Here is a 48,354-nt window from a genome sequence, read left to right on the forward strand (position 1 = left end):
TCAAATCGGCCGCGTGCTCTTCCGTTTGGCGAAAGCCGTTGAGAAACGGTGCGCGCAGCCGATCCGAGGGCGCGTCCACCACCACCGCCATCAACCCCTTGTCGGCAAACAGTTGCCGCGACCGTACGAGGAAATTGCCTTCCCCCCATTTGAACGATCCGTTCTGAAATAGCTGCAACCCGCCATGCCCGCCCGCCAGCAGGATGACGGTGGCTTTGGGCTCTGGCGGGGTGGTCACCAGCATGCGCTGGGTGACGCCAGGGCGCGTGGGCAGGTCCACCACCGTGGCTGGCTGCTGGGCTGCGGCGGTGAACGACAGGGCCAGTGCGGCGATGCCAAAGATTTGTTTGAACATGCTGTGCGCTCTGTAAAAACGGGTGGGGTGGGGCGTGTGTTCAAGGCTGCGTGTCTGGCGCAGGGGTGGTGGGCACGCCTTGCTCCACAGCCGCCCGCAGTTGCGCCGCCATGGCCCGCTGGTAACCGGGCCGCGCCTGCAGCCGCTGCCAATAGGCTTGGGTGGCGGTGCCAAACTGCGGCGCCAGGCCCAGGTGTTGTGCCAGCAGCAAGGCATAGCCCACCGCCACATCGGCCGCCGTGAAGCGGCCCGCGCACAGGTATTCGTTCTGCGCCACCGCGGCCTCTACCGCCCGCAGCCGCGCCAGAAACCAGCGCGTGTAGTCCACCACCACCTGCGGCTGCTGGCGCTCGGCGGGCTCAAAGCGGCCATAGCGCAGCACCAGTGTCTGCGGAAAAGTGAGCGTCGCATCGCTCATGTGCAGCCAGTTCAGGTACGCGCCATACGCTGGGTCGTTGGGCGGCACATCCAGCCCCGCGTCGGGGTGCGTGGCCGCGAGGTATTGGCACATGGCCGCCGATTCGGTCATGCGCACATCACCCTGGGTCAGCAGCGGCACCGTGCCCAGCGGGTTCAGTTCCAGAAAGCTGCGCGCCAACGCCCGGGGCGGGAAGGGCAGCATGTGCAGCTGGTAGGGGAGTTGCAGCTCTTCAAGCATCCACAGGGGGCGGAAGGAGCGGGCGCTGACGCAGTGGTGGAGGTGGAGCATGGCAAGCAGGTCGAAGTCAAGGGCCAGTGTAGTGAGGCTGCAATGCCGTGGCGTGACGCGACCCGTCACGTTGGGGGCAAATCATGCCGTGTGGGTTTGGCGGCGAAATTCGGCGGGTGACTGCCCCGTCCACCCGCGAAACGCCCGGATAAAACTCTTCTCGTTCTCAAACCCCGCCGCTTCCGCTACCTGCTTGATGGGCCGCTGCGTGCGGTGCAGCAGTTCCACCGCGCGGGTGCGGCGAACCTCGTCTTTCAGGCCCTGCAGCGTGGCGCCTTCTTCCTTCAATTGCCGGTGCAGGGTGCGTGGCGACACATGCAGCAGTGCGGCCAGGGATTCGGCGCTGTGCTGGGGCAGGGCGTGGGCCGGTTGCCTCGGCAGGGGCGCGGCCAGCAGCTGGCGCACCCGCTGCACCAGCAGGCGGTCGCGGCGGTAGTGCAGCACCGTCAGGGGCAGGGCGTGCTGCAGCATCTGGCGCAGGGCCTGTTCGTCGCGGCGCAGGGGCAGGTGCAGGTAGCGGGCGTCGAAGTGGATGGCGGTGCGCGGGGCGCTGAAGGTGACGGGGCCGCGGAACAGCACGGCGTAGGCATCGGCGTGGGGTGGCGCGTCAAAGGCGAATTCCGCAGCGATGAGCGGGATGCGCGAGTCCACCATCCAGCAGGCCAGGCCGTGGGCATTGCGCAGCACCGACACCAGGCAGAACTCGCGCAGCGCGCCCAGGTCGCGGGCCTCGGTGATGGCCAGGGTGGCGGTGTCGCCGCTGGTGGTGAGCTGCAGCGCAATGTCGTCCGCCAGCAGGCCGTGGTGGCGGCACCAGCGGGCCAAGGCCACTTGCAGCGTGGGCGAGCTGATGCTGGCGCGCGCCAGCATGCCGTAGCTGCCCCAGGGCAGGCGGCGGCTGAACCAGCCCAGGGCTTCGTCGTCCAGTTCCTGCATGGCGGCGTCGGAGATCTGTTCCATCTGCCACGCGGTGATGCGGGCGGCGTCGTCCTGCAGCAGCTGCGGCGCAATCTGTGCCTGGGCCAGGGCGCGTTCGGGGCTCATGCCGCGCCGCTCATAGGCCAGAACAATGGCGCGCACGAAGGCTATCGGCGTGGCTGCCGGTGCGATGGGCGTAGCCGTCGGTGCGATGGCCGTGGCTGCGGGGGCTGTGGCGGGGGCGGACAAACGGGGGGTGGTTGGGGCAGGTGGCTTCACGTCAGAGAGTGTGCCACCCGTGGCACGATTTGCAACCATTGTGGCAACCCGGCCGGGCCGTGGGCTTCTATGCTTGCCTATGCTTTCGAATGGCTCGCCACGCGCGCTCTGCCCGCGCTGGATGGATGACCGAGGAGACAAACCCGTGACGACTGCAGCCGCAACGAATACCGCATCGCTGGTGGAAAGCTACGCCCGTGGCGCCACCGATGTTCCACTGATCGAGCAGACCATCGGCGCCTTTTTTGCCGACATGGTGGCCCGCCAGCCTGACCGCGAGGCGCTGGTGAGCGTGCACCAGGGGCGCCGCTACACCTACGCCCAGTTGCAGACCGAAGCCCACCGCCTGGCCAGTGCGCTGCTGGGCCTGGGGCTGGTGCCGGGCGACCGCGTGGGCATCTGGTCGCATAACAACGCCGAATGGGTGCTGATGCAACTGGCCACCGCGCAGGTGGGCCTGGTGCTGGTCAACATCAACCCGGCCTACCGCACGGCCGAGGTGGAATATGCGCTGAACAAGGTGGGCTGCAAGCTGCTGGTGACCATGGCGCGCTTCAAGACCAGCGACTACCTGGGCATGCTGCGCGAGCTGGCGCCCGAGTGGGCGCATGGCACGCCGGGCCAGCTGGAGTCGCAACAGCTGTCTCACCTGCACACTGTCGTCTGGATCGACGAATCTGGCGTGGGTGGCGAAGAGCCTGGCCTGCTGCGCTTTTCGGATCTGATCGCGCGCGGCAACCCGGACGACCCGCGCCTGGCGCAGGTGGCAGCGACGCTGAAGGCCACGGACCCCATCAACATCCAGTTCACCAGCGGCACCACGGGCTTCCCCAAGGGCGCCACGCTCACGCACCGCAACATCCTGAACAACGGGTTCTTCATCGGCGAGTGCATGAAACTCACGCCCGAAGACCGGCTGTGCATTCCCGTACCGCTGTACCACTGCTTTGGCATGGTGCTGGGCAACTTGGCCTGCCTGACCCACGGCGCCACCATCGTCTACCCCAACGACGGGTTTGACCCGCTCACCGTGCTGCAGACCGTGCAGGACGAGCGCTGCACCGGCCTGCACGGCGTGCCCACCATGTTCATCGCCGAGCTGGACCACCCGCGTTTTGCCGAGTTCAACCTCAGCACCCTGCGCACCGGCATCATGGCGGGCTCGCCCTGCCCCACCGAGGTGATGAAGCGCGTGGTGGAGCAGATGAATCTGCGCGAGATCACCATTGCCTACGGGATGACCGAGACCAGCCCCGTGAGCTGCCAGAGCAGCACCGACACGCCGCTGGACAAGCGCGTATCGACCGTCGGTCAAGTGCAGCCGCACCTGGAGGTGAAGATCGTGGACCCGGACACCGGCGCCATCGTTCCCGTCGGCCAGCGCGGCGAGTTCTGCACCAAGGGCTACTCGGTCATGCACGGCTACTGGGGCGACGAGGCCAAGACCCGCGAGGCGATTGATGAAGGCGGCTGGATGCACACCGGCGACCTGGCCACCATGGACGCCGAGGGCTATGTGAACATTGTCGGCCGCATCAAGGACATGGTGATCCGCGGCGGCGAGAACATCTATCCGCGCGAGATTGAAGAGTTTTTGTACCGCCACCCGCAGGTGCAGGACGTGCAGGTGGTGGGCGTGCCCGACCAGAAATACGGCGAGGAACTCTGCGCCTGGATCATCGCCAAGCCCGGCACGCAGCCCACCGAAGACGACATTCGCGCCTTCTGCAAAGGCCAGATCGCACACTACAAGGTGCCGCGCTACATCCGCTTTGTCACCAGCTTCCCGATGACGGTGACGGGCAAGATCCAGAAGTTCAAAATCCGCGACGAGATGAAGGACCTGCTGGGTCTGGAAGAACAAAAGACTGCTTGAAGAGCCACACGTATGACCATTCTTGACACCCAACTCAACGCCCGCTCGGCGGACTTTCTGGCCAACGCCGCCGCCATGCGCACCCTGGTGGATGACCTGCGCGCCCAGCTCGAAAAGGTGGCCCAGGGCGGGGGCGAAGCGGCCCGCGCCAAGCACACCGCGCGGGGCAAGCTGCTGCCCCGCGAGCGCGTGCAGATGCTGCTAGACCCCGGCACGCCGTTCCTTGAACTCGCGCCACTGGCGGCGCTCAACATGTACAACAACGACGCACCCAGCGCCGGGCTCATCGCGGGCATTGGCCGCGTGAGCGGCGTGGACTGCATGATCGTGTGCAACGACGCCACCGTGAAGGGCGGCACCTACTACCCGCTCACCGTCAAGAAGCACCTGCGTGCCCAAGAGGTGGCGCAGCAAAACCACCTGCCCTGCATCTACCTGGTGGACTCGGGTGGGGCCAACCTGCCCAACCAGGACGAGGTTTTCCCCGACCGCGACCACTTCGGCCGCATCTTCTTCAACCAGGCCAACATGAGCGCCATGGGCATCTCGCAGATCGCGGTGGTCATGGGGTCGTGCACGGCAGGCGGCGCGTATGTGCCCGCAATGAGCGACGAGTCCATCATCGTCAAGAACCAAGGCACCATCTTCTTGGGTGGCCCACCGCTGGTGAAGGCCGCCACGGGTGAGGTGGTGAGCGCCGAAGACCTGGGCGGCGGCGATGTGCACACGCGCCTGTCGGGCGTGGCAGACCACTTGGCGCAGAACGACCTGCACGCGCTGCAGCTGGCGCGCAATGCGGTGCGCAATTTGAATAAAAACAAGGCTCTTCTAGCGAATAGTAGTGATGGAAATCGCCGCACGTCTGTAAACGACGATTTCGACGTACGACATTTATCGAGTGCATCACTAGCATTCGCTAGAAGAGCCAAAAACAAGGCTCCAGCGCCCGCAGATCAAGCGCCGGTAGCTCCTAAATTTGCAGCAGAAGAGCTGTACGGCGTGATTCCGGTGGACACGCGCAAGCCGTTTGATGTGCGCGAGATCATTGCGCGCATCGTCGATGGCAGCGAGTTCGACGAGTTCAAGGCGCGCTACGGCACCACGCTGGTCTGCGGCTTTGCGCGCATCGAAGGGATGGCTGTGGGCATCATCGCTAACAACGGCATCCTGTTCAGCGAGTCGGCGCTCAAGGGCGCGCACTTCATCGAGCTGTGCTGCCAGCGCAAGATCCCGCTGGTGTTCCTGCAGAACATCACCGGCTTCATGGTGGGCCGCAAGTACGAGAACGAAGGCATTGCCCGCAACGGCGCCAAGATGGTGACGGCCGTGGCCACAGCGAGTGTGCCCAAGTTCACCATCATCATCGGTGGCAGCTTTGGCGCGGGCAACTACGGCATGTGCGGCCGGGCGTACTCGCCACGCTTCCTGTGGATGTGGCCGAACGCGCGCATCAGCGTGATGGGCGGCGACCAGGCCGCCGGGGTGCTGGCTACCGTCAAGCGCGACGGCATCGAGGCCAAGGGCGGGCAGTGGAGCATGGAGGAAGAAGAAGCCTTCAAGGCCCCCATCCGCCGCCAGTACGAAGACCAGGGCCACCCCTACTACGCCACCGCCCGCCTGTGGGACGACGGCGTGATCGACCCCGCAGACACCCGCCGCGTGCTGGCGCTGGGCCTGGCCGCCACGCGCAATGCGCCGATCGAAGACACCAAGTTCGGCCTGTTCCGGATGTAACCCCACCAGAGCCAGAACCTGGAGCTGCCATGGACGCTGTTGCCCACTTCACCCAGCTCGCGCGCTACAACGTGTGGGCCACGGCGCGCGTGCTCGATGCCGTGCGGGCGCTGCCGGACGGTGACTACCGGCGCGATGTGGGCCTGTTCTTCAAAAGCATTCACGGCACGCTCAACCACCTGCTGGTGGGTGAGCACCATCTGTGGTTCGTGCGCTTTGCCGAAGGCATCTCGCCGAAATTGGCGCTGGACGCCGAGCTGGAACCCGACCGCGCGCAGCTCGATGCCCGCCTGCGCGAAGGCGCTGCCCGCTGGGCGCCGCTGATCGCCTCGTTCAAGCCCGACCGCTGGAACGGCACGCTCGACTACACCACCATGCGCGGCACGGCGGCATCGCTGCCGTTTGCGGCCACGCTGGCGCATGTGTTCAACCACGGCACCCACCACCGGGGCCAGATCACTGCCGCATTGACCGCGCTGGGCCAGCCTTGTCCAGAGCTGGACTTCGTCTACTTCCTTCAAAACCCGACCAAGCCATGAGCAGTCAGAACCTTTCCATCACCCAGGCCGGCGCAGTGGCGCGCATCACGCTCACGCAGCCGGAGATTCGCAACGCCTTCAGCGACGAAGTGATTGCCGAGATCACGGCCGCCTTTGTGGACGTGGGCAGCCGCGCCGATGTGCGCGCCGTGGTGCTGGCGGCCGAAGGCCCCGCATTCTGTGCCGGTGCCAACCTGAACTGGATGCGCCGTATGGCCGACTACACGCGCGACGAAAACATCGCCGACGCGGGGAAGCTGGCCGAGATGCTGCGCGTGATTTATGAATGCCCCAAGCCCACGATTGCCCGCGTGCAGGGCGACGTGTATGCCGGCGGCATGGGCCTGGTGGCCGCGTGCGACATGGCCGTGGCGGTGGATACCGCAGGTTTTTGCCTGAGCGAGGTGAAGCTGGGGCTCATCCCCGCCACCATCAGCCCCTACGTGATCCGCGCCATGGGCGCGCGTGCTGCGCACCGCTACTTTCTGACGGCCGAGCGTTTTGGCGCGGCCGAGGCGCTGCGCATCGGCTTTGTGCACGAGGTGGTGACTGCCGATGAACTGGATGCCAAGGTGGATGAACTGCTCAAGGCCCTGACCGCCGCCAGCCCCAACGCCGTGCGTGTGTGCAAGAAGCTGGTGATCGACGTGGCCGAGCGTGAGATCAACGCCGGGCTGATTGCCGCCACCGTGCAGGGCATCGCCGACATCCGCGCCAGCGACGAGGGCAAGGAAGGCGTGCAGTCGTTCCTGAACAAGCGCAAGCCCTCCTGGTTATGAGCCGACACCCCCCTGAGGCGCTGCGCGCCTTCCCCCCGCTCTCGCTGTGCTGCGCTCAGCGGGCAGGGGGACGACGCCCTCGCTGCGGGGCGGCCCTTGCTCGGCGTCCTGTGCCCGGTGCGCGCCAGTTGTTACGGTCAACCATCTTTCGCTGTGCCGGGGAGTGCTACTGACATGGACACCCTCTGGCTTCACATCGTGCAGTGGCTCCACACCGTGGGGCTGCATATCGACGGCGGCACCGCGCGTGCCGTAGGAGATGCGGCGGCCAATGCCACCGCGCAGCTCGACATGCCCAGCCTGCTGGCGCTGGCTGCAGCCCTGGGCTGGGCCAGCGGGTTTCGGCTGTATGCCGTGGTGTTCCTCGTGGGGATGATGGGCGTGCTGGGCTGGATGCCGTTGCCGCCGGGCCTGGCCGTGTTGCAAAACCCCCTGGTGTTGACGGTGAGCGGCGCCATGCTGCTGGTGGAATTTTTCGCCGACAAGGTGCCCTGGGTGGACAGCGCCTGGGATGCCGCGCACGCCTTCATCCGCGTGCCCGCAGGGGCGGCGCTGGCCTACGGCGTGTTTGGCGCCGACAACGCTGCGATGGCTGTGGTGGCTGGGTTGCTGGGGGGCTCGCTCTCGGCCACCGCGCTGGCTACCAAGATGACCACGCGCGCGGCGGTGAACACCTCGCCAGAGCCGTTTTCCAACTGGGGGCTGTCGTTCTTTGAGGATGGCCTGGTGGTGGCGGTGGTGTGGCTGGCCACGCAGTACCCGGTGGCGTTTGGTGTGGCGCTGGTGGTGATGGTGGTCGTGTCGGTACTGCTGCTGGTGGTGCTGTTCAAGTTTTTGCGCGCCGTGGTGCGGCGCTTGTCTTCTTTCTTTTCTGGTTCTGCCAAGGTGGCTTAAATGTTCAAAAAGATTCTGATTGCAAACCGCGGTGAAAACGGTTGCTCAGCAACCGTTTCGACAAATCGTATGGCACGCGTAGCGTGCGCAGGCGATCTCGCCGCAGGAGGGCGCAATGTTTAAAAAGATCCTGATCGCTAATCGCGGCGAGATCGCCTGCCGTGTCGCATCGACTGCAAAGCGTCTGGGCGTGAAGACCGTCGCCGTGTATTCCGACGCCGACGCGCAGGCCAAGCATGTGGCCGTGTGCGACGAAGCCGTGCACATCGGCGGCAGTGCGCCTAAGGACAGCTATCTGCGCTGGGAGCGCATCATTGACGCCGCCAAGGCCACAGGCGCGCAGGCCATCCACCCCGGCTACGGCTTTCTGAGCGAGAACGAAGACTTTGCCAAGGCCTGTGCCGACGCGGGCCTGGTCTTCATCGGCCCGCCTGCCAGCGCCATCAATGCGATGGGGCTGAAGGCCGAGTCCAAGCGCCTGATGGAGCAAGCCCAGGTGCCCCTGGTGCCGGGCTACCACGGTGCGGACCAGGACCCCGCGCTGCTGCAACGCGAGGCCGACCGCATTGGCTACCCCGTGCTCATCAAGGCCAGCGCCGGTGGTGGTGGCAAGGGCATGCGTGCCGTGGACAAGGCCGAGGACTTTGCGGCGGCGCTCGAATCGTGCAAGCGCGAAGCCATCAACAGCTTTGGCGACGATGCGGTGCTGGTGGAAAAGTACGTGCAGCGCCCCCGCCACATCGAGATCCAGGTGTTTGGCGACACGCACGGCAACTGCGTGTACCTGTTTGAGCGCGATTGCTCGGTGCAACGCCGCCACCAGAAGGTGCTGGAAGAAGCCCCAGCTCCCGGCATGACGCCCGAGCTGCGCGCCCGCATGGGCGAAGCTGCCGTGGCTGCCGCACGCGCCGTGAACTATGTGGGCGCGGGCACGGTGGAGTTCATCGTGGAGCAGCCCGGCGGCTATGGGCTGGAAGGTGCAGATGAAGGTTTCGCCGCCGGGCCGCCCCAAGGCGTGGACTTGGGGTTTTGCCAAACGCGGCCCCCTCGGGGGGCAGGGAGCGACACGCAGTGCGCGACCGTGGGGGCCAGGTTCTACTTCATGGAGATGAACACCCGCCTGCAGGTGGAGCACCCCGTGACCGAAGCCATCACCGGCCTGGACCTGGTGGAGTGGCAATTGCGCGTGGCCTCGGGCGAGCCGTTGCCGCTGAGGCAGGAAGACCTGCGCATCACTGGCCACGCCATCGAGGCGCGCATCTGCGCCGAGAACCCCGACAACAACTTCCTGCCCGCCACCGGCGCGCTGAATGTGTATGCCTTGCCCGAGTGCGTGACCTTTGAGCGGGGCGCGGTCCGCGTCGATTCCGGCGTGCGCCAGGGCGATGTGATCAGCCCCTTCTATGACTCCATGGTGGCCAAGCTCATCGTGCATGGCGACACGCGCGAGCAAGCTCTGGCGCGGCTGGATGAAGCCCTGGCGCAGACCCACATCGTGGGCCTGGCGACCAACGTGCAGTTCCTGCGCCGCGTGGCCCGCACCGATTCGTTTGCCCAGGCCAAGCTCGACACTGCCCTCATCCAGCGCGAGCAGGCCGTGCTGTTCCACCAGGAACCCGTGGGCCTTCCGCTGGCTGCTGCGGCGGCTGTGGCCCAAACGCTGCTGCACGAGCGCGCCAGCGAAGGCGCAGACCCGTTCAGCCGCCGCGACGGTTTCCACACGCATGGCGTGGTGCAGCGCCGTTTTGAATTTGAGTTTGCGGGCGAGCACGTCAAGGCATCGCTGACTTACGAGCGCGGCGGCAGCCTGACCCTGTCGGTAGGCAGTGGCGAGGCCATGGTGACCAGCCCCCTGGTGTTCGAGCCGCGGGCGAGCGGCATCGAACTGCAATTCGCAGGCCAGCGCACCCGCGCCGCCGTCTACCCGCAGGGTGAGGTGGACCATGTGTTCACCCCGCTGGGCGCCACGCAGATCACGTCCATCGACCTGCTGGCCCACTCGGGCGAGACAGCTGCCGAGGGCGGGCGCCTCACGGCCCCCATGCCGGGCAAGGTGGTGTCGTTTGCGGTGAAGGCAGGCGATGCCGTGACCAAGGGCCAACCGCTGGCGGTGATGGAAGCCATGAAGATGGAGCACACCATTGCTGCCCCCGCCGATGGCGTGGTGCAGGAACTGCTCTACGCGCCCGGCGACCAGGTGACCGAAGGGGCCGAGCTGCTCAAGCTTTCCGCTGCGTGACAACGCGCAGCGGCAGGGCGCGGTACGCTTGGCAGCCATGAAAATCACCTTTTGCTGTACCGACACCAAGGCCGAGCCCTGGCTGCAGGGCCTGGCGGTCGCGCTGCCCGGCGCTGAAATTTCCGTGTGGCAGCCGGGCGCGCCACAGGCCGACTATGCCGTGGTCTGGGCCCCGCCCCAGCAGTTCATGGACGAACAGGCGAGCCTCAAAGCCCTGTTCAACATCGGCGCGGGTGTGGATGCGCTGCTCAAGCTACGCCTGCCACCCCAGGCGCTGGTGGTGCGGCTGGACGACGCTGGAATGGCCGTGCAGATGGCCGAATATGTGTGCCACGCGGTCATCCGCCACTTTCGCGAGTTCGATGGCTATGAGGCTGACATGGCGGCAGGCCGCTGGGGCTACCGCAAACCGCGCCTGCGCAGCGACTTTCCCATCGGCTTGATGGGCCTGGGCGTGCTCGGCGAGCGCGTGGCCAGGGCATTGGCGCAGTTCGACTTTCCCATCAACGGCTACAGCCGCACCCCCAAGGCCATTGACGGCGTGCGCGCCTTCACGGGTGCCGAGCAGTTCAACGAATTTCTGGCGGCCAGCCGGGTGCTGGTCAACCTGCTGCCACTCACGCCTGAAACGGCCAATGTCATGAACAAAGACACGCTGGGCCGCCTGCAGCCGGGTGCCTATGTCATCAACGTGGCACGTGGTGCGCACCTGGTGGAAGAGGACCTGTTGGCCTTGATCGACAGCGGCCATGTGGCGGGCGCCACGCTCGACGTGTTTCGCACCGAGCCGCTGCCTGCGGGCCATGCGTTCTGGAACCACCCCCGCATCACCATCACCCCGCACACCTCGGCGCGCACGCTGCGCGACGAAAGCATTGCCCAGATCGCCCGCAAGATGGCGGCGCTGGAGCGCGGCGAGGCGGTGGCGGGCATCGTCACCCCTGCACGCGGCTATTGATTGCGCGTGTTTTCCATTTGTTGAGGCCTTTCTCATGACTTCCTCCATCTCCTCTCGCGTACGTCTCATCGACGTGGGCCCCCGTGACGGCCTGCAGAACGAGAAAACCCCCGTGCCCGCCGCCGTCAAGATCGAGCTGGTGCACCGCTTGCAGCAGGCGGGCCTGAAAGAGATCGAAGTCACCAGCTACGTCAGCCCCAAGTGGGTGCCGCAGATGGGCGACAACCACGAGGTGATGAGCGGCATCGCGCGCCAGGGCGACGTGGCGTATTCGGTGCTCACGCCCAACCTCAAGGGCTTTGAGGCGGCGGTGCTCGACCAGCCCGACGAGATCGTGGTGTTCGGCTCGGCCAGCGAGGCCTTCAGCCAGCGCAACATCAACTGCAGCATTGCCGAGAGCATTGAGCGCTTTGCGCCCGTGGTGCAGGCCGCGCTGGCCGCGGGCATCCGCGTGCGCGGGGCCATGAGCTGCACCGTGGGCTGCCCGTACGAAGGCGACATTGCCCCCGAGCGCGTGGCGTACCTGGCGGGCCTGCTCAAGGGCATTGGCGTACAGCGGGTGGATGTGGCCGACACCATTGGCGTGGGCACGCCGCGCAAGGTGCAACGCGCCATCGAGGCGACCTTGCAGCACTTTGGGGTGGATGAAGTCTCGGGCCATTTCCACGACACCTACGGCCAGGCGCTGTCCAACACGCTGGCCGCGCTGGAACTGGGTGTGTGGAATTTCCAGTCGTCCGTGGCAGGCCTGGGCGGCTGCCCTTATGCCAAGGGTGCCACCGGCAACGTGGCGACGGAAGACGTGGTCTACATGCTGCACGGCATGGGCATCGAGACGGGCATCGATCTTGACAAGCTCATCGATGCGGGAAAATTTGTCAGCGATTTTCTGGGCCGCAAGCCCAATTCGCGTGTCTCTACGGCGATATTGAGCAAGAGAGTTGCATGATTGCGGCACGGGTCCCAAAGCGTTGTGCCCTGGGACCCGAGGTGCGCGGATTCGGCGCCACCGACGCCGAATCCGGAGACCTTATTTCGCCGCAGGGAGTTTGACGGCCAAGACGTCGATCTTCTCAATGGTGGGCGGGGTCTGCAGCAGATCCGGTGCGCTTGCCATCAGCGCTGCCGCCACCTTGCCACTGAGGTGGGCTTCACGGCCTGCATCGTCGGGGAAGGTGTCAAAAATTGCGAATCGGCTTGGAGTGAGGCGAATCGCGTACCACGTGTTGGTTGCTGGTTCATTGCCCACCAGGGCGCGGCCGTCGAGCAGGAACTTTGCCACGGCTTCCTCTTTGCCCGCTTTGGCGTTCAGTACGACCCAGAGGCCCACCTTGGAACGGCTCTCGGCAGCGGTTTCGGCTTGTGCGCTCGTGGCGGCAAGTCCGCCACTGGCCATGACCAGGGATGTGGCCAAAGTTGCCGCTATATTTTTCATCGAAGTCATATGGAGTCCAGTGTCGTCAGACGTTGTTGAGGGAGCCCGAACTTTAGAATTTCTGGCGCCTGCGAGCGAGTGGCTTGATTGCCATGTTTGATATCATTCTTGCCATGACCATCCACATACTGGTGATTGACGGAGCCTTCGATGTCGGCCTCACGGCCATCCTCGACACGCTGTCATTGGCGAATGAGTTGATTCCGACGCTCGGCGTCAAGGTTGAACCGCTCGAAGTATGTTTGGTGGGTGCGCGTCGGCATGTCAGTACGGCCCACGGCCTGAAGGTCCCATGCGCAGCGCCTTCTACGCTGGGCCGTGCAGATGCGGCGGTGGTACCGGCCCTGGGCGCAAAGCAGCCGGCGCAGTTGATCGAAGCCCTCGGCAGCAAAGACGTTCGCAACGCTCAGGGACTGCTGCGCGAGTACCGGCAGGACAATGCGTTGATCGGTGCCGCATGCACCTCCACATTTGTGCTGGCCGAAGCGGGGCTTCTTGCGGGACACCGGGCCACGACGTCATGGTGGCTGGCGCCGCACTTCAGGCAGCGGTACAAGGATGTGGGCCTCGAAGAATCTCGAATGCTCGTCACGTCCCACCCGTTTGTTACAGCGGGTGCTGCGTTGGCCCATGTTGATCTGGCATTGAGCCTTGTCAATGGCCGTAGCCCCTTGCTGGCTGCGACGACGGCACGCTATTTGTTGGTGGAGAAACGTGCCTCTCAAGCTGCATTCGTCATACCTGATCATCTTGCGCACTCGGACCCCCTGGCTGAAAGGTTTGAGCGGTGGTCTCGTTCCCATCTGTCCCAAGGTTTTGATTTGGCCGTCGCAGCATCCAGCGTGCATTCGAGCGCCAGAACCCTGTCGCGACGTATCAAGGCGGCCACCGGGAAGACACCGTTGGGCTTTTTTCAGAACCTTCGGCTGCAGCATGCTGTCCACCAGTTGGAGACGACCACCGACAGCATCGAGAGTGTGGCAGCTGCCGTCGGTTACGCTGATGGCGTGTCGCTCAGAGCTTTGCTGCGCGCGAAACTGGGCCGGGGTGTCCGTGAGATCCGAGCGCAGGCGCGTTCGAAGCTGGACCTGTAGCGGACTGGTGCCGAGGTCCATCCGGCGTTGCACAGAGGTGCTGCCAAGAGCGCAAAATTTTTGTACCCATTGATCAGGAACAGACTGGAATGCACGTGGAGAAAATTCCCGCAAATCTTCCCGAGGGCGTACAGCGTGTGGCTGCCGCGCTGCAAACGCTGAACCACCCCCACATGCCGCAGATGCTGGACGACGCCGCGCGCACCGCGCAGCAGGCGGCCGACGCGCTGGGCATCCTGGTTGGGCAGGTGGCCAAGAGCATCATCTTCCGGCGCAAAAGCGACGATGCGGCCGTGCTGGTCGTCACCTCGGGCGACCGCCGGGTGGACGAAAAGAAGGTCGAAGCCCATGTGGGCGGCAAGATCGGCCGCGCGGACGCGGAGTTCGTGAAGTCGCGCACCGGCTTTTCCATCGGCGGCGTCTCGCCCGTGGCCCACGCCACACCGCCGGTCACGCTCATCGACCAGGACCTGCTGCGCTTTGACGTGGTGTGGGCCGCGGCCGGGCACCCGCACAGCGTGTTCCCCCTGCACCCCAGCGATTTGCAGCGTTTGACGGGCGCGCCCGTGGTGGACGTGGTGCAGGCCAGCGCCCCACAGGCGAGTGGAGCAGGTGCCGCATGAGTGCTACTGAACCGATAGCAGCCCGCGCCCGTTTGATGAGCGAAGCGGGCTATTTTGATGAGAACTCTGACGAGGTGGTGCCTTCGCCCTGCATCTCGGTGTGCCGCATGACGGAAGACCGCAGCCGCTGCGAGGGGTGCTTTCGCACCATCGATGAAATCCGCGCCTGGGCGGCCGCCGACAGTGCACAGCGGCGCGCCATCTGGGTCAAACTGCTGCAGCGTGCCGGGGCCGACGTGCCCGAATCCCTGGCCCGCTGATTCCCTTTGTTGATTGCACGCAGCCCTTGGCAGCGCAGGAGCCCAGCCCATGAAGCACATCACGTTTTATCTGGACTTTGTTTCGCCTTACGCCTGGCTGGCGTATGAGCGCCTGCCCGATGCGCTGGAGGGGCTGAGCTACAGCGTTTCCTACAAACCCGTGCTGTTGGGTGCGTTGCTGCAACAGCACGCCAACCCAGGGCCCGCAGGCATTGCCCCCAAGCGCGACTGGACTTACCGCCACGTGACCTGGCTGGGCCACGCGCAAGGCACACCGCTGCAGATGCCTGCACGCCACCCGTTCAACCCGCTGCCCTTGCTGCGCCAGGCGCTGGCCTGCAGTGACGACGGCTGCATCAACCGCTTTGTGGCCGGTGCGTTGCTGCGCCATGTGTGGCAGGGCGGGCATGACGCGCTGGATGCCGAGCGCCTGCGCGTGCTGGCTGAGCAACTCAGCGAGCAGATTCGCCCAGGGCAGGACATGCACAGCGATGGCCCCAAAGCTCTGCTGCGCGCCAACACCGAAGCCGCACAGGCCGCCGGGGTGTATGGTGTGCCCGCCTTTGAGGTGGACGGCAAGCTGTTCTGGGGGCTCGATGGCTTGCCCATGCTGCGCGCGTACTTGGCGGGCGATGCCTGGTTCGACGGCCCGCAGTGGGATGCGGTGGCGCAGGTGCCATCAGGGTTGGCGCCAGCCACCAAGGGTTGATTTGCTATTGATTTGATAGCTGGCGGCGCTTGCTAATCAAGCGCTGGAGGCTGATTTTATTTAAATCAGTCTGCGGTGTGGAGTGGGCCAAGCCATGGCTTGAGACCGCGCTGTTGCAAGCCCCCTGCAAGCGCGCAGTGGTGGAATGAAGCCATCCGGACCCGTTCCGATGGAGGCCGCTGCGCATGCCCAACGCATTCCCGTTTTCGTTGTCACCGTTCGACTGCCTGGACCCGGACGAGCGGCGCCAGGTGCGCGGCAGTGTGGACATCGCCTACTTTCCGCAGCAGGCCGTGATTCTGGAGCCCGGCGCCACGCCGTCGCACCTGTTCGTCATCGTCAAAGGCTACGTGCAGCAGATGGACGATGGCGAGATGGTGGCCACGCTGGGGCCAGACGATTGCTTTGACGGGCGCAGCCTGGTGGCCGGGCGCGTCAGCAGCCGCTTTGTGGCAGCGCAAGAAGTGGTGGCCTACCAGCTGGCGCGGCAGACGGTGATCGAGCTGATTGCCAGCAACGCCACGTTTGGTGCGCTGCTGTTTGCCGACCTGGGCCACAAGCTCAGCGTGCTGGCAGAACGCCAGCAGCCACGCGAGCTGCCGTCGCTGAGCCTCTCGCGCGTGGGCGAAGCTTTCTTGCGCCCGGTGCACAGCGTCGATGCAGCGACTGACATCCTGAGCGTGGTGCGGCTGATGCGCGAGCAGCGCACCTCCAGCGTGGTGGTGCTGGATGCGGTGGGCGGGCGCAAGGGCATTTTCAGCCGCACCTTGCTGCAGCAGGCCATTCTGGACGGGCGGCCTCTGCAGACCATGCCGGTGGGCGACTGGGCACGCTACCCGCTGATCGAAATCCGCTCGACCGAGTTGCTGGGTGACGCCATGGCCACCATGCTGCGCCACCGCATCCACCGGCTGGTGGTGGAAGAGGGCGGCCAGATGCTGGGCGTGCTGGAGGCACTGGATTTGCTCAGCTACCTCTCCAACCAGTCGCACATCGTGACCTTGCAGATCGAGCAGGCGCGTGACCTGGACAGTCTCGCCTCTGCCGCAGCGCAGATCACCAAGGTGATCGCATTGCTGTTTCGCAGTGGCTCGCGGGTGGAGCTGATTGCGCGGCTGGTGCAGCAGCTCAACGCCCGCCTGTTTGAGCGGGCCTGGCAGATCATTGCACCAGCTGATCTGGTGGCCAACAGCTGCCTGTTCGTGATGGGCAGCGAGGGCCGGGGCGAGCAATTGCTCAAAACCGACCAGGACAACGGCCTCATCTTGCGCGACGGCTACGAACCGCCCGCTGATCTGCCTGCCATCTGCGAACGCTTTTCGGCGGCGCTGGGTGTGTTCGGCTACCCGCCATGCCCCGGCGGCATCATGCTCAGCAACCCGGCCTGGCGGCGCACCGCGCAAGACTTTGCTGCCACGCTGCGCGAGTGGGTGTGGCAGCCGGGCGGGGACAACCTCATGCACCTGGCGATCTTCATGGACGCTCACGCGGTGGCCGGCGATGCGGCGCTGCTCGCCCAGGTGAGCGATAGCCTGCACCAGCTGGCGACCGACAACGATGCGCTGCTGGGGCGCTTCGCCGCCGCCATTGATGCGTTCGAGGCCCATGCGGGCTGGCTCAGCAAGCTGTTTTCGCTGGGCGAAACGCCGCCACCGCTGCACCTAAAAAAGGCGGGCCTTTTCCCGCTGGTGCATGGCGTGCGCAGCCTGGCGCTGGCGCACCAGGTCCGGGCCACGTCCACCGCTGCGCGCGTACAGGCGCTGGTCGGCCTGGGGGCACTGTCGCCGGGCGAAGGCGAGGATTTGGCCGAGGCATTGCACGTGTTCATGGCGCTCAAGCTGAAGGCGGGCCTGGCCGAGCAGGAACAGGCGCGGCCGGTGAGCGGCACCGTGGTGGTGCAGCAGCTCAGCAGCCTGGACCGGGATCTGCTCAAGGACGCGTTGGGTGTGGTCAAGCGCTTTCAGCAACTGCTGCGCACGCGTTTTCATCTGGGGGCCTTGTGATGGGCGCGGTGGATATGTGGGGTGGTGGAGACGGGCTTCGCCCCGCGCTGTTCCCCGGCTGGGCGGCCCTGCGGCGGCGGTGGCTGGCCCATCGGTTGCGTGACCCGCGCTTTGCATCGCTGCTGCAACCCCCTCCGCCCCACGAATGGGTAGCACTGGATTGCGAAACCACCGGACTGGATGTGCGCACCGACGAAATCGTCTCGATTGGCGCAGTCCGCATCGAGGGCGACCGCATCGTGACCAGCGAACGCCTGGAACTGCTGGTGCGGCCCGAGCGCGCGGTCTCTGCCAATAGCGTGCGCATCCACCGGCTGCGCACCCAGGACTTGGCCGAGGGCCTGCCGCTGTCGGTTGCTGCGGAGCAACTGCTCACTTTTATCGGTAGCCGCCCTCTGGTGGGGTACTACCTGGAGTTTGACGTGGCGATGCTCAACCGCGCCGTGCGCCCGCTGCTGGGCATTGGCCTGCCCCAGCCCTGCATCGAAGTTTCCGCGTTGTATTACGACTACAAGTTCCAGCAACTGCCGCCTTATCAGCAGCACGACAACGCCGATATCGATCTGCGCCTGGCGACATTGATGAAAGACCTGGATCTGCCGCAGCGTGAAGCCCACGATGCCCTGAACGATGCTGTCATGGCGGCGCTGGCATTCATCAAATTGCGCCATTTGTGCCACCGGTAGATGCCTTGGGCGAATGCTCGAGCCCGCCAGAGCATCCGGCACCTTAAAAACATGGAGCCACCAGGAAAATATGGCTGTTTGTTGACGGCAGGTTCTGAAAATGTTGCTTATATGCATAAATTGCTGAGCAAATAGCAATCTGCACTTAGTCCGGAGGGGCACAACACCTAAAATTTTTGTAGTTGTAGTGACAGCTTTTGCTGGCGACCCCAGTGAAGCTGCAATGCCACTCCTCCTGATGGACTAAAAGCAAACAAGGAACCCTCATGCAAAAGACGAATCGTTTGGCACTGGCTGTGCTGGCTCTCCTGGGCAGCACTGCTGCTTTCGCTCAAAGCAGCGTGACCCTGTATGGTCGCGTGAACACCACCGTGGAACGCCAAGAAGTAGGCAATGTCAAGACGACTGGCCTGTTCGACAACAACTCGCGTTTCGGCTTCAAGGGCACGGAAGACCTGGGTGGCGGCCTGAAGGCTGGCTTCCAACTGGAAAGCGGTTTCAACTCTGATACCGGCGCATCCGCTGCAACTTTCTTCGGCCGTCAAAGCGAAGTGAACCTGTCTGGCGGCTTCGGTACAGTCCGTTTGGGCAATTTCTTCCCTGAGTCCTACTACGCGACTGCTGACTACATCAGCATGAACAACCACAACACAGGCAGCTCTGCCGACGCACTGTATTACGATCCAGTCTGGTTCGGAGCCCTTGGTACTAAGAATAAGATTGGATACCACTCCCCAACTTTTGGCGGTTTGGTTGTCGATGCCGCAGTGATTCTGCATGAGAAGGCTGCTAACACTCGCAACAAAAACGGCTACGACTTGGCTGCCAATTACAACCTGGGTGCTTTGTCTCTGGGCGCTGGGTATAGTTCTGTTGACAGTAACTACCAAGCTGCTCTGCGCGGCCTGTATACATTTGGTAATTTCACTGTGGGTGCCTACTACCAGCGTAACAAGGATGCAAATCAACTTCGCGCATCCGGTGCTGGAACCCGTGACACTTTCCGTCTGTCGGGTATGTATGCAATGGGCGCTTCCGAGTTCCACGTCAACGTGGGTCGTGCTGGTGAATACAAGAACATCAACGACAGTGATGCTACCCAGTACACTGTTGGCTACAACTACAACCTGAGCAAGCGCACCAAAGTGTACGGTTACTACACTCGTATCAACAATAGCAGCGAAGGCACTTATGGCCTGGGGGGTAGTCCGGTTGGTCGAGGCGTTGACTCTAACTCCCTCGCAGTTGGTATCCGCCACAATTTCTAATTGGGCTTCAATGCTGGCAGCTGAGGCTGCCGGTCTTGGTCTGATAACAGAGCCTTGCATCCTTTGGGATGTGAGGCTTTTTGCTTTGGTGCCTGGCAACGGATGTAGTAGGCAAGACGGAGCGCAGGAGGTGCTGTTTCGCTCCACTCCACCCACCTGCTGCACTGTTTACCGTGTTCTGCCGAGGTTCTCGGGGGGCGTGGATGTGCAGATTGAGCATACGTTTTGGTGAGTTTCGGCAAGGCCATCTCCTACCGGAGCATCTACATCTGATTCAGCTGTCTCTGAAGGTGCCCGAGCTGTTAGGAACTGGAGGTGCCTGCAGACTTTTGCCAAAGGCTTTGGCGGTCGCGGCCACCCCCGCAGGGTGCCTGGTGTGCACGCCAAGTCATCGTCGGCAGGCAGGCTTCAGAAGGAATTAGAGAGATGAGGGGGCGTGCTTGGTGGGGATTGTGTGCTATTCCCCTGTAGCCCCCTGCGCGTTGGCAGAGGGCCTGGACGGACTGTTGCCGCCCTTGATGAACGAGTTTTGATGGAGCTACGGCGGCACAGCACTTGCTGCGCCGCCAGGTTGGGTCATCCGTTTAATCGGTCAGTGCCCCGAGGCACCGGCCGCACCCAGGCCGGTTTCCGAACGCACTTGCTGCGCCGGGAAGGCTGCACGTTCGCGCTGAGCGTTCGCGCTGCGGTCTAGCAAGGAGAAGATCCAGATGCCTGCAAAGCCGATGGCCATGGAGAACAGCGCTGGGGATGTGTAGGGGAACAGGGCGCTTCCCTTGGGGTTGCCCAGAACGGCTTCCCACACAGAGGGAGACACCACCGTGAGGCCCACCGACGACACCAGTCCCATGAAGCCGCCGATGACGGCGCCCTTGGTGGTGCAGTCCTTCCACAAAACGCTCATGAACAGCACCGGGAAGTTGGCAGAAGCCGCAATCGCAAAGGCCAGCGACACCATGAAGGCAATGTTCTGCTTCTCGAACACAATGCCCAACACCACGGCCACCACACCTAGCGTCAATGTGGTGATGCGCGATACGCGCAGTTCTGCAGCGCTGTCAGCCTTGCCCTTCTTGAACACGGTGGCGTACAGGTCGTGCGACACGGCCGATGCGCCCGACAGTGTCAGGCCTGCCACCACAGCCAGAATGGTGGCGAAAGCCACGGCCGAGATAAAGCCGTAGAACACGTCGCCACCCACGGACTTGGCCACCAGCACGGCGGCCATGTTGGCTGTACCCGCTCCGCCCTTGATGACACCCGTCACGGTGTCAGAGAACTCGGGGTTTGTGAGCACCAGGGTGATGGCGCCGAAACCGATGATGAAGATCAGCACGTAGAAGTAGCCGATCCAGGTGGTGGCCCAGAACACGCTCTTGCGGGCTTCCTTCGCGTCGGGCACGGTGAAGAAGCGCATCAGGATGTGGGGCAGGCCGGCGGTACCGAACATCAAGGCCATGCCGAAGCTGATGGCGGAGATGGGGTCTTTGATGAAGCCACCGGGGCCCATGATGGCCAAGCCGATCTTGGCGGCTTCTTCAGCGGGCTTGCCCGAGTTGGCAGCAATTGATGTCTTCACCGCAACGCCTTTGGCAAACAATGCTTCGGGGCTGAAGCCGAACTGCGCCATCACCATGAAGGCCATGAAGGTCACGCCCGCCAGCAGCAGGCAGGCCTTGATGATTTGCACCCAGGTGGTAGCGGTCATGCCGCCGAACAGCACATACACCATCATCAGGCCGCCCACCAGCACCACGGCGATCCAGTAGTCCAGGCCGAACAGCAGTTTGATGAGTTGGCCCGCGCCCACCATTTGGGCGATCAGGTAGAACGCCACCACCACCAGCGTGCCACTGGCGGCAAAGGCGCGGATAGGCGTCTGCTGAAAGCGATAGCCAGCCACGTCGGCAAACGTGAATTTGCCCAGATTGCGCAGCCGCTCGGCCATCAAAAAGGTGATGACAGGCCAACCCACCAGGAAGCCGATGGAGTAGATGAGGCCGTCATAGCCGCTGGCCATCACGGCGGCGGAAATGCCCAGGAAGGATGCAGCAGACATGTAGTCGCCGGCAATCGCCAGACCGTTCTGAAAACCGGTGATACCACCGCCGCCGGTATAAAAGTCAGCGGCAGACCGCGTTTTGGCGGCAGCCCATTTGGTGATCCACAGCGTGCCAGCCACGAACAGACCGAACATGACAATCGCAGTCCAGTTGGTCGATTGCTTGGCGGCTTCGCCCACGTCGCCGCCCGCAGCGTGCGCCAGCGTACCCAGGCTCAGGGCGGCCAGAACGGCCGCTACAGAAGTGATGTTGCGCGTTTTCATCGGGCGGCGTCCTTGAGAATGGCTTGGGTCAGTGCGTCATAGCGTCCATTGGCGCGGCGCACATAGATGCCTGTGATGACGATCGTGAACACGATGACGCCGAACCCCAGTGGCACGCCCAGGGTGGTCACGCCGTTGCCGATGGGCTGCGCCAGAAACGGCTTGTTGAACGCGATCAGCGCGATGTACCCGTAGTAAACAAAGAGCATCAACGCGGTGAGCAGCCAGCCAAAACGGTTGCGCTCACGCTTGAGTTCCAGGTACTTCGGGTGGCTTTGAATTCTTTCTGCCACGGGGTCGGTCATGGTTATCTCCAGAGGTTTCAGGATCGTCTGCAGAGCCGTTTGGAAGCCTCTGCATGTTGGAGAGGATTCTGAAAACGGGGACTGACCGGCCACTTACGCACGCATTGCGTTTGACTAGGGGTTTGTCCTTGGCAGGGTTGTCCCGGAGATGTGCAGTCGGGACTTACCCGAATCCTCGGCGTCGCCCATAGCGGTCTGGGGCGACATTTGTTGGCACCGTGTGGCCTGTTTCTCGCATCAAGAAAAAAGAGATCAGGGTTGGCACTGATCGGATCGAGGGGGCCGTCTGTTAGTCGCAGCTGCGCTTTCAATGGCGGTATGGCTTTGTCAGTTTTGGGTCAGATGAGACTCTGATATTGCGGCCCACGGAGCGGTGAGGGCATTTCGGTGTAACGCCTTTTTCGCATCCGAAAACACCTACACAGGAGACACACACCATGGCAACAACCCATCCCGCACCGCGGCCGATGTCGCCCGAAGAGAGGAAGGTCATCTTCGCTTCGTCCCTCGGCACCGTTTTCGAGTGGTACGACTTTTATCTATACGGTTCGCTGGCAGCCATCATTGCCAAGCAGTTCTTCAGCGGCCTGGACGCGGGCTCTGCCTTCATCTTTGCACTGCTGGCTTTTGCCGCGGGCTTCATTGTTCGTCCGTTCGGCGCCATCTTCTTCGGCCGCCTGGGCGACATGATTGGCCGCAAATACACGTTCCTGGTCACCATCCTGATCATGGGCCTGTCGACCTTCATCGTCGGTATCTTGCCCACCTATGCTTCCATAGGCGTGGCCGCTCCGGTCATCCTGATCGTCCTGCGTCTGCTGCAAGGCTTGGCACTCGGTGGTGAGTACGGCGGCGCTGCCACCTACGTGGCCGAGCACGCCCCTCACGGCAGGCGCGGTGCCTACACGGCATGGATTCAGACCACCGCCACGCTGGGCCTGTTCCTGTCGCTGATGGTGATTTTGGGCACTCGCACCATCACTGGCGAAGAAGCGTTCGCCGACTGGGGCTGGCGCGTTCCGTTCATCGTGTCCATCGCACTGCTGGCTATTTCGGTGTGGATCCGCTTGGCCATGAACGAATCGCCTGCCTTCCAGAAGATGAAGGCCGAGGGCAAGACATCCAAGGCACCTCTCAAAGAGTCTTTTGGTGAGTGGAAGAACCTGAAGATCGTGATTCTGGCGCTGGTGGGCCTGACCGCCGGTCAGGCCGTGGTGTGGTACACGGGCCAGTTCTATGCCCTGTTCTTCCTGACGCAAGCGCTGAAGGTCGATGGCGCCACCGCCAACATCTTTGTGGCCGTTTCGCTGCTGATCGGCACGCCGTTCTTCATCGTGTTCGGTTCGCTGTCGGACAAGATCGGCCGCAAGCCCATCATCCTGGCAGGCTGCCTGCTGGCGGCCCTCACGTACTTCCCCGTGTTCGGTGCACTGACCAAGGCGGCCAACCCCGCCCTGGCGGAAGCCCAGGCCAAGAACAAGGTGGTGGTGGTGGCCGACCCCAACGAGTGCTCGTTCCAGTTCAACCCCACCGGCACCGTCAAGTTCACCAGTTCGTGCGACATCGCCAAGCAGGTGCTGGCAGGCGCTTCGGTGAGCTATGAGAACTCGCCCGGCGCCGCAGGCACCCCCGCCGTGATCAAGATCGGTGAAACCGCCATCACCGGCTACAGCAGCAAGGGCCTGCCCGCTGACGAAGCCAAGAAGAAGGACGCCGAGTTCAAGAAGGCCGTGGCCGATGCGCTCAAGGCCGCCGGCTACCCCACGAAGGCCGACCCGGCCCGCATCGACAAGGTCATGGTTACGGCCATCCTGGTGTACCTGGTGCTGCTGGTGACCATGGTGTACGGCCCCATCGCCGCCATGCTGGTCGAAATGTTCCCCACCCGCATCCGTTACACGTCCATGTCCCTGCCGTACCACATCGGTAACGGCTGGTTCGGCGGCCTGCTGCCTACCACGGCGTTTGCCATCGTGGCCCAGACCGGCAACATGTACAACGGCCTGTGGTACCCCATCATCATTGCCGGTGCCACGGTGGTGATCGGTGGCCTGTTCATCAAGGAAACCAAGGACGTGGACATCTACGCCAACGACTGATCGTTACTGAGCGGTGTACAGGGCCTGCCCGGAAACGGGCGGGTCCTGTGTTCCATCAAGGGGCTTGTGTCGTGCACCAGTACAACCCACAACCCTGCGCCTCAGGCAGGCCCTTTGATTGAACAAACCCAACCCAGAAGGAATTGCTATGTGGAAAATTATTGTTGGCTTCGTCTTGTTTGCCGCCGTGTCGATGTACGTGATCATCATGGCGGGCGACAAGGCTGACATGGGCGGTGAAAAGCACGGCGCAGACGCTGTGCATGCTCCTGAACCTGCTGCATCCGCCGCGCCTGCAGCCCCAGCTGCGCCCGCCAGCGCTCAATAAGCGCATTGCCCGGCATGACAAAGGCCCTGCCAGCGATTGCTGGCAGGGCCTTTTTTTGTGGTGGTGTGAAGATGATCGGGAGCTTGTGCCGTGTCAGCGCTTGAAGCGGCCGTCCGTGCCGATGATGGACAGGTCGGAGAAGTCCAGCCCGCTGTGGTCGGTGGGGCTGTAGCTCAGCTCCATGCCGCCCAGATCCCACTTCCTGATACTTTCCAACCCCATGTGGAGTTTGGCGCTGTCGGGCTTGGCGCCTGCGCGCTTGAGGCCTTCCACGAGTACCTTGGCGCTCACAAAACCCTCCAGCATGGCGGGCGTCAGGTCGCCGATGTTCTTGGCCTTGGCCAGGTCCATGGCCTCCTTGATCACGGGGTAGTTGAGCGAGCGCTCCGACGGGAACACCTGCGTCACCACCACGCCCCGGGCCTGGTCGCCCAGGGCCTTCACAAACCCGCCCGACGCGTTGTTGGACAGCGTGACGATCTGGCCGGCCACGCCCGCAGCGCGCAGGGCCTTGATGCCATCGACCACTGCAGCGCCCGTGCCGATGAAGATCACCGCCTGGGGCTGCTTGCCGGCCACGCGCGGGGCGATGGCGCTGTAGTCGGGCTTGGCGCGGTCAAACTTTTCGAGGAACAGCGCATCGATGTTGTTGGCCTTGAAGCCCGCCTGCGCACCGGCCAGGCCGTCTGCGCCAAACGTGTCGTCCACATGCACCACACCAATGCGCTGGACGCCCAGCGTGTGCAGGTGCGAAATCGCCTTGGTCACCTCGCGCTGGTAGGGTGCACGCACGTTGAACACGTATTTGCTCACGGGCTGGTGCAGCGCAATCGCTCCGGTGGACGGGCCCACCAGCGGCACGCCATGCTGCTCCAGCACCGGGATGATGCCCTGCGTGTGGGGCGTGCCACGGGTCATGAACAGGCCGATCACGCCCTTTTGTTCAATCAGCGTGCGGGTGTTGTCCAGGGTCAGCTTGGGGTCGAACTTGTCGTCCAGCGACAGCACCTCCACCTTCTGCCCACCCACGCCGCCCCTGGCGTTGATGTGGTCGATGTAGAGGGCTGCGCCCTGCATGGATTCGGCCACCGTGCCGGCGGCCGATCCGGTGATGCCCACCGTCTGGCCGATCAGGATCTGTGCGTGGGCGGAACCGATGCCCAGGGCGGCGGCAAGGGCGCAGAGCGCACCGGCCAGGCCTGTTTTCTTCATGAGGTTGTCTCCTGCGTGTGGAGCGCCCGAGTGTAGCCACGCTCTCGCGCGGGACAACTGTAAAAACGCGTAGGCGGGCGCTCAGCGGCGGAAGCGCCCGTCCGTGCCGATGATGGACAGGTCGGCAAAGTCCAGCCCGGTATGGTCCTCGGAGCTGAAGTTCACCTCCAGCCCGCCCAGGTCCAGCTTCTTGATGCTTTCCAGCGCGGTCTGGATCTTGTCGCGGGTGGGCTTGGGGCCTGCGCGTTTGAGGCCTTCGACCAGCACCTTGGCGGCGGCAAAGCCTTCCAGCATGGCGGGGCTGATCTCGGTGAGCCCCTTGGTCTTGGCCAGTTCCTGGGCTTCCTTCACCATCGGGTAGGTCACGGCCCGCTCGTTGGGGAACACCTGGGTCACGATCACGCCCCGGGCGTTGGCCCCCAGGCTCTTGATGAAACCGCTGGAGGCATTGTTGGACAGCGTCACGATCTGTGCGGCCGAACCCGCCGTGCGTAGGGCATTGGTGGCATCCACCACCGCAGAGCCCGAGGCCACCATCAGCACCGCCTGCGCATCGGCCTTGGCCACCTTGGCGGCAATGGGGGCGAAGTCGGGCTTGGCGCGGTCGAACTTTTCGGACACCACGGCGGTCAGCTTGGCGGCTGCCAGGCCCTTTTGCGCACCCTGGATGCCGTCCGCGCCAAAGCTGTCGTCCGCATACACCAGCGCCACGCGGGTGATGCCCATGGAAGCCAGGTGGGTGATCGCCTTCTCGGCCTCGCGCTGGTACGTGGCGCGCACGTTGAAGATGTATTTGCGTACCGGCTGGTGCAGCACCATGGCCCCAGTGGACGGCGCCACCAGCACCACGCCGTGTTTGTCCAGCAGCGGCAGGATGGCTTCGGTGTGGGGGGTGCCCCGGTTGAGGAAGAGTGCCGAGACGTTCTTGTCCTCGATCAGCGTGCGGGTGTTCTCCGCTGCCGGCTTGGGGTCGAACTTGTCGTCCACGGAGATCAGCTCGATCTTCTGACTTCCCTCGCCGCTGCTCCATTGCGCCTGCTTTGTCCATGGTCAAAAGCACTGCAGTGCGCCTCGGGGGTAATCGGCGGGCGCAGGCGCAAACCCGGAGTGCGTACCTAGAATGTCCCGCCTCACCCCAGAAAGACCGCCTCCATGACCCAGGGAACCATTCGCATCCGTGGCGCACGCCAGCACAACCTTCGCAACCTGGACCTGGACATCCGCACCGGCGAGCTGACGGTGGTCACTGGCCCCAGCGGCTCGGGCAAATCCAGTCTGGTGTTTGACACGCTGTACGCCGAGGGGCAGCGCCGCTACGTGGAAACCTTCAGCGCCTACGCGCGCCAGTTTCTGGACCGCATGGACAAGCCCGCGGTAGACCGCGTAGAGGGCGTTCCACCCGCCATCGCCATCGACCAGACCAACCCCGTGCGCTCCAGCCGTTCCACCGTGGGCACGATGACGGAGCTGAACGACCACCTCAAGCTGCTGTTTGCGCGCGCGGGCCAGCTGTTTGACAAGCAGACTGCGCAACCCGTGCGGCACGATTCGCCAGAGACCATTTACGCCGAGCTGCAGCAGCGCTCCGCCGCAGCGGGTGACCCACGCATTGTGTTGACCTTCCCGGTCGAGTTGCCTGCCAACACCAGCGCCGAACAGGTCGAGCAATGGCTGTCGGCCAGTGGTTTCACCAAGGTGCAGGCTGAGCGCGAAGTAGCCACACCTACCGGCCCGCGCAAGCTGCTGGATGTGGTGGCAGACCGCTTCAGGCTGGGCAATGCCGAGAAGGCGCGTGTGATCGAGGCGATTGAAGTAGCGCTCAAGCGCGGCAGCGGGCGGCTGAATGTGTACCGGTTGGTGGATGAAGGCGAGCCCGAACTGTGGCGCTTCTCCACAGGCCTGCACTGCCCCGACAGCGACCTGCGCTACAGCGAGCCCATTCCCTCCGCCTTCTCGTTCAACTCCGCCGTAGGCGCGTGTGACACCTGCCGGGGCTTTGGCCGGGTGATCGGGGTGGACTGGGGCCTGGTCATCCCCAACGACAAACTCACGCTGCGCTCGGGCGCGATCAAGCCCATCCAGACGCCCGCCTGGCAAGAGGCGCAAGACGACCTCATGCGCCATGCTGAGGCCGCAGGCATTCCGCGTGACACGCCCTGGTACCAGCTCACGGCCGAGCAGAAGAAGTGGGTGATTGGCGGATCACCGAACTGGAACGGCAAGTGGAACCAGCAGTGGTACGGCATCCAGCGCTTTTTTGATTACCTGGAGAGCAAGGCCTACAAGATGCACATCCGTGTGCTGCTGTCCAAGTACCGCAGCTACACGCCGTGCCCGGTGTGCGCCGGTGCGCGGCTCAAGACGGAAAGCCTGCTCTGGCGCATCGGCCGCAAGGAAGATGCCGATGCGGTGATGGACCCGCCGCAGCGCCGGGCCGCCCCAAGCAATGGCAGCCCCCTTGGGGGGCAGCGAGGACACGAAAGTGCCGAGCGTGGGGGCGCAGAGTTCCAGCGCTTCATGCCCCAAGGTGTGCAATGGACGCGTGCGCAGCTCGAAGCCTTGCCCGGCCTGTGCATGCACGATTTGATGCTGCTGCCCATCGACCGCCTGCGCCAGTTCTTTGCGCGCATGCAGTTGCCCGTGGGCGACGATGCGAAGGGCGGCGACGCCCAGGCGCTGAAACTGCTGCACGAAGAAATCACCACGCGCCTCAAGTACCTGTGTGATGTGGGCATTGGCTACCTCACGCTCGACCGGCAAAGCCGTACGCTCAGCGGCGGCGAGGTGCAGCGCATCAACCTGACCACCGCCCTCGGCACCAGCCTGGTCAACACCTTGTTTGTGCTGGACGAGCCAAGTATTGGCCTGCACCCGCGCGACATGCACCGCATCACCGAGGCCATGCTGCGCCTGCGCGATGCGGGCAACACGCTGGTGGTGGTGGAGCACGACCCCGCCGTGATGCTGGCGGCCGACCGCATGATCGACATGGGCCCCGGCCCCGGCCGCAAGGGCGGCAGCATTGTGTTTGACGGCACCACGGCCGATTTGCGCCAGGCGGACACGCTCACCGGCAACTACCTGGGCGGGCGCAAGCAGGTGGGCTTTGGCTTCAAACGCATGGTCACCGATTCGACCCCGCGCCTCATTCTGGAAGGCGCGCGCGAGCACAACCTGAAAAATGTGTCGGTCGAGTTTCCGCTGCAGCGGCTGGTGACTGTGACGGGCGTGAGCGGCTCAGGCAAATCCAGCCTGATCCAGGACGTGCTCGCCCCCGCGTTGATGCGCCACTTCGGCAAGGCCACAGAGACCCCCGGCGCACACGACCGCCTGCTGGGCGCGGACCACCTGGCCGATGTGGTGTTTGTGGACCAGTCGCCCATTGGCAAGACGGCGCGCTCCAACCCCGTGAGCTACGTGGGCGCGTGGGACAGCATTCGCGAGCTGTTTGCCACCGCACCGCTGTCCAGGCAGCGCAGCTACACCGCCGCCAAGTTCAGCTTCAACAGTGGCGATGGGCGTTGCCCCACCTGCGGGGGCTCGGGCTTTGAGCATGTGGAGATGCAGTTCCTGAGTGACGTGTACCTGCGCTGCCCCGATTGCGATGGCAAGCGCTACCGCCCCGAGATTCTGGAAATCACCATCGAACGTGGCGGCAAAACACTGAACGTGGCCGATGTGCTCGAACTCACCGTGGCCGAGGCCGTAGCCCTGTTCGCGGGCGACAAGGACGTGGTGCGCGCCCTGCAACCCATTGTGGATGTGGGGCTCGACTACGTGGCGCTGGGCCAGCCCGTGCCCACGCTCAGCGGGGGAGAGGCGCAGCGGCTCAAGCTGGCGGGCTTTCTGGCCGAGGCGGCCAAGACCGCTGCCAAGTCGCGCCAGAACGTGGCCCGCAAAGGCACGCTGTTCTTGTTTGACGAGCCCACCACCGGCCTGCACTTTGACGACATTGCCAAGCTCATGCGCGCGTTGCGCAAGCTGCTGGAGGCCGGGCACTCGCTCATCGTCATCGAGCACAACCTCGACGTGATCCGCGCCAGCGACTGGCTCATCGACCTGGGGCCCGAAGGCGGCGAGGGCGGCGGCCTCGTCGTGGCCGAAGGCACGCCCGAAGACGTGCGCGAGCACGCCACATCGCACACCGGCCAGGCCCTGCGCGACTACGAACTGGCGCTGGGCGTGGGCGGCCATTCGGTGCACGAAAAAAATGCCGTGCTACGAAAACAGGAGCTGCTTGCGCAAGAGGGACATGCGCTGCAGGCCAATTTGGCTAAGAACGCCATTGAGATCGTCAACGCCAAGGAGCACAACCTCAAGAGCCTGAGCGTGGATGTGCCGCGTGGCAAGTTCAACGTCATCACCGGCGTCAGCGGCTCGGGCAAGTCCACGCTGGCGTTCGACATCCTGTTCAACGAAGGCCAGCGCCGCTACCTTGAAAGCCTCAACGCCTACGCCCGCAGCATCGTGCAGCCCGCAGGCAGGCCCGAGGTGGACGCGGTGTACGGCATTCCGCCCACCGTAGCGATTGAGCAGCGCCTCTCGCGCGGCGGGCGCAAGTCCACCGTGGGCACGACGACCGAGGTGTGGCATTTCCTGCGACTGCTGTACGTCAAGCTCGGCACGCAGCACTGCGTGCACGACGGCGCTGCCGTGCAGCCGCAAACGCCCGAGAGCATTGCCGCGCAGCTGCTCACGCAGTTTCGCGGCCAGCACATCGGCCTGCTGGCCCCGCTGGTGGTCAACCGCAAGGGCGTCTACACCGAGCTGGCCGACTGGGCCCGCCCACGCGGCTACACGCACCTGCGGGTGGACGGCAACTTCCTGCCGACCACCAATTTCCCGCGCATCGACCGCTTCAAGGAACACACCATCGAGCTGCCCGTGGCCAGCCTCGATGTCTCGCCCGAGAATGAGGCCCAGCTTCGCACCGCGCTGGCCGACGCGCTCACGCACGGCAAGGGCGTGGTGCATGTCCTCTCCAGCATCGGCACCCTGGCCGCCGCCATGGAAAGCGGTGCGCCCACCGCGGGCATCGGGCATTTGCAGGTGTATTCCACCAAGCGCGCCTGCCCGGTGTGCGCCACCAGCTACGCTGAATTGGACCCGCGCCTGTTCAGCTACAACAGCAAGCACGGCTGGTGCCCCGACTGCGTGGGCACGGGCGTCAAGCTCACCAAAGAGCAGCGCAAGGTGTTTGATGATTCGGTGCTGGCCGATAAAGAAAAAGGCCGCGAGCAGACCTTTGCCGAGCCCGAGGTGGAAGACCTGGACGGCACCACCGTCTGCCCCACCTGCCAGGGCACGCGTTTGAACGCTACGGCCCGCGCCGTCAAGTTTGCGGGCGTGGGTATTGCCGACATTGCCGCGCTCTCCGTCAGTGATGTGCGCTGCTGGGTGGAGGGCCTGCGGGTCGCCGGTGGCATGACGCAGCGCGAGGCCGACATCGCCCGCGACCTGGTGCCCGAGATTCAGAGCCGCCTCGAATTTTTGGAAGAAGTGGGCCTGGGCTACCTCACGCTCGACCGGGGCGCGCCCACATTGAGCGGTGGCGAAGCCCAGCGCATTCGCCTGGCGGCGCAGCTGGGCAGCAACCTGCAGGGTGTGTGCTACGTGCTCGACGAACCCACCATCGGCCTGCACGCACGCGACAACCAGATTTTGCTCAACGCCCTGCACAAGCTGGGTGACAAGGGCAACACGCTGGTGGTGGTGGAGCACGATGAAGACACCATCCGCCGTGCCGACCACATCATCGACATCGGCCCCAGCGCCGGGAAACGCGGCGGGCGCCTGGTGGCGCAGGGCAGCGTGGCCGACCTCACGGCCGCTGAAGATTCGCAAACCGGCCGCTACCTGCTGCACGCCATGAAGCACCCGCTGCAACTGCGCCGCAGCATGGTGGCGGGCGAGGTGAGCGCCGAAGCCACGGCGGCTATCGCCCAGGCCGAGGCCGCCGCACCCACGGGCCGCCAAAGCGCCGCCGTGAAGAAACGCGCCGCCCAGGCCGCCGCGCTGGCGGCCGATGCACTCACCGAGGCGAAGGAGCGCGCTGCCATGCGCTGGCTCACGGTGCACGGCGCGCAGTTGCACAACCTGCAGAACGTGACGGCCACCGTGCCGCTGCACCGCCTGGTGGCGGTGACGGGCGTGAGCGGATCGGGCAAGTCCACCCTGGCCCGCGACGTGCTGCTGGCCAATGTGCAGGCCTGGGTGCAGCAGCGCAGTACCAAGGCCGGGCGCGATGCGATGGACGCGGGCAAGGCGCCACCGCTGGTCGGTTGCACGGGCCTGTCCGGCTTCGAGAGCATCGACCGTGTGCTCGAAGTGGACCAGACACCCATCGGCAAAACGCCGCGTTCGTGCCCCGCCACTTACATCGGTTTCTGGGACACCATCCGCAAGCTGTTTGCCGAGACGCTGGAGGCCAAGGCACGCGGCTACGCTGCCGGGCGCTTCAGCTTCAACACCGGCGAAGGCCGCTGCCCCGGCTGCGAAGGCGCGGGCGTGCGCACCATCGAGATGAGCTTCTTGCCCGATGTGAAGGTGCCCTGCGAAACCTGCCACGGTGCCCGCTTCAACCCCGAAACCCTGGCCGTGACCTGGCGCGGCAAGAGCATTGGCGATGTGCTGCAGATGGAGGTGGACGAGGCGGTGGAGTTCTTCGCCAGCATGCCCAGCATTGCGCACCCGCTGCAACTGCTCAAAGACGTGGGCCTGGGCTACCTCACCCTGGGCCAGCCCTCGCCCACGCTTAGTGGCGGCGAGGCGCAGCGCATCAAGCTGGTGACCGAGCTGACCAAAGTGCGCGACGAAGTGGGCCGCCGCGGCCAGAAGGCCCCGCACACCCTGTACGTGCTGGACGAGCCCACCGTGGGCCTGCACATGGCCGACGTGCACAAGCTCATCCGCGTGCTGCACCGCCTGGTCGATGGCGGGCACAGCGTGGTCGTCATCGAGCACGACCTGGACGTGATTGCCGAGGCCGACTGGATCATCGACCTGGGGCCCGAAGGCGGCAAGGACGGCGGCCGCATCGTGGCCACCGGCACGCCCGAGGACCTGGTGCGCCTGGGCACGCACACGGGCAAGGCACTGGGGCCGGTGCTGGCACGCTGAACAGGCGCTGAACATGCGCTGGGCACGCGCTGGCCGGAGAGGGCAGCCGTGCCCCCAGCGCGTGCGGTGACGTCCTACGGCGGGTGCTGCCGTTGTCGGACGTGAGCGGTGCAGTGGCATTTTTACGATGACCCCACTGCCAACCAACCCCGGCCGCCAGATGGCCCCACTGAGATGAACTCCTCCTTCAAAACTTGCCTGGCCCTCGCTGCCTCCTCCGTTCTGCTGGTGGCCTGCGGTGGCGGCAACGACGATGACCCCACCCCCAGCAACGAGCCAGGCGTGCTCACCGTGACCAGTTCCACCGTGGACGGTCTCAACGGCATCTACGGCAATGGCTCCTTGAACATCACCGATGTGGACAAGAAGAACCCCGTGGGTTCATCGCCCGAGGTGTGCACGTTCAAGTTCGACGGTGCCAACAAGGTCGGCTCTGATGCCACCGCGTTCGGCGATATCCGCTACCAGGTCAACGGCACCGTCACCTACCAGGTGTTCATGACATTTGCCGGCAAGGAATACGCCAGCGGCGAGGCGGTGGACTCCGCGGTGGAGCGCGAAAGCGACCGCGTGCGCTTTACCAGCAAGACCCTGACGGCCAGCGACGGCTCGGGCGCCACGCTCAAGGTGAGCGGTATCGTGCCCATGCGCACGGGCCGCCCCAGCGGCTGCTGATCGGGCTTTGGCCCCAGGGTGCCCACAGCGCTGCGGCGCGGGGTAGGGCACCTTCCTTGTCTCTCTTGTCTCTTGTCCCCCTCGGGCCGGTTCTTCTCTCTTCCCTTCTGACCGGCCTCTTCGCCCCAGCTATTTCCGCAATAGCTGGGGTCTTTTTTTGGCGTTGGGGGCTGTTGCTGCACCCTTGCGCGGGGCATGATCTGGGGCTGCGGCGGCGTCACCAGACGCTGCTCTGATCCCCTCGCCTTCCATGCCCATCGTCTCTTTCACGCCAGCCCTGTTGGGCGTTGCCTTGGCATGACCCAGCCTTCTGCGCCCGTCGTGTGGCTGCAGCCTGCGGCACCGCCCAAGCCAGCTGAGGGCGAATCGTGCAATGGCTGCGGCCTGTGTTGCCTGGCAGAGCCCTGCCCGCTGGGGGTGCTGGTATCGCGCCGACGCCGTGGTGCTTGCGTGGCCTTGCGCTGGAGTGACCGCGACCAGCGCTATTGGTGCGGCATGGTGGCCGAGCCTGCAAGCGTCACCGGCTGGCGCCATCCGTGGGTGGTGCGCGGCCTGTCGCTGCTGGCGCGGCGCTGGATCGCTTCGGGCGTGGGGTGCGATGCCGACTTGCAGGCGCAGGCCGCGCCACCTGATGCATGATTTTTGCTATTAAAAATATAGCTGCTTGCGCTTGTGTATCAAGCGCTAGGCGCCAATTTGAATGAGATTCGTGCTTGTGGCGCTGGCTTCACACGATGCCGGCGCCATGCTGGGACGGGGTGCCAGGTGGATGCCCGCGAGCATGCAGCGCACCGACCCGCCTGCCAGTTCAATGGTGGGCACCGCCAGCGGGAGCAAGGTGGTGTGCTGCTCTAGCGCCCGGCGCTGTGCGGGCGTGAGGCACGCAGCCGCGCGGGCCGACAGGGCCAGCACGGGCCCACTGCGGCTTTGCAGTTCCAGTGCGTTGGCCGCAAAGTTGGTGATCTGCTCTGGGCCCAACTCGATCAGGTTGCGGCCGCTTTCCCACAGGCGCTCTTGCACCTCGCGCCGGCGCTGCGGGTCGCTGACCATGTGAAACCCGCCCATCGCAAACTCGGTGCCGATGCACAGCATCACGTTGGTGTGGTAGCAGGGCTGGCCCGTTGCGTCGGCCGTGGCAAACACCATGGGCTCGTACTGAAAGTGGGTGCAAAAGCGCTCCAGCGTCACCGGGTTGGCGCGGTGCGACTGGGCTGTGTAGGCCACGCGGCCCACATGGTCCAGCACCATGGCGCCGGTGCCTTCGAGGAACACGTTGTCGGCTTCCAGGCCGGAGTAGTCCACCACCTCTTGCACCCGGTACTGTGCCTTGAGCAGCTCGATGATGTCGCTGCGCCGCTCGCGGCGGCGGCTGGGCGCGTACATGGGGTACAGCGCCACATGGCCGCCCGCGTGGGTGGAAAACCAGTTGTTCGGAAACACCGAATCCGGCGTGGCTGGCTGGCCCATGCTGCCGTGCGGGTCTTCGTCGTCAAACAGGTGCACGCGCACCCCGGCCTGGCGGAGCTGCGCTGCGGCCTCGGTCACTTCGGCGTGGGCACGGCGTGCCAGTTCGCTGGCGGGTGCGCCGCTGCAGCCTTGGTAAGCGTTGTCGGCAGCGGTCTCCGGGTTGGGGTGAAAGTGGTGGGGGCGCACCATCACCACGGCGGCAGGTGCCTGCATGGAGGCGCGCGCTGGTCCTTGGCGCGGGGGCGCAGAGGAGATGGCTTGGGGTGTGGCGCTGGGCGTGGCGCAGGGTGAAGCGTGGGTCATGGCATGTCCACCGGCCATCAAGCCACACGGCGCAGGGCCACGCGTTGGCGGTCACCGCGGGTGCGGCCGAAGAGGTCTTTGGGGTCGCCATCGGTGGGCACGAGTTCGACCTCTATGCCCAGGTTTTCTGCCGTGGCCCGTTGATGGATGTAGCGCAATGCAGCGTAGTCTTCGAGCGCGAAGCCCACCGAGTCAAACACGGTCACGTCGCTGGCCGACTGGCGCCCGGCGGCCTCGCCTGCCAGCACGCGCCACAGCTCGGTGACGGGGTGGTCGGCAGGCAGCTGCTGTATGTCGCCCTCGATGCGGGTTTGCGGCTCGTATTCGACAAAAATCTTTGCGGCGCGTAGCACATCGGGGTGCAGCTCGGTCTTGCCAGGGCAGTCGCCGCCCACCGCGTTCAGGTGCATGCCGGGCTCGATCATGTCGGGCGTCACGATGGTGGCGTTGGCCTTGTCGGCGGTGATGGTCGTGACGATGTCGGCACCGCGCGCCGCCTCGGCTGCAGACGATGTGGGCACCACGCGCAAGCCGGGCACGGCTGCCAGGTTGCGCTGCAGTTTCGCTGTGGCGGCAGGGTCAATGTCAAACACCCGCAACTCGTTCACCCCCAGAAGGGCGTGGAACGCTATGGCCTGGAACTCACTTTGCGCGCCGTTGCCAATGAGCGCCATGCAGCGTGCATCGGGCCGTGCCAGGGCCCGTGCGGCCATGGCCGATGTGGCCGCAGTGCGCAGCGCGGTGGTCAGCGTCAGCTCGGACACCAGCAGCGGGTAGCCGGTAGCCACTTCGGACAGCACACCAAACGCCATCACCGTGGGCAGCCCGCTGATGGGGTTGCCGGGGTGCCCGTTGACGTACTTGAAGCTGTAGTACGCGTTGTCGGCCACGGGCATGAGCTCGATCACGCCGCCCGCGCTGTGGCTGGCCACGCGGGCCGTCTTGTCAAAGTCTTGCCAGCGCAGGTAGTCGCTGTGCAGGTGCTCGGCCAGCTCGGTCATGAAGCGGGCAGGGGTGATGTGGTGAACGAGCTGGGCCAGCGTGGGAAGGTCGATCAGGCGGGTCATGAAAGTCTCCGGTGTAAAGCGGCTCACAAAACTGCCTTGCGCACGGTGAGCATCGGGCTGCGATGGCCTGCGGCACCAAGGCGGTCGAGGAGAAGTTTTTGGGGTCGCTCTGTGAATCAAAAAAGCAATGTCGCGGTGCAACGGAAGAAATTCTCCCGAGGGCATGCGCCAGCGAACAGCCCGCAAGCTGCTCAAATAGTGCTGTAAATTGGCGTTTTGTATTGCAGGTATGACCAAATGTTCAAAATGGACGACACGGACCGGGAGATCCTGAGCATCCTGCGTGCCGATGCGCGCACGCCCGTGGCCGTGCTGGCGCAAAAGCTGCGCATAGCCCGTGGCACGGTGCAAAACCGCCTGCGCAAGCTCGAAGACAGCGGTGTGATTACCGGCTACACCGTGCGCCTGCGCCCCGAGTCAGAGCCGCAGCGCATCCGCGCCTGGATGAGCATCGCCGTGGAGGGCAACGCAGCCCCCGAAGTCATTCGCGCGCTGCGCGGCGAGCCCGCAGTGGGCACTTTGCACACCACCAATGGGCGCTGGGACATCGTGGCCGAGGTGCGCGCTGAAAGCCTGGAGGCGTTTGACGCGGCGCTCGGCCGCATTCGCCTGACCACCGGCATCGCCAACACGGAGACCAGCATCCTGCTGTCCACCTACAAGGCGTAAGGCTCATCGATGTGCGGGCGTGGCAGGGCGCGCCTCCTGAGCTTAGGGGCTGCCGCATGGGCGACAGGCTCTAAGGGGTTTCCGCATTACGGCGGGCGGCTTGCCTGCGGTGCAATGGCGCCGTCATTGTTTTGCCAGTCAGGAGCGCCTCACCATGCAACGTCGCCAGATCATCCAGTGGGGGGCCGCCAGCCTCGCCGCGCCGACAATCACAGCGCGCGCCCAGAGCTTTCCCGCCAAGCCCATCAAGCTGGTGATTGCCTTCCCCGCCGGCGGGCCCACCGACATCACCATGCGCGTTCTGGCCGACAACGCCGGCAAGATCCTGGGCCAGCCCGTGGTGGTGGAGAACAAGCCCGGCGCTGGTGGCACGCTGCCCGCGCAGGCCCTGCAAGGCACCTCGGCCGATGGCTACACGCTGGCGCAGATTCCGCTGGGCGTGTTCCGCCTGCCCTACACCACCAAGATCAACTGGGACCCGGTCAAGGACATCAGCTACGTCCTCAACGTCACGGGGTACGCCTTTGGTGTGGTGGTGCCGGCAGACTCCCCGCTCAAGACCTGGACGCACTTTGTGGCCTGGGCCAAGGCCAATCCGGGCAAGCTCAGCTACGGCTCTACCGGCACCATGACCAGCCCGCACCTGACCATGGAACTTGCTGCACAGAAGCTGGGCATAGAACTGCTGCACGTGCCCTACAAGGGCAGCGCCGATTTGATGCAGGCCATTCTGGGCGGGCAGCTCATGGCCGCGGCCGACTCCACCGGGTTTGCCCCGCAGGTAGAAGCGGGCAAGCTGCGCGTGCTCAACACCTGGGGCGCAGAGCGCTTGGCCAAGTTCCCCGATGCCCCCACGCTCAAGGAGCTGGGGCTGGATCTGGTGCAGAACTCGCCCTTCGGCATCGGCGCCCCCAAAGGCACGCCACCCGCCGTGGTCAAGCGCCTGCACGACGCCTTCAAGCAGGCCATGGAGCAGGAGAACTACCGATCCGCGCTGGCCCGCTACGACATGGTGCCCATCTACATGAGCAGCGCCACCTACCAGAAGTTTGCAGCCGACACTTTTGAGCGCGAGAAGGCGCTCGTGGAAAAGCTGGGGTTGGCCAAGCCGCAGTGAATGGGGAGCGCCGCGAGGCGCTTCATTCATTTGCCAGCTCTCGAAGAGGTTCCCGTAGCGTATGTCTGACGCGTGAGGCTGTTAGTGCCAGTTGGCCCTTGCATTGCGTTGGCGAGCGCCCGAAAAAGGCTCGAGGGCAGCCTCCTGCTCGGCAGTCGTGAATCCGCTGTGCTTTATCTGCTTTGCAAAATAGCCCTGGCCACCTCGGCAAACCCCGCGCCGCGTTCACCCTGGGTGATGTAGCGCGGCAGGTGCTGCAACTGGGGCACAAAGCGCGCCACATTGGCCACACCCACGCTGTGCGCGAAGTGCTGGAACATCAACTGGTCGTTGGTCGAATCGCCTACGTACACCCAGCGGTCCATTTCTGAATCCAGATCCCGGCCCCACAACTCGCGCACGATCCACCGCGCACCTTCGAGCTTGTTGTGCGCGCCAAACCAGCCATTGATGTGGATGCTGCTCACCGTGGCATTCATGCCCGCCGCCCGCATGATGCGCACCGCCTCGTCAATGTCCTGTTGGGGCAGGTGCGTGAATTCGCTGTGGTCGATAGCGATGTCTGTCTCGCGCCCCGGAGAGTCGGTGGCACGGCGGGCGCCGGGCACTTCGTGCTCGATCTGTGCAAGCACTTCCTGCATGCGGGCGTAGTTGCGCTGGCGGGTGGACTCGTCCTGCTGGTAGCGCTTGACCAGCCCTTGGCAGGGCAGTGACTGCAGAGCCACCGCACCGTTCTCCGCCACGATGGCATCCACCGGCCAGCTGCCCGCAAAGGGCTCGCTCCAGCCCACGGGCCTGCCAGTGATGGCGATCACGTGCAGCCCGGCTGTTTTGAGCTTGCCCAGCGCTTCCAGCGCATCGGAAGTGATGGCGCCGTCGGTGGTGAGGGTGTCGTCGATGTCGGTCATGACGCCCAACAAGGGGCGCTGATGAAAACGATGGCTCGTGAGAGGATGCATGGCTACCGACCCAAGCTCAACCCGCGTTACCCAAACTCAGCCCCGCATGCTCCCGCAGCGGATGAAAGTGAATCTTCGGAAACCGTTCTTGCGCCAGTCGCACGTCGTACGGCGATGTGCACAGATATGCCAGCGTGTCGGCTGCGTCATGGGCCATGCGCAGCGGGTAGGCGGTTTCGAATTCGCGCAGCTCGGCTGGGGTGTCGGCGGTGATCCAGCGTGCGCCGGTGTACTGGCAGGCTTCCAGCCGCACGTCGCAGTCGTACTCGGTCTTCAGGCGGTGCTGTACCACTTCAAACTGCAGTTGGCCCACAGCGCCCAGCAGCATGTTGCCGCCGGCGTCGGGCTTGAAGACCTGGATGGCGCCTTCTTCGCCCAGCTGCATCAGGCCTTGCTGCAGTTGCTTGGTGCGCAGGGGGTTCTTCAGCACCACGGTCATGAACATTTCCGGGGCGAAGAACGGCAGGCCGGTGAACTGCAGGTTCGGGCCGTCGGTGATGGTGTCGCCCAGCTGCACGCCGCCGTGGGTGGTGAAGCCGATGATGTCACCGGCATAGGCCTCGTCCACCGCTTCGCGGCGCTGGCTCATGAAGGTCACCACGCTGGTGGGTCGCAATTCTTTGCCGGTGCGCTGCACTTTCATCCGCATGCCAGGGGTGTATTTGCCCGAAGCCACGCGCACAAAGGCGATGCGGTCGCGGTGGTTGGCGTCCATGTTGGCCTGCACCTTGAACACCACGCCTGAGAAGCTCTCGTCTTCAGGCTGGATGATTTTTTCTTCGCGGTTGCGGTTGACCTCGGTGTAGGCCACGCGCGGGCCGGGCGGGGGCGACATATCGACCACCGCGTCCAGCACTTCCATCACTCCGAAGTTGTTCACCCCGGAGCCGAAGAATACGGGTGTGAGCTTGCCTTTCAGGAAGGCATCGTGGTCCCACTCTGCGGATGCGCCCACGGCCAGCTCCATGCTCTCCAGCGCGTCGTCGAATGCCTGGCCGAAGCGGGCGCGCAGGTTGTCTGCGTCGGACAGGGGAATGGTCTCGAAGTCCTGCGGGCGTTTTTCGCTGCCGGGCTGGAACACGGTCATGCTCTTGGTGCGCAGGTTGATGATGCCGCCAAAGCTCTTGCCCTGGCCCACGGGCCAGGTGATGGGGCAGCAGGGCATGCCCAGCTCGCGTTCGACCTCGTCCATGATGTCCAGCGGGTCGCGCACTTCGCGGTCCATCTTGTTCACAAAGGTGATGATGGGCGTGTCGCGCTGACGGCACACCTCAATCAGGCGGCGGGTCTGGCTTTCCACACCGTTGGCGGCGTCGATCACCATCAGGGCCGAAGCGACGGCGGTGAGCACGCGGTAGGTGTCTTCCGAGAAGTCCTTGTGGCCGGGGGTGTCGAGCAGGTTCACCACATGGTCGCGGTAAGCCATCTGCATCACCGACGATGCCACCGAGATGCCGCGCTGCTTTTCAATCTCCATCCAGTCCGACGTGGCGTGGCGGCTGGCCTTGCGGCCCTTGACGGCGCCGGCGATCTGGATCGCGCCCGAGAACAGCAGCAGCTTTTCGGTCAGCGTCGTTTTACCCGCGTCGGGGTGGGAAATGATGGCAAAGGTGCGGCGGCGCCGGGTTTCTGGGGCGTAGGACACAAGGGGTTCCAAATGGGTGGGCAGGCGCGACGAGTGGCGCGCTGCGGGTTCAGAGGGTGCGCAGCCCCTGTGGAGCGCGGTGGCGCGGGGGCTTTTTGCCGGCGATTTTACCCAGTGGACTTGGGGGCTGAAGTGGCACGCGAGACGCCTTCATGGCGACTGCTTTTATAATCCGCGCTTCCGAGGAGCGTTGCAGCGCCCCCTGCCATCTGCGGGGCGTGAGGCTCGGAGTCATCAAGCAACGACGCTCATCCACTTTTCGTGTGGTGAGTTGCATCTTCCCCGTCAAGTGGCTTTTCAAACCTGCTTTGGAGCACACCATGAACGCACGCGTCAACGCCCCGGTCAACACCGACTGCATCATTGCCGACATCGGCCTGGCCGAATGGGGCCGCAAGGAAATCCGCATTGCTGAAACCGAGATGCCCGGCCTGATGGCCATCCGCGAGGAATTCGCGGCCAAGCAGCCCTTGAAGGGCGCGCGCATCACCGGTTCGCTGCACATGACCATCCAGACGGCGGTGCTGATCGAAACCCTGCAGGCCCTGGGCGCGCAGGTGCGCTGGGCTTCCTGCAACATCTTCTCTACGCAAGACCACGCTGCCGCTGCCATTGCCGCCAACGGTACCCCCGTGTTTGCCGTCAAGGGCGAAACGCTGGTGGATTACTGGGACTACACCCACCGCATCTTCGACTTTGGTGCCGCCGGCACTGAAGGCGAAGGCCCCAACCTGATCCTGGACGACGGCGGTGACGCCACGCTGCTGATGCACCTGGGCAAGCAGGCCGAAAAGGACCAGAGCGTGCTGGCCAACCCTGGCAGCGAAGAAGAGCGCATTTTGTTTGCCGCCATCAAGGCCAAGCTGGCGGTGGACCCCACTTGGTACAGCCGCAAGAGCGCACAAATCATTGGTGTGACGGAAGAAACCACCACCGGCGTGCACCGCCTGAAGGAAATGTCTGCCAAGGGCAGCCTGATGTTCCGTGCGATCAACGTGAACGACTCGGTGACCAAGAGCAAGTTCGACAACCTGTACGGCTGCCGCGAGTCGCTGGTGGACGGCATCAAGCGCGCTACCGACGTGATGATTGCTGGCAAGGTGGCCGTGGTGGCGGGCTACGGCGACGTGGGCAAGGGCTCGGCCCAGGCCCTGCGCGCCCTGAGCGCCCAGGTGTGGGTGACCGAGATCGACCCCATCAACGCCCTGCAAGCCGCCATGGAAGGCTATCGTGTAGTGACCATGGAATATGCCGCCGACAAGGCCGACATCTTCGTGACCACCACCGGTAACCGCGATGTGATCACCTTCGAGCACATGAAGGCCATGAAGGACCAGTCCATCGTTTGCAACATCGGTCACTTCGACAACGAAATCCAGGTCGCCAAGCTCGAAGAGCACTGCCAGTGGGAAGAAATCAAGCCCCAGGTGGACCATGTGATCTTCCCTGACGGCAAGCGCATCATTCTGCTGGCCAAGGGCCGTCTGGTGAATCTGGGCTGCGGCACGGGCCACCCCAGCTTTGTGATGTCTTCCAGCTTTGCCAACCAGACCATTGCCCAGATCGAACTGTTCACGCACAGCGACTTCTATGAAAACGGCAAGGTCTACGTGCTGCCCAAGCACCTGGACGAAAAGGTCGCACGCCTGCACCTGAAGAAGGTGGGCGCGATGTTGTCGGAGCTGACAGACGAGCAAGCCGCCTACATCGGCGTGCCCAAGCAAGGCCCTTACAAGCCAGATACCTACCGCTACTAAGCCCTGGCGATAGAGGTTGAATGCTCCTGATTTAGGAGCTGCCAGCGCCTATTGGATAAGCGCTGGCGCCTGTTTTTATTCAAATTTCCGTCGGACGACGAGAGAGTACGCATGCGCGCAGATGTTTTTTTGGTGGAAGGCGGCCATGCCGCTACGCGCTCACAGGCGCAACGCCTGATCGCCTCGGGGGTGGAGTGGCGGCTGACGCCGCTGTCCGCCTGGAACAAGGTGGTCAAGAACGGCGATGACATTCCACCCATGGCAGAGGTGCGCTTGCTCGACGATGCCGAGGCGAAATACATCTCGCGCGGCGGGCTCAAGCTCGAAGGCGCCCTCAAGGCGACGGGGCTGGTGGTCAAAGGCTTGCGCTGCCTCGATGTGGGGCAGAGCACCGGCGGCTTCACCGACTGCTTGCTGCAGCACGGTGCCGCCCAGGTCATTGGTGTGGACGTGGGCCACGGCCAGTTGCACGAGCGCCTGCGCGATGACCCGCGCGTAGTGGGCGTGGAAGGCCTGAACGCACGGGCGATGACTGCCGAGTCGCTGAAGGAAGGCTGCGACGTGGCCTTGTCTGAAGAAGAGGTGCAGGACGAAGAGGACAACGAAACCCAGCCCGTGGCCCCCTACAGCTGGATGCGCAACGGCGGCCTGGTGGATGAAGAGTACGACGACAGCGACGACGCCAAGGAGCAGGACGTGGAAGCCTTCAAGGCCGAGCGCGCAGCGAAAGCCAAGGCACGTGCCGAGGGCACTTTGCCCGTGGTGCGCCGTCGCAAGCCGGGGCGTGAGGATGTGAACATCACGCCCGTGTTCGACGTGATCACGGGCGATTTGTCTTTCATTTCTTTGACGCTGGTACTGCCCGCGCTGGTGCCGCTGTTGGCGCCCCAAGGGCGGCTGCTCATGCTGGTCAAGCCGCAGTTTGAGTTGCAGCCCGGCCAGGTTGGCAAGGGCGGTATCGTGCGCGATGAGGCGCTGTACCCCGTGGTGGAAAAGCGCATCCGCGATTGCTGTGCCGAGGTGGGTCTGGACGTGTTGTCGTGGATCGACAGCCCCATTCAGGGCGGCGACGGCAATCGGGAATTCTTTATTGACGCAAGGAGGGCCGCATGAACGCTGCCAAGACCGAAGCCACCGGTTTCCCGGTGAGCCTGGAATTCTTTCCGCCAAAAACCGAAGAAGGTGCGGCCAAGCTGCGTACCGTGCGCCAGCAGCTGTATGCCTTGCACCCTGAATTTTGTTCCGTGACCTATGGGGCCGGCGGCTCCACGCAAGAGGGAACTTTCACTACGGTGAAGGAGATCCTGTCTGAAGGTTTTAGTGCCGCATCGCACTTCTCGTGCATTGGCGCCACGCGCCAGTCGGTGCGTGAGCAACTGGCGGTGCTCAAGGGCATGGGCGTGCGGCGGCTGGTGGCTTTGCGGGGCGACTTGCCCAGCGGCTATGGCGCGGGCGGCGAGTTTCAGTACGCCAGCGACCTGGTGGCCTTCATCCGCGAAGAAACGGGGCGGGACTTCCACATCGAGGTGGCCGCGTACCCCGAGGTGCATCCGCAAGCCCGTTCGCCCGAGGCTGACCTCAAGGCCTATGTGGCCAAGGTGCGTGCGGGTGCCGATGCCGCCATCACCCAGTATTTCTACAACAGCGATGCGTACTTCCGCTTTGTGGAGGACACGTACAAGCTGGGTGCGGATATCCCCGTGGTGCCTGGCATCATGCCCATCTCCAGCTCCACGCAACTGATGCGCTTTTCGGATGCCTGTGGTGCCGAGATTCCGCGCTGGATCCGGCTGCGCCTGCAGGCGTTTGGCGACGATACCGCCAGCATCAAGGCGTTTGGTCTGGACGTGGTGACCGATCTGTGCGACCAGTTGCGTAGCGCCGGGGTGCCCGCCTTGCACTTCTACACCATGAACCAGAGCGCGGCCACGCTGGAGATTTGCCGCCGACTGGAGCTGTAAACGTGCCAGGGCAGCGCGCGGCAGGGCTTGCAGGTGGGCGCAGGTTCTGGTCTGCCTTGCTGGCCTGTGCCGCTATGGTGCTGGCCTGGCCTGTGGTTGTTCTTGCCCATGAGGATTCGGGCATGCCTGACCCCAGTGCGACGTCATCCTCTGATGCGGAAAAACCGCTTCCCGCCCAGCGCTCCGCCATCGATCTGCTGAGCAGCGACGAGGACGAAGAGGGGGAGGAGGAGGCAGAAGTCTTGCCCAGCGAAACCGGGCTGGCTTCCTGGTACGGCCCTGGTTTTCACAAGCGCCGCACCGCCAGTGGTGAGCGCTTTGATATGCATGCCATGACCGCTGCCCACCGCACCTTGCCGTTCGGGACCATGGTGTGCGTGCGCAGCCAGATCACCGGGCGCGGGGTGGTCGTTCGCATCAACGACCGGGGCCCGCACGCCGCCAATCGGGTGGTGGATCTGAGCCGGGGCGCCGCCATTGCCTTGGGGCTTCACGGCTTGGGCCTCAAGCCGGTGGATGTGTTTCCCCTCAGCACTGGCGAGGACACCTGCCCGCCCAAGCGACCAGACTAGGTCGCTGCAGGCATTTTCTTAGCTGCCCGATTCCAGCGTGTACGTGGCGTGCTTGTCTTGCGCCAGCAACTCCGCCATTTGCGGCAGAGCTTCCTTCAGCGCGGGCTTGAGTGTGAAGGGCGGATTGATCAGAAACATGCCGCTGGCTGGCAGACCTGGGCGTTTGGTTTCCCCAGCCGCGTTTTCTGTGACCTTGCTGGATTTCACCGTCAACGTGGCATGCAGCCAGCTCTTGCCCGCCTTGGTGGTCAGGGTCTTGAGCCGCCGGGGCAAATCATGGGCTTCCGGGCGGGGGATGATGGGGTACCACACCGCATAGGTGCCGGTGGCGAAGCGCTTGAGCGAATCCGTGACCATGTCCAGCACCTTGCCGTAGTCGCTCTTGATTTCATAGCTGGGATCGCACAGCACCAAAGCGCGGCGGGCCGGTGGCGGCAGAAATTTTTTGATGCCTTCAAATCCATCCTCATGCAGCACGGCCACTTGCCTGCCGGCTTCCAGCTGGGCCACGTTACCGGCCAGTGCACGCATGTCCGTGGGGTGGAGTTCAAACAGCTTGAGCTTGTCATGCCCGCGCAGCAGGCGCTGGCTGATGAAGGGCGAGCCGGGGTACACCCTGGTTTTGCTGCCTTGGTTAAAGGCCCGCACCATGTCCACATAGGCGGCAAGCGCCGGGGTGAGGGGCGGTACTTCGGGGGCGACCAGGCGCAAAATGCCGTCCGAGGCTTCTGCGCTGGTGCTGGCGTAATCGCCGTCCAGCCGGTAGAGACCCGCGCCGGCGTGCGTATCCAGAACGGTCAACGCCGCGTCTTTCTCCGTGAGATATTGCAAGGTGGCAATCAAAACCGTGTGCTTGAGCACATCGGCATGGTTGCCTGCGTGGAATGCGTGGCGATAACTGAACATGCCCGTATGGTAACGATTGCGCACCTTGACGGCCTTGAGTGCTGAGAAACCTCATACAAATCGTCCGAGAGCCGGGCAAAATCACAACCTTCCGGCGGCCTGTGATGTTTTTCTCAGACAGTCTGCTTTTTGTAGCTTCTCTACAGGCTTTGATATCGCATCATCGCGTCTGTTGCCCAGCCTAGACGCTTGGCAGGCACCATTGAGTGCCCTTTCAGACCCGGTCCTGCTCCCTTCCCACCATGATCGAACGATCCAGTCAAACCCCTGCCGCCGGCGTCAGCCACGTTGATGCGCTGCCGCCCGGCACCAGGTTGGCTGAGTTTGAAATCATGGGGCTTCTGGGGGTGGGCGGCTTTGGCATGGTCTACAAGGCGTTTGACCATTCCCTGCACCGTGCGGTGGCGATCAAGGAATACATGCCGACGGCTCTGGCGGGTCGTGTGCAGGGGCAATCCCTGGGGGTTCGATCGTCGTCCGATCAGCAGACCTTCCAGGCCGGACTGGCTTCCTTTGTGGGCGAAGCGCGCTTGCTGGCCCAGTTTGATCACCCTTCGCTCGTGAAAGTGTTCCGTTTCTGGGAGGCGAACAACACGGCTTACATGGTCATGCCGCTCTACAGCGGCATGACGTTCAAGCAGGCGCGTACGCAGATGCGCACTCCGCCACCCGAGGCTTGGCTGCGCAAGGTGCTGTGGTCGGTGCTGGGGGCGCTGCGGGTGTTGCACGACGGCAAGACGCTGCACCGCGATATCTCTCCAGACAACATCTTCTTGCAAGACTATGGCCCCCCCGTGTTGCTGGACCTGGGGGCCGCACGCCACGCCATCAACGACCAGGGGCGCCAGCACACTGCGGTGCTCAAGGTCAACTACGCGCACATCGAGCAGTATTCAGAAACCGATGATGATCTGCGCCAGGGGCCCTGGAGCGATTTGTATTCGCTGGCGGCGGTCGTGCATGGCTGCCTGTGCAATGACACGCCTTTGCCGGCCACCTTGCGTTCCATTCGAGATCGCATGGTGCCGTTCCCCCGCATTGCCAAGACCGTGAAGCGGCAGTTTGGTGTTGAGTATTCGCCTGCATTTGTCGCAGCGGTGACCCAGGCCCTCTCTTTGCGCCCCGAAGATCGTCCTCAGAACATTGACGCCTTCTTGCAGGCCATGGAAATGGTGTCTGCGCCTGAAGGCATTGACGGATTCGATTTCCGCGCTGACCTGGGCGACATCTGGGTCGAGCCTGCGGACCAGCCCGGCCCTGGGTTGCTGACGCCCACCGTGGATGTGACCTCTGCGCCCAAGATCGTGGCGGATATCCAGGCATCGCTGGCAGGCGCGCAAGCCGCGGTCTCTGCTCCTGCCGCTTTGCACGATTCCAAGCGGGTGGATGCTGACTCAGGCCCTGATACGGTGGCTGTAGAGGCTGCAGATACCGTCTTCATGGACCCGGGCGATACGGTGATGATGGAGGAGTTGGAGTCGTCCAGCCCGTCAGGTCATCGTTCAGGATCGGGCGCGCACCGCGAAGTAGGGGGGCATGCTTCCAAGTCTTCCAGGTCTGCGAGCGCTTCGCACGAATCGAGTCAACGGGCCCGCGCGGCTGTCTCGCGTCGCCACAAGAGTTTGCGCTGGGGGGCTGTGGCTGCGGTTGCTCTCATGGCGGTGGCGAGTGCTGGCTGGGGGCTGTATGCACGCAAGGCGCCGGTGGCGGATGACATCATCACCGAAGTGGCTGAGCCACCAGCCGCTTTGACGCTGGTGGAAGCGTCTGCCCCGGTGGCCAGCGCCTCGGTCGCCAGTGAGGTGGCTGTGGCGGAGCCCAGTCTCGTGGATCCTCCGCTGGTTGCAGCTTCTGCGTCCCAGCCGGCTACGGCGCCCAAGCCCGTGGTGCGCAACAGTGCCGCTGCAAGAAAGGTGGCTCCAGAGCCTGCCCCCGCGCCGGTGGTGGCTGTGGAAGCGCCTCCTCCGCCTCCCCCGCCACCGCCTGAGCCGAAACCCCGGCCAGCACCCGCCAAAATCCCGACGCCCCAAGAGGTTTGCGCGAATGCTGGCTTCTTGGCCAAACCCATGTGCATTCATCAGGAATGCCAAAAGCCGTCGCAGGTCGGGCAGGCCATCTGTGTCGAGAACCGAAAGCGCTACGAGGCAGAGGAGCAGCGTGCCCGGCAGATGGGCAACTGAGTGGGTCGGCGCCTCGGTGGTCGGTCTTCGGGATGAGCGGTTGTACCGTTTTTGTGAAACTTCGTATAATCACAGGCTTCGCAGCGATTGAGCGGCCCCGCGGCGAACACATCAGTCCCACCTAAGAGGCTTCCTTCAGAGAAGCACCGACCGTGGAAAAGGGCCCTTACAAACCCCCTCTTGAAAAGAGAAACTCATGACTACTACTTTCAGCGCAAAGCCCGCTGAGGTTGTGCACGAGTGGTTTGTGATTGACGCGACCAATAAGGTCCTCGGACGAGTAGCCAGCGAAGTTGCTCTCCGTTTGCGCGGCAAACACAAGGCCATTT

General features: G+C 64.2%; 39 protein-coding genes, 2 pseudogenes and 1 riboswitch. Of the genes and pseudogenes, 28 read left to right on the plus strand and 13 right to left on the minus strand.

Annotated features, from left to right (window positions below):
• The 3 genes and pseudogenes from AADJ04_RS06910 to AADJ04_RS06920 form a co-directional block, all read right to left on the minus strand.
• Window positions 1-355 (minus strand): annotated as a pseudogene (locus AADJ04_RS06910) (alpha/beta hydrolase); the annotation flags it as partial.
• Between the two features lie 40 nt (window positions 356-395).
• Window positions 396-1,064, minus strand: a complete 669-nt coding sequence (locus AADJ04_RS06915; protein ID WP_341239163.1) for a glutathione S-transferase family protein — start codon at window positions 1,062-1,064, stop codon at window positions 396-398.
• An 81-nt stretch (window positions 1,065-1,145) separates the two neighbouring features.
• Window positions 1,146-2,300: an AraC family transcriptional regulator gene (locus tag AADJ04_RS06920; protein WP_341239164.1), complete on the minus strand. Its 1,155-nt coding sequence runs from the start codon at window positions 2,298-2,300 to the stop codon at window positions 1,146-1,148.
• 106 nt (window positions 2,301-2,406) lie between these two features.
• Between AADJ04_RS06920 and AADJ04_RS06925 the strand changes: the two genes are divergently transcribed.
• From AADJ04_RS06925 to AADJ04_RS06960, 8 genes are all read left to right on the plus strand, one after another.
• Window positions 2,407-4,137, plus strand: coding sequence for an AMP-binding protein (locus AADJ04_RS06925; protein ID WP_341239165.1), 1,731 nt, complete (start codon window positions 2,407-2,409; stop codon window positions 4,135-4,137).
• A gap of 75 nt (window positions 4,138-4,212) precedes the next feature.
• On the plus strand, window positions 4,213-5,871 hold the full coding sequence (locus AADJ04_RS06930; RefSeq protein ID WP_341239188.1) for a carboxyl transferase domain-containing protein: 1,659 nt from the start codon (window positions 4,213-4,215) through the stop codon (window positions 5,869-5,871).
• Between the two features lie 29 nt (window positions 5,872-5,900).
• The gene (locus AADJ04_RS06935; RefSeq protein WP_341239166.1) at window positions 5,901-6,410 is read left to right on the plus strand and encodes a DinB family protein; all 510 of its coding nucleotides are present in this window, start codon (window positions 5,901-5,903) and stop codon (window positions 6,408-6,410) included.
• Window positions 6,407-7,189, plus strand: a complete 783-nt coding sequence (locus AADJ04_RS06940; RefSeq protein WP_341239167.1) for an enoyl-CoA hydratase/isomerase family protein — start codon at window positions 6,407-6,409, stop codon at window positions 7,187-7,189. The genes AADJ04_RS06935 and AADJ04_RS06940 overlap by 4 nt, the downstream gene beginning before the upstream one ends.
• Before the next feature lie 174 nt (window positions 7,190-7,363).
• Window positions 7,364-8,083, plus strand: a complete 720-nt coding sequence (locus AADJ04_RS06945) for a DUF4126 domain-containing protein (RefSeq protein ID WP_341239168.1) — start codon at window positions 7,364-7,366, stop codon at window positions 8,081-8,083.
• 115 nt (window positions 8,084-8,198) lie between these two features.
• Window positions 8,199-10,322 (plus strand): acetyl/propionyl/methylcrotonyl-CoA carboxylase subunit alpha, encoded by a 2,124-nt coding sequence (locus tag AADJ04_RS06950; RefSeq protein ID WP_341239169.1) that lies wholly within the window; start codon window positions 8,199-8,201, stop codon window positions 10,320-10,322.
• A gap of 37 nt (window positions 10,323-10,359) precedes the next feature.
• Window positions 10,360-11,280: a glyoxylate/hydroxypyruvate reductase A gene (locus AADJ04_RS06955; RefSeq protein WP_341239170.1), complete on the plus strand. Its 921-nt coding sequence runs from the start codon at window positions 10,360-10,362 to the stop codon at window positions 11,278-11,280.
• 34 nt (window positions 11,281-11,314) lie between these two features.
• Entirely contained in the window at window positions 11,315-12,229 is a 915-nt protein-coding gene (locus AADJ04_RS06960) for a hydroxymethylglutaryl-CoA lyase (RefSeq protein ID WP_341239171.1), read from the plus strand.
• 81 nt (window positions 12,230-12,310) lie between these two features.
• Here AADJ04_RS06960 and AADJ04_RS06965 read toward each other — a convergent pair whose 3' ends face one another.
• Complete coding sequence (locus tag AADJ04_RS06965) at window positions 12,311-12,610, minus strand: antibiotic biosynthesis monooxygenase (RefSeq protein WP_341239189.1); 300 nt, start codon at window positions 12,608-12,610, stop codon at window positions 12,311-12,313.
• Between the two features lie 197 nt (window positions 12,611-12,807).
• On the opposite strand from AADJ04_RS06965, the gene AADJ04_RS06970 reads away from it, so the two are divergent.
• The 7 genes from AADJ04_RS06970 to AADJ04_RS07000 all read left to right on the plus strand — a co-directional run bounded on the left by AADJ04_RS06970 (window position 12,808) and on the right by AADJ04_RS07000 (window position 19,358).
• Window positions 12,808-13,809, plus strand: a complete 1,002-nt coding sequence (locus tag AADJ04_RS06970) for a helix-turn-helix domain-containing protein (protein ID WP_341239172.1) — start codon at window positions 12,808-12,810, stop codon at window positions 13,807-13,809.
• Window positions 13,810-13,898: 89 nt separating this feature from the next.
• Complete coding sequence (locus AADJ04_RS06975) at window positions 13,899-14,432, plus strand: YbaK/EbsC family protein (RefSeq protein WP_341239173.1); 534 nt, start codon at window positions 13,899-13,901, stop codon at window positions 14,430-14,432.
• Complete coding sequence (locus tag AADJ04_RS06980) at window positions 14,429-14,692, plus strand: DUF1289 domain-containing protein (RefSeq protein WP_273624561.1); 264 nt, start codon at window positions 14,429-14,431, stop codon at window positions 14,690-14,692. The genes AADJ04_RS06975 and AADJ04_RS06980 overlap by 4 nt, the downstream gene beginning before the upstream one ends.
• A 49-nt stretch (window positions 14,693-14,741) precedes the next feature.
• Window positions 14,742-15,401: a 2-hydroxychromene-2-carboxylate isomerase gene (locus AADJ04_RS06985; RefSeq protein ID WP_341239174.1), complete on the plus strand. Its 660-nt coding sequence runs from the start codon at window positions 14,742-14,744 to the stop codon at window positions 15,399-15,401.
• A 185-nt stretch (window positions 15,402-15,586) separates the two neighbouring features.
• Window positions 15,587-17,404: a DUF294 nucleotidyltransferase-like domain-containing protein gene (locus AADJ04_RS06990; RefSeq protein ID WP_341239175.1), complete on the plus strand. Its 1,818-nt coding sequence runs from the start codon at window positions 15,587-15,589 to the stop codon at window positions 17,402-17,404.
• A gap of 14 nt (window positions 17,405-17,418) precedes the next feature.
• The gene (locus AADJ04_RS06995) at window positions 17,419-18,090 is read left to right on the plus strand and encodes a 3'-5' exonuclease (protein WP_341239190.1); all 672 of its coding nucleotides are present in this window, start codon (window positions 17,419-17,421) and stop codon (window positions 18,088-18,090) included.
• A 266-nt stretch (window positions 18,091-18,356) separates the two neighbouring features.
• Entirely contained in the window at window positions 18,357-19,358 is a 1,002-nt protein-coding gene (locus AADJ04_RS07000; RefSeq protein ID WP_341239176.1) for a porin, read from the plus strand.
• A gap of 592 nt (window positions 19,359-19,950) precedes the next feature.
• Here the strand turns inward: AADJ04_RS07000 and AADJ04_RS07005 are convergent.
• Together AADJ04_RS07005 and AADJ04_RS07010 are read right to left on the minus strand one after the other, a co-directional pair.
• On the minus strand, window positions 19,951-21,684 hold the full coding sequence (locus AADJ04_RS07005; RefSeq protein WP_341239177.1) for a cation acetate symporter: 1,734 nt from the start codon (window positions 21,682-21,684) through the stop codon (window positions 19,951-19,953).
• Window positions 21,681-21,989: a DUF485 domain-containing protein gene (locus tag AADJ04_RS07010; protein WP_099658808.1), complete on the minus strand. Its 309-nt coding sequence runs from the start codon at window positions 21,987-21,989 to the stop codon at window positions 21,681-21,683. Before AADJ04_RS07010 ends, AADJ04_RS07005 begins: the two co-directional genes overlap by 4 nt.
• Window positions 21,990-22,426: 437 nt before the next feature.
• On the opposite strand from AADJ04_RS07010, the gene AADJ04_RS07015 reads away from it, so the two are divergent.
• Both AADJ04_RS07015 and AADJ04_RS07020 read left to right on the plus strand, forming a co-directional pair.
• Window positions 22,427-24,088: an MFS transporter gene (locus tag AADJ04_RS07015; protein WP_341239178.1), complete on the plus strand. Its 1,662-nt coding sequence runs from the start codon at window positions 22,427-22,429 to the stop codon at window positions 24,086-24,088.
• A gap of 148 nt (window positions 24,089-24,236) precedes the next feature.
• Window positions 24,237-24,416, plus strand: a complete 180-nt coding sequence (locus tag AADJ04_RS07020; protein ID WP_044396957.1) for a hypothetical protein — start codon at window positions 24,237-24,239, stop codon at window positions 24,414-24,416.
• Window positions 24,417-24,509: 93 nt separating this feature from the next.
• Here the strand turns inward: AADJ04_RS07020 and AADJ04_RS07025 are convergent, their stop codons facing one another.
• Together AADJ04_RS07025 and AADJ04_RS07030 are read right to left on the minus strand one after the other, a co-directional pair.
• Complete coding sequence (locus AADJ04_RS07025) at window positions 24,510-25,628, minus strand: ABC transporter substrate-binding protein (protein ID WP_341239179.1); 1,119 nt, start codon at window positions 25,626-25,628, stop codon at window positions 24,510-24,512.
• A gap of 81 nt (window positions 25,629-25,709) precedes the next feature.
• Window positions 25,710-26,636 (minus strand): annotated as a pseudogene (locus AADJ04_RS07030) (ABC transporter substrate-binding protein); the annotation flags it as partial.
• Between the two features lie 144 nt (window positions 26,637-26,780).
• On the opposite strand from AADJ04_RS07030, the gene AADJ04_RS07035 reads away from it, so the two are divergent.
• The 3 genes from AADJ04_RS07035 (at window position 26,781) to AADJ04_RS07045 (ending at window position 34,061) form a co-directional block, all read left to right on the plus strand.
• Window positions 26,781-32,747: an excinuclease ABC subunit A gene (locus AADJ04_RS07035; protein WP_341239180.1), complete on the plus strand. Its 5,967-nt coding sequence runs from the start codon at window positions 26,781-26,783 to the stop codon at window positions 32,745-32,747.
• A gap of 174 nt (window positions 32,748-32,921) precedes the next feature.
• Entirely contained in the window at window positions 32,922-33,422 is a 501-nt protein-coding gene (locus AADJ04_RS07040) for a hypothetical protein (protein ID WP_142083414.1), read from the plus strand.
• A gap of 297 nt (window positions 33,423-33,719) precedes the next feature.
• Window positions 33,720-34,061: a hypothetical protein gene (locus tag AADJ04_RS07045; protein ID WP_142083416.1), complete on the plus strand. Its 342-nt coding sequence runs from the start codon at window positions 33,720-33,722 to the stop codon at window positions 34,059-34,061.
• A 45-nt stretch (window positions 34,062-34,106) separates the two neighbouring features.
• On the opposite strand, the gene AADJ04_RS07050 is transcribed toward AADJ04_RS07045, so the two are convergent.
• Together AADJ04_RS07050 and AADJ04_RS07055 are read right to left on the minus strand one after the other, a co-directional pair.
• Entirely contained in the window at window positions 34,107-35,078 is a 972-nt protein-coding gene (locus AADJ04_RS07050; protein WP_341239191.1) for an arginine deiminase-related protein, read from the minus strand.
• A gap of 131 nt (window positions 35,079-35,209) precedes the next feature.
• Window positions 35,210-36,259 (minus strand): ornithine cyclodeaminase, encoded by a 1,050-nt coding sequence (locus AADJ04_RS07055; protein WP_198847278.1) that lies wholly within the window; start codon window positions 36,257-36,259, stop codon window positions 35,210-35,212.
• 237 nt (window positions 36,260-36,496) lie between these two features.
• On the opposite strand from AADJ04_RS07055, the gene AADJ04_RS07060 reads away from it, so the two are divergent.
• Both AADJ04_RS07060 and AADJ04_RS07065 read left to right on the plus strand, forming a co-directional pair.
• The gene (locus AADJ04_RS07060; protein WP_142083420.1) at window positions 36,497-36,928 is read left to right on the plus strand and encodes an Lrp/AsnC family transcriptional regulator; all 432 of its coding nucleotides are present in this window, start codon (window positions 36,497-36,499) and stop codon (window positions 36,926-36,928) included.
• A gap of 154 nt (window positions 36,929-37,082) precedes the next feature.
• Window positions 37,083-38,045: a tripartite tricarboxylate transporter substrate binding protein gene (locus AADJ04_RS07065; protein ID WP_341239181.1), complete on the plus strand. Its 963-nt coding sequence runs from the start codon at window positions 37,083-37,085 to the stop codon at window positions 38,043-38,045.
• Between the two features lie 173 nt (window positions 38,046-38,218).
• Here the strand turns inward: AADJ04_RS07065 and AADJ04_RS07070 are convergent, their stop codons facing one another.
• Window positions 38,219-39,004: an HAD-IIB family hydrolase gene (locus AADJ04_RS07070; RefSeq protein WP_341239182.1), complete on the minus strand. Its 786-nt coding sequence runs from the start codon at window positions 39,002-39,004 to the stop codon at window positions 38,219-38,221.
• Between the two features lie 16 nt (window positions 39,005-39,020).
• Complete coding sequence (locus AADJ04_RS07075; protein WP_341239183.1) at window positions 39,021-40,649, minus strand: peptide chain release factor 3; 1,629 nt, start codon at window positions 40,647-40,649, stop codon at window positions 39,021-39,023.
• Window positions 40,650-40,826: 177 nt separating this feature from the next.
• Window positions 40,827-40,906: riboswitch (S-adenosyl-L-homocysteine riboswitch) on the plus strand.
• Window positions 40,907-40,969: 63 nt separating this feature from the next.
• Between AADJ04_RS07075 and ahcY the strand changes: the two genes are divergently transcribed.
• The 4 genes from ahcY (at window position 40,970) to AADJ04_RS07095 (ending at window position 44,939) form a co-directional block, all read left to right on the plus strand.
• Window positions 40,970-42,406 carry an adenosylhomocysteinase gene (gene ahcY / locus AADJ04_RS07080; RefSeq protein ID WP_341239184.1) on the plus strand — a complete coding sequence of 479 codons (1,437 nt, stop codon included), beginning with the start codon at window positions 40,970-40,972 and terminating at the stop codon, window positions 42,404-42,406.
• 111 nt (window positions 42,407-42,517) lie between these two features.
• On the plus strand, window positions 42,518-43,519 hold the full coding sequence (locus AADJ04_RS07085; protein WP_341239185.1) for a TlyA family RNA methyltransferase: 1,002 nt from the start codon (window positions 42,518-42,520) through the stop codon (window positions 43,517-43,519).
• The gene (gene metF / locus AADJ04_RS07090; protein ID WP_312785265.1) at window positions 43,516-44,367 is read left to right on the plus strand and encodes a methylenetetrahydrofolate reductase [NAD(P)H]; all 852 of its coding nucleotides are present in this window, start codon (window positions 43,516-43,518) and stop codon (window positions 44,365-44,367) included. Before AADJ04_RS07085 ends, metF begins: the two co-directional genes overlap by 4 nt.
• A gap of 194 nt (window positions 44,368-44,561) precedes the next feature.
• Window positions 44,562-44,939, plus strand: coding sequence for a septal ring lytic transglycosylase RlpA family protein (locus AADJ04_RS07095; protein ID WP_242638210.1), 378 nt, complete (start codon window positions 44,562-44,564; stop codon window positions 44,937-44,939).
• An 18-nt stretch (window positions 44,940-44,957) separates the two neighbouring features.
• Here AADJ04_RS07095 and rlmJ read toward each other — a convergent pair whose 3' ends face one another.
• Window positions 44,958-45,845, minus strand: a complete 888-nt coding sequence (gene rlmJ / locus AADJ04_RS07100) for a 23S rRNA (adenine(2030)-N(6))-methyltransferase RlmJ (protein ID WP_341239186.1) — start codon at window positions 45,843-45,845, stop codon at window positions 44,958-44,960.
• Between the two features lie 242 nt (window positions 45,846-46,087).
• Here rlmJ and AADJ04_RS07105 point away from each other — a divergent pair, with 242 nt between their 5' ends.
• A complete protein-coding gene (locus AADJ04_RS07105; protein ID WP_341239187.1) occupies window positions 46,088-48,025 on the plus strand; it encodes a serine/threonine-protein kinase in 1,938 nt (645 codons plus the stop codon).
• Between the two features lie 196 nt (window positions 48,026-48,221).
• Window positions 48,222-48,354: uL13 family ribosomal protein (locus AADJ04_RS07110; RefSeq protein ID WP_341239192.1), on the plus strand; the 133-nt coding region annotated here is incomplete at its 3' end.

The organism is uncultured Acidovorax sp., assembly GCF_964021665.1.
GTDB lineage: Bacteria > Pseudomonadota > Gammaproteobacteria > Burkholderiales > Burkholderiaceae_C > Acidovorax > Acidovorax temperans.

Excerpts from the sequence above, each read along its gene's own strand:
- AADJ04_RS06940 (WP_341239167.1), top strand. The coding sequence starts at position 6,407 with ATGAGCAGTCAGAACCTTTCCATCACCCAGGCCGGCGCAGTGGCGCGC.
- AADJ04_RS06935 (WP_341239166.1), top strand. The coding sequence starts at position 5,901 with ATGGACGCTGTTGCCCACTTCACCCAGCTCGCGCGCTACAACGTGTGG.
- metF (WP_312785265.1), top strand. The coding sequence starts at position 43,516 with ATGAACGCTGCCAAGACCGAAGCCACCGGTTTCCCGGTGAGCCTGGAA.
- AADJ04_RS06950 (WP_341239169.1), top strand. The coding sequence starts at position 8,199 with ATGTTTAAAAAGATCCTGATCGCTAATCGCGGCGAGATCGCCTGCCGT.
- AADJ04_RS06915 (WP_341239163.1), bottom strand. The coding sequence starts at position 1,064 with ATGCTCCACCTCCACCACTGCGTCAGCGCCCGCTCCTTCCGCCCCCTG.
- AADJ04_RS06995 (WP_341239190.1), top strand. The coding sequence starts at position 17,419 with ATGTGGGGTGGTGGAGACGGGCTTCGCCCCGCGCTGTTCCCCGGCTGG.
- AADJ04_RS06960 (WP_341239171.1), top strand. The coding sequence starts at position 11,315 with ATGACTTCCTCCATCTCCTCTCGCGTACGTCTCATCGACGTGGGCCCC.
- AADJ04_RS07105 (WP_341239187.1), top strand. The coding sequence starts at position 46,088 with ATGATCGAACGATCCAGTCAAACCCCTGCCGCCGGCGTCAGCCACGTT.
- AADJ04_RS07005 (WP_341239177.1), bottom strand. The coding sequence starts at position 21,684 with ATGAAAACGCGCAACATCACTTCTGTAGCGGCCGTTCTGGCCGCCCTG.
- AADJ04_RS06945 (WP_341239168.1), top strand. The coding sequence starts at position 7,364 with ATGGACACCCTCTGGCTTCACATCGTGCAGTGGCTCCACACCGTGGGG.
- AADJ04_RS07055 (WP_198847278.1), bottom strand. The coding sequence starts at position 36,259 with ATGACCCGCCTGATCGACCTTCCCACGCTGGCCCAGCTCGTTCACCAC.
- AADJ04_RS07085 (WP_341239185.1), top strand. The coding sequence starts at position 42,518 with ATGCGCGCAGATGTTTTTTTGGTGGAAGGCGGCCATGCCGCTACGCGC.
- AADJ04_RS07050 (WP_341239191.1), bottom strand. The coding sequence starts at position 35,078 with ATGGTGCGCCCCCACCACTTTCACCCCAACCCGGAGACCGCTGCCGAC.
- rlmJ (WP_341239186.1), bottom strand. The coding sequence starts at position 45,845 with ATGTTCAGTTATCGCCACGCATTCCACGCAGGCAACCATGCCGATGTG.
- AADJ04_RS06970 (WP_341239172.1), top strand. The coding sequence starts at position 12,808 with ATGTTTGATATCATTCTTGCCATGACCATCCACATACTGGTGATTGAC.
- AADJ04_RS06980 (WP_273624561.1), top strand. The coding sequence starts at position 14,429 with ATGAGTGCTACTGAACCGATAGCAGCCCGCGCCCGTTTGATGAGCGAA.
- AADJ04_RS06975 (WP_341239173.1), top strand. The coding sequence starts at position 13,899 with ATGCACGTGGAGAAAATTCCCGCAAATCTTCCCGAGGGCGTACAGCGT.
- AADJ04_RS06985 (WP_341239174.1), top strand. The coding sequence starts at position 14,742 with ATGAAGCACATCACGTTTTATCTGGACTTTGTTTCGCCTTACGCCTGG.
- AADJ04_RS06955 (WP_341239170.1), top strand. The coding sequence starts at position 10,360 with ATGAAAATCACCTTTTGCTGTACCGACACCAAGGCCGAGCCCTGGCTG.
- AADJ04_RS07035 (WP_341239180.1), top strand. The coding sequence starts at position 26,781 with ATGACCCAGGGAACCATTCGCATCCGTGGCGCACGCCAGCACAACCTT.
- AADJ04_RS07040 (WP_142083414.1), top strand. The coding sequence starts at position 32,922 with ATGAACTCCTCCTTCAAAACTTGCCTGGCCCTCGCTGCCTCCTCCGTT.
- AADJ04_RS07060 (WP_142083420.1), top strand. The coding sequence starts at position 36,497 with ATGTTCAAAATGGACGACACGGACCGGGAGATCCTGAGCATCCTGCGT.
- AADJ04_RS06930 (WP_341239188.1), top strand. The coding sequence starts at position 4,213 with ATGCGCACCCTGGTGGATGACCTGCGCGCCCAGCTCGAAAAGGTGGCC.
- AADJ04_RS07070 (WP_341239182.1), bottom strand. The coding sequence starts at position 39,004 with ATGCATCCTCTCACGAGCCATCGTTTTCATCAGCGCCCCTTGTTGGGC.
- AADJ04_RS06990 (WP_341239175.1), top strand. The coding sequence starts at position 15,587 with ATGCCCAACGCATTCCCGTTTTCGTTGTCACCGTTCGACTGCCTGGAC.
- AADJ04_RS07020 (WP_044396957.1), top strand. The coding sequence starts at position 24,237 with ATGTGGAAAATTATTGTTGGCTTCGTCTTGTTTGCCGCCGTGTCGATG.
- AADJ04_RS07045 (WP_142083416.1), top strand. The coding sequence starts at position 33,720 with ATGACCCAGCCTTCTGCGCCCGTCGTGTGGCTGCAGCCTGCGGCACCG.
- ahcY (WP_341239184.1), top strand. The coding sequence starts at position 40,970 with ATGAACGCACGCGTCAACGCCCCGGTCAACACCGACTGCATCATTGCC.
- AADJ04_RS07015 (WP_341239178.1), top strand. The coding sequence starts at position 22,427 with ATGGCAACAACCCATCCCGCACCGCGGCCGATGTCGCCCGAAGAGAGG.
- AADJ04_RS06920 (WP_341239164.1), bottom strand. The coding sequence starts at position 2,300 with ATGGTTGCAAATCGTGCCACGGGTGGCACACTCTCTGACGTGAAGCCA.
- AADJ04_RS07000 (WP_341239176.1), top strand. The coding sequence starts at position 18,357 with ATGCAAAAGACGAATCGTTTGGCACTGGCTGTGCTGGCTCTCCTGGGC.
- AADJ04_RS07065 (WP_341239181.1), top strand. The coding sequence starts at position 37,083 with ATGCAACGTCGCCAGATCATCCAGTGGGGGGCCGCCAGCCTCGCCGCG.
- AADJ04_RS07025 (WP_341239179.1), bottom strand. The coding sequence starts at position 25,628 with ATGAAGAAAACAGGCCTGGCCGGTGCGCTCTGCGCCCTTGCCGCCGCC.
- AADJ04_RS07010 (WP_099658808.1), bottom strand. The coding sequence starts at position 21,989 with ATGACCGACCCCGTGGCAGAAAGAATTCAAAGCCACCCGAAGTACCTG.